Origin of the sequence: Defluviitoga tunisiensis (assembly GCF_000953715.1) — a bacterium.
Taxonomy (GTDB): Bacteria; Thermotogota; Thermotogae; order Petrotogales; family Petrotogaceae; genus Defluviitoga; species Defluviitoga tunisiensis.
In genome coordinates, this window is sequence record NZ_LN824141.1 from 1095449 (window position 1) to 1153119 (window position 57671).

40 protein-coding genes, 2 pseudogenes and 1 CRISPR repeat array (2 of these 43 running past the window's edge) are annotated in these 57671 nt (G+C 32.6%); of the genes and pseudogenes, 12 read left to right on the forward strand and 30 right to left on the reverse strand.

The genetic code is table 11. From position 1 onward, the window contains the following. Positions 1-205: the beginning of a response regulator transcription factor gene (locus tag DTL3_RS05120; RefSeq protein ID WP_045087810.1), read on the reverse strand. It extends 479 nt beyond the left edge of the window; the window shows 205 of its 684 coding nt (coding positions 1-205); it begins with the start codon at positions 203-205; its stop codon lies beyond the left edge, outside the window. A 1023-nt stretch (positions 206-1228) separates the two neighbouring features. On the opposite strand from DTL3_RS05120, the gene DTL3_RS05125 reads away from it, so the two are divergent. Beyond that, the gene (locus DTL3_RS05125; protein WP_045087811.1) at positions 1229-1468 is read left to right on the forward strand and encodes a metallophosphoesterase family protein; all 240 of its coding nucleotides are present in this window, start codon (positions 1229-1231) and stop codon (positions 1466-1468) included. A 43-nt stretch (positions 1469-1511) separates the two neighbouring features. Here the strand turns inward: DTL3_RS05125 and DTL3_RS05130 are convergent, their stop codons facing one another. Together DTL3_RS05130 and DTL3_RS09870 are read right to left on the reverse strand one after the other, a co-directional pair. Then, positions 1512-4136, reverse strand: coding sequence for a glycosyltransferase (locus DTL3_RS05130; RefSeq protein WP_045087812.1), 2625 nt, complete (start codon positions 4134-4136; stop codon positions 1512-1514). 127 nt (positions 4137-4263) lie between these two features. Continuing rightward, positions 4264-5811 carry a flagellin N-terminal helical domain-containing protein gene (locus tag DTL3_RS09870; protein WP_045087813.1) on the reverse strand — a complete coding sequence of 516 codons (1548 nt, stop codon included), beginning with the start codon at positions 5809-5811 and terminating at the stop codon, positions 4264-4266. 1236 nt (positions 5812-7047) lie between these two features. Here DTL3_RS09870 and DTL3_RS05140 point away from each other — a divergent pair. Together DTL3_RS05140 and DTL3_RS05145 are read left to right on the forward strand one after the other, a co-directional pair. Continuing rightward, positions 7048-8184, forward strand: a complete 1137-nt coding sequence (locus DTL3_RS05140; protein WP_045087814.1) for an ROK family transcriptional regulator — start codon at positions 7048-7050, stop codon at positions 8182-8184. Between the two features lie 121 nt (positions 8185-8305). Beyond that, complete coding sequence (locus DTL3_RS05145; RefSeq protein WP_144403484.1) at positions 8306-10558, forward strand: glycoside hydrolase family 3 C-terminal domain-containing protein; 2253 nt, start codon at positions 8306-8308, stop codon at positions 10556-10558. A 115-nt stretch (positions 10559-10673) separates the two neighbouring features. Here DTL3_RS05145 and DTL3_RS05150 read toward each other — a convergent pair whose 3' ends face one another. Next, on the reverse strand, positions 10674-11384 hold the full coding sequence (locus tag DTL3_RS05150) for a hypothetical protein (protein WP_045087815.1): 711 nt from the start codon (positions 11382-11384) through the stop codon (positions 10674-10676). A 68-nt stretch (positions 11385-11452) separates the two neighbouring features. Beyond that, on the reverse strand, positions 11453-12091 hold the full coding sequence (locus DTL3_RS05155; protein ID WP_045087816.1) for an MBL fold metallo-hydrolase: 639 nt from the start codon (positions 12089-12091) through the stop codon (positions 11453-11455). A 452-nt stretch (positions 12092-12543) separates the two neighbouring features. Here DTL3_RS05155 and DTL3_RS09460 point away from each other — a divergent pair. Continuing rightward, positions 12544-12672: pseudogene (locus DTL3_RS09460) on the forward strand (RsiV family protein); the annotation flags it as partial. 144 nt (positions 12673-12816) lie between these two features. Here the strand turns inward: DTL3_RS09460 and DTL3_RS09720 are convergent. Then, a complete protein-coding gene (locus DTL3_RS09720) occupies positions 12817-13260 on the reverse strand; it encodes an RpnC/YadD family protein (protein WP_197539501.1) in 444 nt (147 codons plus the stop codon). A gap of 618 nt (positions 13261-13878) precedes the next feature. On the opposite strand from DTL3_RS09720, the gene mntA reads away from it, so the two are divergent. Together mntA and hepT are read left to right on the forward strand one after the other, a co-directional pair. After that, positions 13879-14286: a type VII toxin-antitoxin system MntA family adenylyltransferase antitoxin gene (mntA, locus tag DTL3_RS05165; RefSeq protein ID WP_045087817.1), complete on the forward strand. Its 408-nt coding sequence runs from the start codon at positions 13879-13881 to the stop codon at positions 14284-14286. After that, positions 14276-14686 (forward strand): type VII toxin-antitoxin system HepT family RNase toxin, encoded by a 411-nt coding sequence (hepT, locus tag DTL3_RS05170; protein ID WP_045087818.1) that lies wholly within the window; start codon positions 14276-14278, stop codon positions 14684-14686. The genes mntA and hepT overlap by 11 nt, the downstream gene beginning before the upstream one ends. 225 nt (positions 14687-14911) lie before the next feature. Here the strand turns inward: hepT and DTL3_RS05175 are convergent, their stop codons facing one another. Further along, positions 14912-15895, reverse strand: coding sequence for an Rpn family recombination-promoting nuclease/putative transposase (locus tag DTL3_RS05175; protein ID WP_045087819.1), 984 nt, complete (start codon positions 15893-15895; stop codon positions 14912-14914). A 495-nt stretch (positions 15896-16390) separates the two neighbouring features. Between DTL3_RS05175 and DTL3_RS05180 the strand changes: the two genes are divergently transcribed. Both DTL3_RS05180 and DTL3_RS05185 read left to right on the forward strand, forming a co-directional pair. Then, positions 16391-17746 carry a transglutaminase-like domain-containing protein gene (locus DTL3_RS05180; protein ID WP_052670390.1) on the forward strand — a complete coding sequence of 452 codons (1356 nt, stop codon included), beginning with the start codon at positions 16391-16393 and terminating at the stop codon, positions 17744-17746. Between the two features lie 410 nt (positions 17747-18156). After that, the gene (locus DTL3_RS05185) at positions 18157-20205 is read left to right on the forward strand and encodes a sensor domain-containing protein (protein ID WP_045087821.1); all 2049 of its coding nucleotides are present in this window, start codon (positions 18157-18159) and stop codon (positions 20203-20205) included. A 13-nt stretch (positions 20206-20218) separates the two neighbouring features. Here the strand turns inward: DTL3_RS05185 and DTL3_RS05190 are convergent, their stop codons facing one another. Beyond that, complete coding sequence (locus DTL3_RS05190) at positions 20219-22303, reverse strand: substrate-binding domain-containing protein (RefSeq protein ID WP_045087822.1); 2085 nt, start codon at positions 22301-22303, stop codon at positions 20219-20221. A gap of 189 nt (positions 22304-22492) precedes the next feature. Here DTL3_RS05190 and DTL3_RS05195 point away from each other — a divergent pair, with 189 nt between their 5' ends. After that, complete coding sequence (locus DTL3_RS05195) at positions 22493-24397, forward strand: 5'-nucleotidase C-terminal domain-containing protein (RefSeq protein ID WP_052670391.1); 1905 nt, start codon at positions 22493-22495, stop codon at positions 24395-24397. Positions 24398-24449: 52 nt separating this feature from the next. On the opposite strand, the gene DTL3_RS05200 is transcribed toward DTL3_RS05195, so the two are convergent. From DTL3_RS05200 to DTL3_RS05290, 19 genes and pseudogenes are all read right to left on the reverse strand, one after another. Further along, positions 24450-25901, reverse strand: coding sequence for a rhamnulokinase (locus DTL3_RS05200; protein ID WP_045087823.1), 1452 nt, complete (start codon positions 25899-25901; stop codon positions 24450-24452). 182 nt (positions 25902-26083) lie between these two features. Continuing rightward, on the reverse strand, positions 26084-26722 hold the full coding sequence (locus DTL3_RS05205; protein ID WP_045087824.1) for a class II aldolase/adducin family protein: 639 nt from the start codon (positions 26720-26722) through the stop codon (positions 26084-26086). A 681-nt stretch (positions 26723-27403) separates the two neighbouring features. Further along, positions 27404-28924, reverse strand: a complete 1521-nt coding sequence (locus DTL3_RS05210; RefSeq protein WP_045087825.1) for an FGGY-family carbohydrate kinase — start codon at positions 28922-28924, stop codon at positions 27404-27406. Between the two features lie 18 nt (positions 28925-28942). Further along, positions 28943-29938 carry an exo-alpha-sialidase gene (locus DTL3_RS05215; protein ID WP_045087826.1) on the reverse strand — a complete coding sequence of 332 codons (996 nt, stop codon included), beginning with the start codon at positions 29936-29938 and terminating at the stop codon, positions 28943-28945. Positions 29939-29991: 53 nt separating this feature from the next. Next, positions 29992-31407 (reverse strand): L-fucose/L-arabinose isomerase family protein, encoded by a 1416-nt coding sequence (locus tag DTL3_RS05220; protein ID WP_045087827.1) that lies wholly within the window; start codon positions 31405-31407, stop codon positions 29992-29994. 97 nt (positions 31408-31504) lie between these two features. Then, a complete protein-coding gene (gene dapA, locus DTL3_RS05225; RefSeq protein WP_045087828.1) occupies positions 31505-32413 on the reverse strand; it encodes a 4-hydroxy-tetrahydrodipicolinate synthase in 909 nt (302 codons plus the stop codon). A 73-nt stretch (positions 32414-32486) separates the two neighbouring features. Next, positions 32487-33308, reverse strand: a complete 822-nt coding sequence (locus tag DTL3_RS05230) for a carbohydrate ABC transporter permease (RefSeq protein ID WP_052670392.1) — start codon at positions 33306-33308, stop codon at positions 32487-32489. Between the two features lie 16 nt (positions 33309-33324). Beyond that, complete coding sequence (locus tag DTL3_RS05235; RefSeq protein WP_052670393.1) at positions 33325-34203, reverse strand: carbohydrate ABC transporter permease; 879 nt, start codon at positions 34201-34203, stop codon at positions 33325-33327. Between the two features lie 70 nt (positions 34204-34273). Then, the gene (locus DTL3_RS05240) at positions 34274-35530 is read right to left on the reverse strand and encodes an ABC transporter substrate-binding protein (RefSeq protein ID WP_045087829.1); all 1257 of its coding nucleotides are present in this window, start codon (positions 35528-35530) and stop codon (positions 34274-34276) included. A gap of 129 nt (positions 35531-35659) precedes the next feature. Next, on the reverse strand, positions 35660-36685 hold the full coding sequence (locus DTL3_RS05245; RefSeq protein WP_045087830.1) for a LacI family DNA-binding transcriptional regulator: 1026 nt from the start codon (positions 36683-36685) through the stop codon (positions 35660-35662). Positions 36686-37060: 375 nt separating this feature from the next. Next, on the reverse strand, positions 37061-37921 hold the full coding sequence (locus DTL3_RS05250) for a carbohydrate ABC transporter permease (protein ID WP_045087831.1): 861 nt from the start codon (positions 37919-37921) through the stop codon (positions 37061-37063). After that, a pseudogene (locus DTL3_RS05255) lies at positions 37921-38615 on the reverse strand (carbohydrate ABC transporter permease); the annotation flags it as partial. The pseudogene DTL3_RS05255 and the gene DTL3_RS05250, both read right to left, overlap by 1 nt. A gap of 762 nt (positions 38616-39377) precedes the next feature. After that, a CRISPR array of direct repeats spans positions 39378-42837; the repeat unit is 30 nt; unit sequence GTTTCCATTCCTCATAGGTAGGATAAGAAC. A gap of 357 nt (positions 42838-43194) precedes the next feature. Further along, a complete protein-coding gene (gene trpA, locus DTL3_RS05260) occupies positions 43195-43971 on the reverse strand; it encodes a tryptophan synthase subunit alpha (protein WP_045087832.1) in 777 nt (258 codons plus the stop codon). A 119-nt stretch (positions 43972-44090) separates the two neighbouring features. Continuing rightward, a complete protein-coding gene (gene trpB, locus DTL3_RS05265; protein WP_045087833.1) occupies positions 44091-45266 on the reverse strand; it encodes a tryptophan synthase subunit beta in 1176 nt (391 codons plus the stop codon). Between the two features lie 504 nt (positions 45267-45770). Beyond that, complete coding sequence (locus tag DTL3_RS05270) at positions 45771-46391, reverse strand: phosphoribosylanthranilate isomerase (protein ID WP_045087834.1); 621 nt, start codon at positions 46389-46391, stop codon at positions 45771-45773. Beyond that, entirely contained in the window at positions 46384-47148 is a 765-nt protein-coding gene (trpC, locus tag DTL3_RS05275) for an indole-3-glycerol phosphate synthase TrpC (RefSeq protein ID WP_045087835.1), read from the reverse strand. The genes DTL3_RS05270 and trpC overlap by 8 nt, the downstream gene beginning before the upstream one ends. Before the next feature lie 161 nt (positions 47149-47309). Beyond that, positions 47310-48335, reverse strand: a complete 1026-nt coding sequence (trpD, locus tag DTL3_RS05280) for an anthranilate phosphoribosyltransferase (RefSeq protein WP_045087836.1) — start codon at positions 48333-48335, stop codon at positions 47310-47312. Then, positions 48328-48912, reverse strand: coding sequence for an anthranilate synthase component II (locus DTL3_RS05285; protein ID WP_045087837.1), 585 nt, complete (start codon positions 48910-48912; stop codon positions 48328-48330). Before DTL3_RS05285 ends, trpD begins: the two co-directional genes overlap by 8 nt. A gap of 16 nt (positions 48913-48928) precedes the next feature. Then, positions 48929-50458, reverse strand: coding sequence for an anthranilate synthase component I family protein (locus tag DTL3_RS05290; protein ID WP_045087838.1), 1530 nt, complete (start codon positions 50456-50458; stop codon positions 48929-48931). Between the two features lie 488 nt (positions 50459-50946). On the opposite strand from DTL3_RS05290, the gene mscL reads away from it, so the two are divergent. From mscL to pepT, 3 genes are all read left to right on the forward strand, one after another. Next, entirely contained in the window at positions 50947-51372 is a 426-nt protein-coding gene (gene mscL / locus DTL3_RS05295) for a large conductance mechanosensitive channel protein MscL (RefSeq protein ID WP_045087839.1), read from the forward strand. Continuing rightward, on the forward strand, positions 51369-52121 hold the full coding sequence (locus tag DTL3_RS05300; protein WP_045087840.1) for a gamma-glutamyl-gamma-aminobutyrate hydrolase family protein: 753 nt from the start codon (positions 51369-51371) through the stop codon (positions 52119-52121). Before mscL ends, DTL3_RS05300 begins: the two co-directional genes overlap by 4 nt. Before the next feature lie 65 nt (positions 52122-52186). Further along, positions 52187-53407, forward strand: coding sequence for a peptidase T (gene pepT / locus DTL3_RS05305; RefSeq protein WP_045087841.1), 1221 nt, complete (start codon positions 52187-52189; stop codon positions 53405-53407). Positions 53408-53474: 67 nt separating this feature from the next. On the opposite strand, the gene DTL3_RS05310 is transcribed toward pepT, so the two are convergent. From DTL3_RS05310 to DTL3_RS05320, 3 genes are all read right to left on the reverse strand, one after another. Continuing rightward, entirely contained in the window at positions 53475-55550 is a 2076-nt protein-coding gene (locus tag DTL3_RS05310) for a beta-galactosidase (protein WP_045087842.1), read from the reverse strand. A 178-nt stretch (positions 55551-55728) separates the two neighbouring features. Further along, on the reverse strand, positions 55729-56934 hold the full coding sequence (locus DTL3_RS05315) for a sugar ABC transporter substrate-binding protein (RefSeq protein WP_045087843.1): 1206 nt from the start codon (positions 56932-56934) through the stop codon (positions 55729-55731). 111 nt (positions 56935-57045) lie between these two features. Continuing rightward, positions 57046-57671 carry the 3' portion of a glycoside hydrolase family 53 protein gene (locus DTL3_RS05320; protein ID WP_084217192.1) on the reverse strand. 532 nt of this gene lie beyond the right edge of the window, so only the last 626 of its 1158 coding nucleotides appear in the window; its start codon lies off the right edge, out of view — the gene reads right to left on this strand; the stop codon is at positions 57046-57048.

A 57671-nucleotide genomic window follows, 5' to 3' on the forward strand; every position in this document is an offset into this window, starting at 1 on the left:
CTTCTTGCATTTCTTTCAATATTTCAAAACCATCGCAATCAGGAAGCATTAAATCAAGAATAACTAGATCAGGCTCCTCCTTTTTGAACATTTGAAGCCCTTTATATCCCTCATCAGAAACTATAGTTTCGAAGCCTTCTAGTATTAGGTTCATTCTTATTAGATCTGAAATACTTTTTTCATCTTCGATAATTAATATTTTCATGAATACCCTTGCCAGTATTTTCTGACAAGTGTTACCTCCCTTTCTTTACTTGATTTTAGCCATTTTTAAACTTTTTTGAAGATAACAACCGATTTCTTATATTTCTTCCAGAGCAAGAATTATTATACAAATCCTTTTGAAGTATAGAAGTTAATCAAGAAGATTGTTGGTTCATAACGTCAGAGATATTATACCAGAAGGAAAAATAAGAAGTCAAGAAAATGAAAAGAGCAATAAAACAACGGTATAATGTAATAGTTTATAGCAAACATTGATCTTTAGTTGTAGAGACGTGCTATATGCGCGTCAGTTTATTATAACCAACATTGGATCTTAGTTGTAGAGACGTGCTATATGCGCGTCTCGCTTTGTGTTTTTAAACCACAATTAAATTCAGGAGACGCCCGTGTAGGGCGTCTCTACATTTTATTTAATCAAAGGTTGAATGATCTATTATTGGTAGACGCCCATATCGGGCGTCTCTACATTTTATTTAATCAAAGGTTGAATGATCTATTATTGGTAGACGCCCATATCGGGCGTCTCTACATCCGCATCTTGCTTTTGATTTAAATATCCAACATTATTATAGATAAATAAAAGGCGGTCATTCGACCGCCTTTTTCGATTACTTATTAACTACATACAAAACCCCAAGACATTCTATGAAACTACTTCTTCTTTGAATCTTTCGGCTTATCTTTTTTGCCTTGGTCTTTCTTTTTTTCAGGTTTCTTATCCATTAGCCAAGCCTCCCTTAGGGCTTTAGTCCCCCATATAGTGATTTTTAGTAACTTATACACTTACTCGATCCATTTTTATTATACCATATTATTACATAAAATCAATAGGATAGCAAGATTATTTTGAGAAAAAAATCAATAGAAAATATTTTTACTAATAGTTTGTTTTTTTGATTGACAGCGTTTTTGAGCATATGAAATATTTTATATACTCAAAATATTAATTTCACTATATATTTTTTGATGTTTTTACTGATAAAAAATAAGATAAATTGATGTTTTGGTCATTTCAGGAGATTTATATGATAGAGTCGTTCCACCTGCCGAGGCTATTAATCTTTTAAATGAAACTCTTTCAAAGATAGTGCTTGAATTTAGAATTCCCACAATTATAATTTCGGGTAACCATGATAGCGCTGAGCGTCTTGAATTTTTGAATGGAATTCTTTCTGGGATGGTTCTTCAGATTGAAGGAGTTTTGAAAGGCGAAGTAAAAGAGGGTAGTTTTATTAAATATTAATGATGTAATCAACAAAACAGGGACGTATAAATATTACACGTCCCTATTGTTTTTGAGCTAATATACATCTTAAATTATCGTTTAACGCCTCTAGTCGAAGTATTTTGAATCCTTCTTTTTCAAGTAGTTCTTTAAGCTGTTTTGTTGTTCTTAACACCCTAAAATTTGGACCGTACCATATTATGTTATCTCTATCGTTTAGATCAGGTACATATACAAAAGCTAGTACTTTTTCTGCATTGTTTAAGTGTTTTGACATATCAAAATTTTTTTCAAATTCTCCTAGAATTAAAAGATTTTTTGAATCTTCATTCACTGTTATTTCTAAATCATCAAAGACGCTTTTGTATTTTTCTTCATCAAATCCTACTATTTGTAAGTCGTTGATTCCAGAGTCAATTAAGCCTTTTAAAATGTATTCTTTTTTAATCTCAAATGGTTTGGTTTTGTATATTTCTTTTTCTCGTTCTTCATATATTTTTAATGCCTCATCAGAAGGGTAAGGAACTGCATACATAAAATTGTTTGCTTTTTTCCAGCTTCTTATTGGGTGTATAATACCAAGCGTAGAAAGTTTCTCTGAGATATTTCCTACCCAAATTATTTCATCATTGTTTTTCATGAAATTAAATCGAGTGTTTGGATAAAGCCCAGAGTATGTATATCGTCCAAGCGCAAAATCTGCTAGTTTGTTGTTTTCTTCAAGAGATTTGATGTGTAATTCAAAGGCTTTTTTCATATCCTCTTTTTCATAGATTTTCGCTAGTCTGTAGTAATAAAACGGGAATTCTTCTGTATTTTCTATTTTGTTTAACAGTTTTTTTGCCTTTTCTGAATCTTTTTGGATATATGAAATACCTGATGTGTACAATGCAAAGGGAGAATCTGAAATGAGATAAAGCCTTTGGCATTGCTCTTGACCAATATATTCTATAATGTTGAATATAAACTCTTTTCCAGATGAAAAGTACGAATACATTTCTTCGTACACACCGTCCATTAATGGATCTAGCTTAGTACTTAAATCTTCAACCACTGGCTTTATAAACCTTGACAATTCGGGCAGAATCTCCATTGCTTTTCTATATTGATCAATTGCTTCTTTAAAGCGTTTTACTCTTAAATAGCAATCTCCCAGTAATGCATACAATACTCCCTGAACCTTTTCGTTTTCTATTTTTCTAAAAGAGGAAAGGGTTTTTAATATGCCTATTGTATCTTGTGTGTTTTTTAATATTGAATAAAACAGGAGAAGTCCTGGTATCTCTGTTTTTTCAACAAATTCAAGGTGATCGTCTTTTGTTAAAAAGTCTAAAAGTTGGTCTTCACCAGTTTGTAGCTTTTTTAATATATATCTAGATATTTCGTTTTTGTGGGTTAGTTTGTCTAATAAGTCATTGTCAACTTCAAGGTTTAAATCTGCGATTTTTTCAATCAGTGAATCATAGTAAATTACCATTCCTTCTTTTTCTAAGTTGTCAACAAGGATTTTAATTCCTGGTATTATACTTTCTAGTTCGCTTTTTGTTTTTACTGTTTCGTTTATATCTTGAAGAAGAACATATACATTGTTTCTTTCTAAGGTTACATTTTCTTCTGAGAATGTGTCTTTGAGGTATTGATTGAAACCTTCAAAATCACCTGTTTTTAAGGAGGATCTTGCCATCAATATATTTGCAAGAGGGATCTGTTTGAAAGACATTATTGTCCATTCGAATTTTTCTACGTTTTTCATAGCATCGTCAAGCACTTCAAAAAACTTTCTGCCCCATTTTAGTAGTTCGTTCCAATCTTTTTCTCGTTCATATGCTACCATCATAGCAAAATAAGGGTCTGGATAATTCGGTGCAACTTTTATACATTTTTCTAAAAGTTGTTTAGATAAGTCTTTTAAACCACCCATAATGCAATCCAGTCCAAATAAATACATAAATTCAAGACCAATAGCAGGAATTTGCCCTACTTTTTGTATTGCTTCTAAGGTTTGCCAAGCCACCTGATTCTTTTTATATGTATATCCTCCAATAGATTCTGTTTTGTACAATTGAACCAAATAATATATTCGCTCTAGAGGTTCTTTAGCTGTTTGTAAATGTTCTCTAATAAGATTTCCAGTTCTTTCATATTTTTTCTTTTTTAAAGCTCGTGTCCAGATATATCCATAATGTAATATGGGAAAGTTGGCATGCACTACTTTTGGTTGGTAGATAGCTTGGTTGTGAACAACATTTTTGTATGAAATGGTTCCTCTTCTAAAAATTCGAGGGGTAGAGGCAATCTCTGTTTTAGTTAAATCTATATCTAGATAACTAATTGTGGGAAGGTAGACTGTGTTTACTGATTTATCAAGACCTTTTAGAAAGTCTCGAATATTCTTTCTAAAAGATTCAGATGCTTCTTCATCAGCATCGTATATTAATACCCATTTACAAGTTGGAAATTGCAAAGAGTAATTTCTTGCTTCAGAGAAATCGTTTTGCCATTCATGAAAGTATAGTTTGTCTGTGTATTCTTTTACTATTTCGGGAGTTCTATCAGTTGAACCCGTATCAACTACAATTATTTCATCTGCAACATCTTTTATAGACTCCAAAGCATGTCTTATATTAGCTTCTTCGTCTTTTACTATCATTGCTACAGAAAGTAAGCCTTCATTGTTTGAAACCATTTTTTAATTGCCTCCTCTAAAAGCTAGCTATGGTATAATTTTTATTTCTCTAATTAATTATACTAGAAGTATGTGTGAAAGTCCTAAAAAAAAGAGGGCCATTCGGCCCTCTTTGCTATTTGATTTATTATCTCAACAATTGTAAAACGTTTTGAGGAATCATATTTGATTGAGCTAACATTGCATTTGCTGATTGCATTAATATCTGTTGTTTTGTGAACGCCATCATTTCTTTTGCCATGTCTACATCTCTGATTCTTGATTCTGCTGCTGTTAGGTTTTCAGAAGCTACACCTAAGTTGGAAATGGTGTGTTCTAATCTGTTTTGAACAGCTCCAAGGGACGCTCTTGCTGTACTTACTTTATGTATTGCTGCATCTACAACCATAATGCTTCTTTCTGCACTATCTTGATCTGTAGCTTTGAGTGAACTTGTTGTAAGTCCTAAAGCTTTGGCACTCATGTCATCTATTCCAAGAACAATATTATGTCCCTCATTTGCTCCTATTTGTAAGACAAGCGAGGTATCGTCATACCACCTCTCCTCGGCCCTTACAACTCCACTATCGATAACTGCTTCCATTGGTAAGGCACCGTTGAAATCATTAATGTCATAAACATCGGTGTTCCAAGTGAATGATAGGGCTTTGACTGAAACACTAAACCCGTCTTCTTTTGAAGCTGTCATCGACACATTGTCAATAGATGCTTTCCCCTCAGAGAAATCTACTATTGGTGAAGTTACCAAACCTTCATCGTTAAAGTAATTTACTCTTACATCTAACGGGCTCGTTCCTTCACCTTTAAATTGCCCTACTTCTACAACATACGAGCCTTCTGGAGCATCCACAGCCTTTGAAGTTGCAAGAGAAACTTTTATAGAATCGATTTTACTATCAGATAATACAAAGTCAAATTTTAAATCTCCAACCGTTGTAGATACTGTTTGGTTTGTATTAAGATCGAGCCCTTCAATGTTAAAATTCACGTTATTATATGTTATTTGAATAGTTCCTATGCCGTCAGCATTAGATTCACCCGTATCTATAAGTTTTACTGTAACTGCTCCTAATTCTAAATCATTAAGTTCAAGGCTAACTACGGCAGTATTATCTCCACTCTCAACTTCAACTTCCCCCAAGGATGTTCCAGAAGCCACCGTCATAGCACCTAATGCAGTTCCTTTTAATGATGCTTGTAAATCAAAGTTTCCACCAGTAACTACTTTAACATCTGCTTCTGGCCTGAAGCTTTCTATCTTACCGTCAAGTAGTTTCATAGTGTTGAATTCTGTGGTTCTTGCTATTCTATCGATTTCTTCTCTTAATTGATCTATTTCTGCCTGTATCTGGTTTCTATCTACGTTTGTGTTTGTGTCTGATGCTGCTTGTACGGAAAGTTCTCTCATTCTTTGAAGTATAGAGTGTGTTTCTGTTAAGGCTCCTTCTGCAGTTTGTATTAAGGATATTGCGTCTTGAGCGTTTTTAACAGCCATGTCTAAACCTTTGATTTGTCCTCTCATTTTTTCAGAGATGGCAAGCCCTGCTGCGTCGTCTCCCGCTCTGTTGATTCTTAATCCTGAAGACAGTTTTTCAAGTGTTTTACCCATAGATGAGTTAACTTGGTCTAAAGACCTCCATGCGTTTAAAGCACTTATGTTGTGATTAATCCTCATAAATTCATACACCTCCGTGTGATTTTTATTTTTTGCCCTTCCTTGGGCTGGTTTTTCTCTAGCGCTAGAGAATTTCATTATTATTATCGGAGTTATTTTGAGAAACTTTAATGGGATTGTTTGTGAAGTAAAGTTGGTTATGTTGCAGGGCTATCGCCCTGCTTTGATTAAAGAGATGTAGAGACGCCCTATATGGGCGTCTCCAAATAATAAATAATTCAACCTTTGGTTAAATCAGATGTAGAGACGCCCTACACGGGCGTCTCATGGTTTTAATTATGGTTTAAAAACATAAATACGAGACGCGCGTGTAGCACGTCTCTACAATTAAGGATTAACATGGATTATAATAGATTTAGGTAATAGCAGAATGTTATTAAATTTAAATGTTTGCCAAACAATATATTGTTTAAACGTTGGTTGATCAGTTGTAGAGACGCCCTATATGGGCGTCTCATGGTTTTAATTATGATTTAAAAACAAAAATACGAGACGCGCATATAGCACGTCTCTACAATTAAGGATTAACAAGGATTATAATAGATTTAGGTAATAATAGAATGTTATTAAATTTAAATGTTTGTCAAACAATATATTGTTTAAACGTTGGTTGATCAGGTGTAGAGACGCCCTATACGGGCGTCTCATGAATTTGATTATGGTTTAAAAACAAAAATCAGAGACGCGCATGTAGCACGTCTCTACAACTAAAAATTAACGCTGGTTATAACAAATACGAGACGCGCATGTAGCACGTCTCTACAATTAAAAATTAACAAGGATTATAATAGATTTAGGTAATAGTAGAATGTTATTAAATTTAAATGTTTGCCAAACAATATATTGTTTAAACGTTGGTTGAACAGATGTAGAGACGCCCTATATGGGCGTCTCATGGTTTTAATTATGGTTTAAAACAAAAATCAGAGACGTGCGTGTAGCACGTCTCTACAGAAAATCAATAAACAAGACGCGCGTATAGCACGTCTCTACAAGTCGTTGAAATCAGGATTTGTGAACTTTTATGACTTTCTTTCTGCCTGATAGAAAGTAAGTGGTATGAAAAGTAAAAGAAAAAGTTGTTATTTTATATAAATCGGGCTTATTTGTTTCTCCTTGACTTTTTTCGAGGTTGAAAAAAAGTTTGTTATTTTATACAATGTTTATAGAAATATATAAAACTTTGTTATATCTTTACTAAAGCAAATTATTGTTAACAATTATAGGAGGATTGTTGTGGAGCCAGATAATGTTTTAGAGGTTTTTAAAACCGTTCAAAAGAAATCTCTTATTTCAAGAACTGAGATAGCTAAGATTACAAAGCTGAGTCCATCTACCGTTGGAAGGTGTACTCAACGTCTTCTTGAGAAGAACTTTTTTGTAGAAAAAAGGGTTGGGAAGAGCTCTGGTGGAAGGCCTCCGATATTGTTAGATATTAACAGAGAAAACGGTTTTTCTGTTGGAATAGAGGTGGGAGAGTCACATATTGATGCGGTTCTTTTGAATTTAGTTAATGAGATGAAAGATAGTAATAGTAAAAGACTGTCTAATCATTTAAGCCCGAATGCTTTAGCAGATGATATTAAAAATATGATTGATGAACTTGTTAACAAAGCTCATATATCTCAAGAAGATATTATCAGTGTGGGAGTGGGTTTACCTGGGATTGTTAGCGCTGATCAGAAAAGGTTACTGTTGTCTCCTAATTTAAAGTGGAAAGACGTTGATATGGCTAGGTTACTTGAAGGAAAATTGAATAAGCCTGTTTTTTTGGATAATGGAGCTAATTTAATGACCTTTGCTGAATATCATTATAATAAATTGTCTTCAAATGCTATGGTATTAGGAATTATTGTAGGAAGGGGTATAGGTACTGGGTTAGTTGTTAAAGAAAGTATTTTTAGGGGAGTAAATGGGGCTGCCTTAGAGGCAGGACATTCTGTAATAAAGACAGATGGACCGTTGTGTAGTTGTGGGAGACGAGGTTGCGCCGAAGCGCTTGCTTCATTACCTCGACTAATTGAGTCATATAACAAGCAAAGTAAAAGCAAAAAAATAGATAATGTCAGAGAATTAAATGAGTTATTTTTGAAAAAAGATAAATTGGCAGTTGAGTTAATAAACGAAGAAGCGTTTTATCTTTCAGTTTTGTCTGCAAACCTAGCAAACATTTTCAATCCTTCACACATTATTATTGGTGGAGAGATTTCTCCAATCTTACCTCTTATGATTAAAACAATAAAAACTTCATTTTTAGATCAAGTGTTAACTACTAACAGATGTGAACTGTTGACTTCGCAATTAAATGAAAAGAGTATAGCCTATGGAGCAGCGATAATGGCTATAGAAAAGGAGATTGAGGGTTATATTTAGCAAAAATGCATGAATTTTAGCTTTGAAGTGGTTTTCAATTAACAGGACAATGGTAATTTGTTATAGAAGGATTAAAGAGCATTAAAACACAAATACTATTACAAACAAGGATGTGAAAAAAGTGGAAAGAGACATAAAAAGTCTAATTGCGCAGATGACACTTGAAGAAAAAGCTAGCTTATGTTCAGGGTTAGACAATTGGCACACAAAACCCATAGAAAGGTTAGGAATACCTTCAATAAAGATGAGTGATGGGCCACACGGATTAAGGAAAGAAGTACCAAACCAAAGAAACAGTGTACCCTCAACATGTTTTCCAACAGCAGTAACAACTGCAAGTTCCTGGGATAGAGAACTAATCAAACAAATGGGACAAGCCATAGCTCAAGAATGTCAAGCAGAAGAAGTAGACATCATATTAGGGCCAGCAATAAACATAAAAAGGTCACCGCTTTGTGGAAGAAACTTCGAATACTTCTCAGAAGATCCATACCTATCAAGCCAATTAGCAACAGCCTACATACAAGCAGTACAAAGTATGGGAGTAGGAACCTCCTTAAAACATTACGCAGCGAACAACCAAGAATACAGAAGATTCACCATAGACGAAACAATAGACGAACGAACATTAAGAGAAATATATTTATCAAACTTTGAAGGAGCAGTAAAAGAAGGCAAACCCTGGACAGTCATGTGCTCATACAACAGGGTAAATGGGATACTAGCCTCTGAAAACAAATACCTACTAACAGAGATACTAAAAGAAGAGTGGGGGTTTGAAGGATTTGTAGTATCAGACTGGGGAGCGGTAGATGAAAGGGTAGATGCATTAGAAGCGGGGTTAGACCTAGAAATGCCATCAAGTTATGGGATAGGAGACCAAAAGATAATAGAAGCAGTGAAGATAGGGAAACTTGACGAAAAAGAACTAGATCAAACAGTAGAAAGACTACTAAAAATAATATTCAAGGCAGTAGATAACAGAAACCGAGGAACAACATACGACAAACAAGCCCACCACAAACTAGCAAGAAAGATAGCAGGAGAAAGCATGGTACTCCTAAAGAACCAAGACAACATCCTACCGCTAAAAAAAGAAGGAACCATAGCGATAATAGGGGCATTTGCGAAAAAGCCAAGATACCAAGGAGGAGGAAGCTCACACGTCAACCCAACAAAACTAGATAACGCCCTAGAAGAGATAGAAAAGCTAGTCCAAGGAAAAGCAAAAATCATCTACGAAGAAGGATACAACCTAGACAACGATGAAATGAACCAAGAACTAATAGACAAAGCAAAAGAAACAGCGAAAAAATCAAATGTAGCGATAATCTTTGCAGGATTACCAGACAGATACGAATCAGAAGGATACGATAGAAAACACATGAAAATGCCAGAAAACCACAACAAACTAATAGAAGAAGTGTCAAAAGTACAACCAAACACAATAGTAGTATTAAGTAACGGAGCTCCCGTAGAAATACCGTGGATAGATAAAGTCAAAGGACTACTAGAAAGTTACCTAGGAGGTCAAGCAGGAGGAGGAGCTGTAGCAGACATACTCTTTGGAGAAGTAAACCCAAGTGGAAAACTAGCAGAAACCTTCCCCAAAAAACTAAGTCATAACCCATCGTACCTAAACTTTCCAGGAGAAGGAAACAAAGTAGAATACAGAGAAGGAGTATTTGTAGGCTACAGATACTACGACAAAAAAGAGATAGAACCACTATTCCCATTTGGATATGGATTAAGTTACACAACATTTGAATACACAGACATAAGTGTAGACAAAAAAGAAATAACAGACAAAGAAACGATAGAAGTAAAAGTGAAGGTAAAAAACACAGGAAAGGTAAAAGGAAAAGAGATAGTACAACTGTATGTAAGGGATGTAGAAAGTAAAGTAAACAGGCCAGAAAAAGAATTAAAAGGCTTTGAAAAGATAGAACTAGAGCCAGGAGAAGAAAAGACAGTAACGTTTAAACTAGATAAAAGGTCATTTGCATATTACAACACAGAGATAAGAGACTGGTATGTAGAAAGTGGAGAGTTTGAGATACTGGTAGGTAAATCATCAAAAGAGATAGAATTAAAAGAAACAGTAAAAGTGAATTCAACAGTTACTATAAAGAAAAAATACGATAGGAATTCGCTTGTAAGAGATTTGTTAGAAGACGCAAAAACAGAAAAAATAATTTTAGATGTAGTAGACAGTATATTAGAAAAGATAAAAGAACCTGGTAAGGAAAAAGAAGATGTGAACGATGTAATAAAATGGATTATGGATATGCCACTAAGAGGGTTAGTCAGTTTTAGCAAAGGAAATTTCACTGATGAAATGTTGCAAAAGTTACTAGAAGTGTTGAATAAATAACAATCTCCAATAAAGAGGGGCTCTGTTTGAGCCCCATTTGGAACAGTAGAGACGCCCTACACGGGCGTCTCCTTGTTTTAGATTGGATTATTATTTAGTAACCTATTGTTGGTCTTTAGCGATTTAATTTTTGAAGCCAATTGTGAAGATTGTCATAACTTATAAATTGTATTCTTTCTTCTATGGGTTTAAACGCAAATTTACTTAATTTATCTTTGAATTCTTCTTTCCTTTGCTTAGGTGCAACTATATTCATCTTAACAGAAAAGTCTTGTAGTTGTGAAAATTTTGTTAAAGAATTGATAAAATCTGTTGTATGTTCAACTTCAAAAACATATTCAGGAAATTTTCTTGAATTAAACCAAATAACATCTATCGTCTTGATGGTTCGGATTATGCTATCATAAGTAAAATTATATACTTCTTTGAGAGTTACATATTCTATTAATGGTTTTTCTAAATATTTTTTGTTTTTATCTTGTGGTGGTACATAAGTTTCAAATCCTAGAATATTACCCCATTCAACAAGCACCCCTTGATAATAAGTATGATTTATATTTTCTTCTTTTTTGGGATTTTTACTTATTTCCATCAACGAAAGAACTTCTTTAGGTAATTTATCTTTATAACTTTTCAAAGCCCATAAACCAGGTTTGATTTTGAAAAAATACTGTTCGTTTTGAACAATCCTACGTATTGAGGCATAGGGAGTTTTAGTTTCCCATTTAACTCCAGGTACTTTTAAGACATGTGTGTATAAATAATTAAGGGTAGCATATCCACCGTTTTCTTCCATAACTTTTCTTACAGCTTCGATTTGGGTCATTAATTATCCTCCTCGTAACCTAAGATTAAAACTAATTTTTGAGGACTATTTATCTATTCAATTATTAACTATATCTCAATTGTTCTTCCTGCTCCACCTTCAAGATAGGAATTTGGATATATTTGCTTTATTTTATCTTTCTGTTCTGTACAATGAGTAGCACAGATTAGTTTTAACCCCTCTAAAGATTCAGCAGGGGTACCATGCAGACCCCCAATAATCCCATAGACTTCACCAAATTGAGAAGCAGCCTTTAAAATGTCTTCCATCTTAGGATGAGAACACCCTGTAATAATAACAATTCCTTTGCTGGTTTCTACACAAAGAGATTGCTCGATTCCGTATATACCTCCAGTAGAATAGACTCCTTCGTGAATCTTAGTTGCACTATATATTGTGACAACTTCTCTTGCATTCTTAACCCCTTTAAAAACAGGTGGCACCCATACTTTTACTTGATCATTCTCTGACAGAAAGCCAGATAATCCACCAACATGATCATAATGAGCATGAGAAATAAAAATTTCATCTATAGAGTTTGGTGATATACCAAGCTTTCTCATATTATTAAGCAAAATTTTTCCACTACTACCTGTATCAAACAGTATTTTTGGAGCACCTTCTTTTTCTATCAAGGCTGAAAATCCCCAATTAGGTTCCAAGTCTTTGTTATATGCGACGTTATCGTAAAGGATTGTGACCTTCATTGGTTCCTCCCCTTTCTATAATCTACCTCAATTTTCTTTAAACACATACATTTTATTATATCAAATTTCAACTATATTATGCATATTTAAAATAATTATGCATGTTTAAAATAATTAGGTAAAATGAAAAGTGTATTGTAAAATAAACATGGGGATAAAAAAAGTTAGAGACTTCTGTGTAGATCGTTTCTAAATTTGAAAAAATGTAGATTAAAAGGAGATTATATAGTGAAAGTTTTACTTTTCGTTCTTCTTAATTCTAAAACAATATAAATAGATACTTTACAAATGGAGATTTTTTTAAAAATATGTTGTTGGATTTATAATGGGTTAAGGGCAGAGTCCTCTCGCCTCTCCTTTGCTAAACGTAGCGAAGAAGTTAAAGGAATTCATAGTTAGTAAGAATTAGAGTTATGGAGGTATTTTTATAAAAATTTAAAGAAACTACAGTAGAAATGATTGATAATTATTATATTTCAAATGATGAGTTAGTAATAGTTTTTCAATTATATGAAATTGCGCCATATGTATCTGGGATAAGAGAGTTTAAATTTTCACTAGAAGAATTAGGGATAGAATGATTTAATTGGGGAATAATGCTTTAAAACTAAAAAACGAGACGCGCGTGTAGCGCGTCTCTACAATTGTAAATTAATGCTTGTATAATATATTTACCTAATAAATATTGTTTTATTTTTCCTTGCAAAAACTAATAATTACTATTTCTAATTCAAAATTTCTTTCAATTCTTCTATCGTTATTTCTAATAGATTATCTCCGATGTAATTAATTGTTTCATCATCAGCATGTCGAATTTTCTCTTTCAATTCTTCTGTTAATTCATTTCCAAATCTTCGACTCAATACATTAATAGCAACTTCCTTTTTTCCTTCTATTTTCCCTTTTTCAATACCCTTTTCAATACCTTTTTCAATACCTTCTTCTCTTAACTTTTCAGCTATCGACATTATCAATTCACCCCTTTCAACTGATTCTTCTTTTGCAGTTCTTTCTAATTCTTCTATTTCTATATCATCTCTTACATTTAATAGGTATTTTATACACATCTCAAATACTTCATCTGCTTTTTCTTTATCTTGCATTTTATTTATTAGCTCTACTATTAGCCTAAATGCTTTGTAAAATCGTCTTACATTATATTTACGCATTTAGACGCCATTAAATCCGAAAGATATGGGCTCTGCTTACAGTTCCCAAATTAGATCCCATAAAGTCAACAGTTGATAAATTATGTGATTACAGATATTTCGAAAATTCGTCGATATCTAAACTTGCTCGTTGAAGAATACCTTTTAAAGTTCCTTGCATCTAGCTACATACCAATTATCTTCTTTTTGTACAACAACATTAACTTTTAAGCTCGATGTATCTTTTTCACTTTAAGAAGTTTTGTTTGTGATAGTGTTTTTGCATGAAGATTAAATAAATACACGTTACAAGATAGTTTATATACATGATAATTATTAAAATTATATCATATTGCTCTATAGTTTCTCTTTTTAAAGAAGTATAGTTGATTTTTATAATTTCAATAATATCTATTGCTTGAGTGTTAATGATATAATAAAATTAATAAAAATAACATTCAAAAATCATCTAAACCCTAACAACAAATCTTTTTTGTGCATTATTATTTTCCTTAATTAATAAACCAAAGATCTCCTCTCTTTAAATTTAAAACTGTATGATATAATTAAATTAGGAGAAATAACATTTAATGACTCTATCGCAAAGTATTTGAAAATCGAATAAGAGGGGATGTCAAAATGATAACCCAGCAGCAAATTGATATTATAAAAAACTTTTTAATCAAAAATTTAGATGTAGATGTAATATATCTTTTTGGATCTTCAGTAAAAAACACAATGAGAGAAGATAGCGATATTGATATCGCCTTTTTGAGTGAAAAATCCGTAGATCCATTTGATCTTTTTCTTTTATCTCAGAAGTTAGCTGATTTAGTAGGCAGAGAAGTAGATTTAATAGATATTAAAAAAGCGACTACTGTTTTTCAAACTCAAATAATAAGCACCGGAATTGTAATTTACTCTCGTGATGAGAAAAAAAGAGCCATCTTTGAAATGATTACCTATAAAAGTTATGCAAGGTTAAATGAAGAACGAGAAGAAATTCTAGATAAAATAAAAGAAAGTGGGAGCATATATGCAAAATGATATTATAATAAATAAAACAGCGACTATTGAGAGATGTATTTATAGAATAAATGAAGAATATAACGATGATCCAGAAAATTTAAAAAACTACACAAAGCAAGACTCAATAATATTAAATATTCAAAGAGCGTGTGAAGCTTGTATAGATATAGCTATGCATATTGTATCTACTAATAAATTAGGAGTTCCACAGACAACTCGTCAAGTTTTTGATATTCTTAATGAAGCGAACATTATTGATGAAAGGTTAGCTGACAGATTGAAAGCGATGGTAGGATTTCGAAATATAGCTGTTCATGATTATCAAGCTCTTAATTTGAGCATAGTTCAAAAAATTATTGAAGAACATCTAAACGATTTTCTTGAATTTACAAAAATAACTTTAAAATTATTAGATTAAAAAGTAAGAAAATCAAATACAATATAATAAGTAAATAGTTTTAAACACTGATTTAAGCTTGTGTAGAGACGTGCTATACGCGCGTCTCCTGATTTCAAAATCAATATCCTTAAAAAAAGACGCTCGTATAGAGCGTCTCTACAATTATGGATTAATATTTATTATAATACATTTACCTGATTAATAATGTCTTATTTTTCATACAAAAACTAATAATTACTATTTCTAATTCAAAATTTCTTTCAATTCTTCTATCGTTATTTCTAATAGATTATCTCCGATGTAATTAATTGTTTCATCATCAGCATTTCGAATTTTCTCTTTCAATTCTTCTGTTAATTCATTTTCAAATCTTCGACTCAATACATTAATAGCAATTTCCTTTTTTCCTTCTATTTTTCCTTTTTCAATACCTTTTTCAATACCTTCTTCTCTTAACTTCTCAGCTATCGACATTATCAATTCACCCCTTTCAACCGATTCTTCTTTTGCTGTTCTTTCTAATTCTTCTATTTCTATATCATCTCTTACATTTAATAGGTATTTTATACACATCTCAAATACTTCATCTGCTTTTTCTTTATCTTGCATTTTATTTATTAGTTCTACTATTAGCCTAAATGCTTTGTAAAATCTTTCTATATCTTTTTCAAATGCACTCCTCATTACTTCTATCACCAATCTTGTGTACGCTTCCCCTACTATACTTGCTTTCGACTTTGGTGAGAAATCTTGCAGCTCATACTCATAACTTGGTATGTATTTTCTTATTTCTTCGGGCATGGCTTTTATTCCTTCAATAAGGTTTATTAGGTTAGTTTCTATATTCCATGCAGTTTCTCCATGGTATATTACTATGGGTATTATTATCGGAATAGTATTTTTTGATTTTTCGTATGTATCTTCCCATATTTTAAGCATGTATTTTAATAACTGAAATATGATTTTTTTATCTTTATAACTCTTATGCTCAAATAGAAAGTATATATATCCCGCATGATTGTTTATCTTAGTTTTCCATAATAAATCTGATTGCACATTTTGAAATTCCTCATCTACATAACTTCCATTTTCTTTCACTAAATAATTTAAATCTATCGCTTTAACAACATTTTTTGGTAGATAGTTTTGTAAGAAATCTTTTGCTATTTCTATATCTCCAAAACTCATTTTGAAAAAAGCATCATGTGGATTGTTTATTTCGTTCATTAGGTGTCCTCACTTTTGGTGTTATTTGAGCATCAATAAGTTCAGTAATTTAACTTCCACCTTAATTATACCATACAAAACAACTGTTCTTATTCAAGGACGGGTAATTTTACATTTAATAATCTTCCAAAAATTGATTTAACCTCGTGTAGAGACGACCTATATGGGCGTCTCTGGGTTTAATGGTTATTTTGAAAACAAAAAAGACGCTCGTATAGAGCGTCTCTACAACTAAAAATTGATGTAGTTTCCTAGAATAATTCAAAACACAAATTATATGTTTACCAATCAATAATTGATTTAAACATTTATTAAATCAAGTGTAGAGACGACCTATATGGGCGTCTCCAAGGTTTTATCATTATTTAAAACAAAAAACGAGACGCTCGTATAGAGCGGCTCTACAAGGTTTGAATTTATGTGGATTATAACAAAATATAGTATAATAAAAGTTAAGAATAGTTTGTATCTTCAAATTATAGGAGGCGAAATATTTTGAACAATTTAGATTTTTTGATAGCCGATTTACCTGAAGATGTAAATAATTTAATTTGTTTTGGAGAATTTCAAAAAGCAGTTAGATTGATTGATATTTATTTAGATAGAAATATTTCAAATACGTTGAAGCAACGCCTAAACTTTGAAAAGTACAGAATAGATGTTCTTAAAAATGAATACATATATACTTTCGAAGAAGCTTTGGAGCTAGCTCAAGAAAAAATTGAAGGTTTTACAAGGCAAGATTTAGAAGATTTGAAAGATCAACGCTATGCAGATTGGATATTCATTGAAGGAAGAGAGATGTTCAGCAAGCGATTTTTAGATAATATCATAAAAGTGCATCCAACAATTAAAGAACGTCTGAGAATTAAAGAAATAGAAGATGAAGAGGAAAGGGACTTCTTAGACAACGCTATAAAAGAAATTATTGAAAAAGGCGAAAAAAGCTATTTCATCCATCTCAAAACTGGTATTAAGATGAAAAGTGAGCATGCCAGAATTAATGAAACTGTGAGGGTTCACTTGCCTATTCCACAAAAAGCTCAACAGATAGCTAATATTAACATACTTAACACCTCTCATACTGCAAAATTTATCTCTCCAGAAACATACCCCCAAAGAACTATATTCTTTGAAGAACAATTGAAAGAAAACGAAAATTTTACAGTCGAATATTCATACGAAAATCATGTAAAATATGTAAATCCTGATTTTAATAAAGTGCTTAAAAGGCAGCCCAAATTTCACACAAATGAATGGTTACCTCAAATCAAGTTTTCTCCATTTTTAGTAGATTTGGCAAGAGAGATAGTTAAAGAAGAAGTAAATCCTTTGCTTAAGGCTAGAAAGATTTATGATTATATAACTCAAAATGTTCAGTACTCTTATGTCAGACCTTATGTGTCAATTGTTAATATTCCAGAATATGCTGCATACAATTTGAAAGGAGATTGCGGTGTTCAAGCCCTTCTGTTTATAACCTTATGTAGAATTGTAGGAATTCCAGCAAAATGGCAATCGGGTTTGTATGTAACTCCATATGGTGTTGGCCCTCATGATTGGGCACAGTTTTATATAGAACCATATGGATGGTTATTTGCAGATCTTTCATTTGGTGGCAGTGCTTACAGGGCTAAAAATGAAAGAAGATGGAATTTCTATTTTGGTAACCTAGACCCCTTTAGAATGGTTGCTAATTCGGAATTTCACTATGACCTTTTGCCACAAAAGAAATTCTTAAGATCTGATCCATACGATAATCAAGTAGGTGAGGTAGAATATCTTGACAAAGGTTTTTCAAGAAATGAATTCGATGTTATAATGGATATAATAGATGTGCATGAAATTTAGCCTTAATATCTAATTATAATTAATCTTTCCCCTCTTTCTAGAGGGGATTTTTTGTTGAAATAGTTTCAAAAGATAAATACATTTCTTATTAGATAATGTGATGGTTAATTATTAAAAAAATATTGAGGGAAAATAACATTTTTTTCATCAAATGAAGATGTTTAGAAAATATTAGTCTTTAAAGATGTTTTTTTAATACAATGTTATCTTTTAATTTACTTTTATTAACAATCAGGAACAATAAGTATGTTGTTTTTCCTGTTATAAGTCTTATAGTAAGCTTCACTAAATAAGAATTTTACAAACAAAAAAATTAATAAGATTTTATCTGTTATTTATTTTAATGTAAAAAAATGTTATACTATATTATGAGAACTAGCAAAGATTATTCTAAAAAAGGTGGCCGAGATATGAGAGATCAGAGACTAAGCACAGAAGAAATAGGCGAGATATTAGACATGTATGAATCTTCATCAGAGATGCACACGGGGGCCGTTATAAGAATAGATTTGTCAAATCATAAGATTTTGTACTCATCAAATTTTAAGAGAGTGACCGGCTTTGGAAAAGATGAAATCCCTAGAAATCTAGATGAATTAATAAAATTATTGCGAGAAGAAGATTTTCACAGGTTTCAGCACAATTTAAATAATTATGATTATGGTAGTGAATGGATTTTAAGAGTATCGTTAAAGGAAAAACGTGAAGGCTTTGATAATTTTGAATTAGTTGGAAAGAAAAAACGAATGGATGATAGGGATATCATATATATATTGATTAGAAATACTAAACAGAAGTACGGAAGGATAACTCCTGAAACTTTCTTTCCAAAAGATGTGTTTGATAATTCCCAGCAGGCTATTGTAATAACTGATAAAAACAATAAAGTAGTAACGATTAATAAGGCTTTTAGTGATATGATGGGTTATTCTCTTGAAGAAGTAGTTGGAAAAGATCCCCATTTTTGGTCTTCTAATATGCATGATAAAACTTTTTATCAGAGAATGTGGTATGACCTTAAGACGAAGGGATTTTGGAATGGTAGGATAATCAATAAGAAAAAGAATGGAGAAATCATTTTTACATATTCGAATATCTTTGAAATTAAGGGGTACAACAACGAGCTAATAGGCTATATTGCAATCAATTCTGATATAACTACTAATATTAAAAGAGAAGAAGAGCTTACCAGGGTACATAAGTATGACTTTCAAACATGGTTGCCAAATAAAGAATTTCTATTAGAGAAAATGAGAGATGTTATTTCAAAAACTACAGTGAATAGTGATGCAGAATATGTCCTAATAGTGATAAAGATTAATAAAATGCACGAGTTACCTATAGTTTATGATTTTGAGAAAACAAACATTATTATAAAAGAAATAACAGAAAGAGTTACGAAAATTGCAGCGAACGATTTTTTTGTTTCAAGAATTGCTGATGACGAATTTGCTTTATTTGGAAGTCTTAACTCTTTAGAGAATATAGAAGAAATTTCAAATACATTAATTAAAACATTAGCAGAGCCTTTGCAAATATTTGGAGAAAAAGCATTTATTAAAGCAAGAATTGGTATCAGTACTTATCCTCATAATTCAAATGATCCTGAGCAGTTGATAAATCAAGCTAGAACGGCGTTAAACGTTTCTTCAAAAAACGATATCAACTTTTATTCACCAGATTTATCTAATTTGATAAAATATGAAAATCTTATTGAAGAAGAGATATATCAGGCCCTACAGAACAATAAGCTTGTATTATTTTTTCAGCCACAGATAGAAACACGTAATTTTGAGTTAATAGGTGCAGAGGCTTTAGTTAGGTTACAAAAGAGCGACGGCACTATTTTATCTCCTATGGACTTTTTAGAGGTTGCAAAGAAAAAAGGGTTGATGACTGAGATAGATAGATTTGTTTTAGAAAGTACTACTAAAATAGCTAAAGAACTGAATTCTTCAAAGAATAGATTAAAGGTATTTTTTAATGTTTCTAAATCTTTTTTTGAAGATGAAGATTTTTTGAATTTTATTGAGATTGTTTTGGATAAGTATGGTATAGATCCTTCGTGTTTAGGGGTTGAACTGACTGAGGAGATTTTCATTGATGACTTTTATTCTGCACAGAAAAAGATTAATGCCTTAAAAAAAATGGGGCTGCAAATAGCTTTAGATGATTTTGGTACAGGTTTTTCTTCATTGTCATATCTTAACAAGTTAAGGATTGACAAAATAAAGATCGATAAATCTTTTGTTGATGACCTTTTAAAAAGTGAGTCTTCAAAAAGGCTCGTCTCTAGTATAATTTCTATGTCTCATATTTTAGGGCTTGAAGTTATTGCAGAAGGGGTAGAAACAGAAGAACAGTTGTCCTTTCTTCAATCAAAAGGATGTTATGAAATACAGGGTTATTATTTTAGTAAACCTCTTCCTTTACCTGAATTTGTAGAATCATTTTGTTAAAGACTAATATTTATTATTCTTTCTTTAATGCTAGTAGTGCACCAACATTAATTTTATTGATTTCATAGGTGTCTAACAGCTCAACGCCAGTTTCAGGGTTGCCCGCTTCATAACTATATATTTTTCTTATGGCGATATTTGTGAATAATTCTTGACGTTGGGCTACTATTGCATCAACAACACCTTTTTCAAGAAGTTCAATGTTTTTGGGGATATTATCAAAACCTATAAAAATTTTATCTGTTAAATTGCATTTCTTTTTGAGTATTTCAACCATTTCGCAAAAATGTGCATCAAGCCCCGCCATTAGATCAAAATGTGGATATTTTCTTACTAGCTCTTCTAAATTTTTTATTCTGTCAGTTGTGTTTATCTTTCCATAGTCCATTGCAATTATTTTTAGATTTTTGTGTTTTTTTAGCTCGTCTTCTACACCTGTTAAACGTTCTACCATATTTGTTCGATTTCTGTCTGTCATACTGATTATTACGTCGCCTTTTTCTTTGTTTTTAAGGTGCTTGGCTATTACTTCACCCATTTTTATTCCAGCAGCATAATTATCTGTACCGATAAAGCTTAGTCTTTTGCTGTTTAGACAATCAGAGTCAATACATATTGTTTTAATGCCTTTTGCATCTAGATTGTTGATTATATTGACAAAACGTTCACTGTCTGCCGGGGTTAATATTAAATAATCTATACCCTTTTCTTCAAGTTCCCTTATCTTTTCTATTTGTCTTTCGAACCTTTGAGCACCAGCTTCTGGACAGTTTACCAAAAATTCATAACCATACCTCTCGGCAGTTTTTTGTCCGTTTCTTATCATTTCGGTAATAAATGGGTGATCCTCAGGTAGAAGATGTACAAAACCGATCTTTTTTACCTTCTTTTCTTGTACATCTATATTGTAATTAGCTATCCCAGTACTTACTTCTTGAACTGTTTTCATTAATTTTTGGGCAAGGTCAAATAGCATGAGGTTGGATTCTTTTTGCATTTCGCTAATTGACTGAGCTTCCTCTGTAGATGCTGCAAATTCTTGTGAGAGAGAAGCAATATTTGTAATGGAGTTAATCACAGAGTCTTTAATATCCGCCAATTCTGAAACACTATCTTTTAGTGCTGAAAGTTTGGTTATAGAATCAGCGATGCTAAAGTATATATCCTTAAAAGTATCGTATACTTCAGAGTTTGCTTCAAGTTGAGAATTAGCCCTTTCGTCTAGATGATTAATTAATTCAATAGTAGAATCAACTTTTTCATTAATTAATTTTAGTGTTTCCCCTATTTCTTGGACAAGGTTATTACTTTGCTCAGCTAAATCTCTAATTTCTTGCGCTACAACTGAAAAACCTCTTCCAGCCTCTCCTGCTCTTGCCGCTTCTATTGCTGCATTAAGTGAAACTAAATTAATTCTTTCTGCTAGTGAATCTATGGAAGATATAATTTTATACGCATTATCTACACTGTTTTTTAACGCCTGCTCTGTTTGAATAGCCTTAGAAAAGGCGGTTTGCATTTCCTCACTTTCTTTCATGGATACTGATATATTTGATATTCCTTTATTGCTTTTTTCTTTAAGCTTGTTGATTTCATCTTCTATTTCATTGATGTTGTTGAACATCCTATCAAAACTATTTGATAATTCAATCAAATCTTTTGTAACATTTTCAGCATCCATAGCTTGTTTCTGAGCACCTTCAACTATAAAATTATTAATATCAATAAGGTTTTGAGAAAGCAGGGATGATTCATTAGCGGTTTGTTTTACTACCTTGGAAAGATTTGTCATCTCTTCTATAGAAGTTCGAAAGTCTCTTATAACTTTAGTAAATTCATCGAAAAGATAATAGAGTTTCTCATTTTCTTTTTCTAGTTTTTTTACTATATTGTCTACCAAAAGGTCCTTGTTTTTTATCTTAGTGTATACAATATCGACATCTTTTTCTTTTCCTTTATCTAAGAAAAAGATTGAAAATATGTTTCCTAATATTCCTACTATAAACAGAATGCTTCCAAGCAACGTCATATGACGTATTGTGACAAATGCGATGATTAATAAGACAGTTGAAATAAATATAGTTACCTTTTTGTACATTTCCCATCCCCCTATCCTATTAAATATAAAATTGAGTTACAATTAGAAATTAAATATGTTAACAGTAGAATTATATCAAAAAAAAGCGGATTTTTGTCAATTTATATAATAAATCAAAATAGACAAAAAGAATTTATTCACTTTTGTTATAATAAAATAAGGATAAACTATATAGAAAGGAGTGGGAATATGTCAACAAAGAAATTTCTTAGCATGTTTTTGGTATTATTATGTGTCTTTTCAATATTTTTTGCAGAATCTATAGAACTCCAGATTTTGGCTACGTCTGATCTACATGGGCGTTTTTTACCTTATGATTATGCTTTAAACCAACCAGATTATAGTGGAAGTCTAGCTCAAGTTGCAACCATAATTAGAGAGCTAAAGAGTGAAAACCCAAGTAATACAATTCTTATTGACAACGGTGATACTATCCAAGAAAATCTTTCTCACATTTTTTTAGACGATGCGATTCATCCAATGATCTTTGCATTGAATGAGATGAATTACGATGTTTTTGTTTTGGGTAACCATGAGTTTAACTATGGGATCCCCACTCTTAAAAAGGTTATGCGACAATTTGTTCCCAAAGATGAGGATCCTAACAGTGTGTTATGTGGTAATGTATATAATCCAGACGGTACAAGATTAGCTGCTCCGTATAAGATTGTTACAACAGAAGATGGAATAAAAGTTGGAATAATAGGGATGGTAACTCCTAATATTACAAGATGGGATGCTGCAAACTTGAAGGATTATATAGTAGTTGATCCTGTTGATGAGGTAAGAATAGCTGTTGCTCAGTTAAAAGGTAAAGTTGATGTAATTGTAGGTGCATTTCATATGGGCCTTGAACAAGAATATGACACCTATGGTTCCGGTGTTTTGGATATTTTAAAGATTACTCCTGATTTAGATGTAGTAATACTGGGCCATGCTCATCAGAAAATAGCTGAGATGTACTATTACAACGGAAAAATATACAGGGCTATTAATGGCAAGATTTTTGATGAGCGGGAAAACGATATAACTCAAGAGGTTAAATTGAACGGTACATTACTTGTTGAACCAGCAAGTCGTGGTGGAGTTGTATCACAAGTTGTGTTAGAACTCGAAAAGAAGGACGATAAATTTGAAATCGTAGACAAGAGATCAGCAAATCATGATGTAAAAACTTCTAGTGGATATGTACAGCCTGATAAAGAGTTAACAAGAAAATTAAAGCCTTTTCACTATAAGGCGTTAGATTACGCAAACGAAGAAATTGGATTTTTAGTGGGTGGACCATTAGTTCCTGAAGATGAAATAAAAGGGATACCACAGGTGTGGATCCAACCAACCGCGCTTTTAGATCTTATAAACTCGGTTCAAATGTATTTTGGCGAACAAGTCATAGATAGAAAAATAGATGTTTCTGCAGCAGCCGCATTTAGAGAAGATGCGAATATCAAAGAAGGTCCAATAAAAAGATCAGATATTTCTTTAATATATAAATATGACAATACTTTGTATGTACTTGAGGTTACTGGAAGTCAATTGAAAAAATATATGGAATGGTCAGTTTCTTTCTACAACCAATATCAACCAAATGACTTAACGATCTCTTTTAATAGTAGGATTCCTGGATACAATTATGACATTTTCAAAGGTGTTTATTATGAAATAGATATATCCAAACCTGTAGGAGAGAGAATCGTTAATCTTAGAAGATCTGATGGAACATCTATCAAAGACCAAGATGTTCTTACTTTGACTGTAAACAATTATCGAGCTAACACTCAATTATTAACTTACGGCCCTGTATTTAAGGAAGGAGAGCCACTTCCAAAACTACTGGGAAGAACAGAAGATCATCCAAATTTCTCCGCTATAAGTGGAGGAGATTTAAGAAAATTGATAGAAAAGTATATAATCGAGGTTAAAAATGGTGTTCTCAAACCTGAATATGAAGAAAATTGGAAAATAATCGGTAATGATTGGGATGAAGAATTACATAATCTAGTTAAAGAATTAGCCAATGAAGGAATTATTGAGGTTAATAAATATAAACCTGTTAGAGTAGAAGACATTCAAAGTTTCATAAAAGCTTACTAATGAACTAAAAAATCAGAGGGTGCTTTATTAAGCATCCTCTGATTGAATTTCATTACATTTTTAATTTTCTAAACGCTTCTTTCCATAATTTGGGATTTTCTGGCTCGTATGTTTGAAATTGAAATGATCTTTTAATTAAGTCTCTTATTTCTTCAAAGTTCTTCAATGTTCCCAATGCATACAACTGAGACACTAAATTTCCCACCGCTGTTCCTTCGACAGGTCCTGTAATTACTTCTAGGCCAGTTGCATCAGATATAAATTGACATAGTAATTTATTCCTTGTTCCTCCACCAACTGCATGTACCCTTTTAAAATTAATTTTTAATATTTTTTCCAGTTTTTCTTTAGTTTCATTTACTCTAAATGCAATCCCTTCTAAAGCTGTCCTGATAACCTCTGAAGTGTCTTTTAGTTCTAGTTTACTATCTTTAATCGATTGTTCTTTTATTGCTTTGATCATATCATCAGGATTTTGTAAGGATGCGTCATCAACATTAATGTATGAAGTGAATGGTTTCGCTTCTTTTGCCATTTTTGTGATCTTATCATAAGTTTCATTGTTATCGGGAAGATTCAGACTTTGTATTATGCCCTGAATTAACCACATTCCAGTTATGTTTGCCAATATTCTATAAGAGCCGTCTAAGCACCCTTCAGCTGCTAGATTATTTTCCATAAGTTCTTTGCTAATAGGAACTTCATCTACTATTGCACCTGTCAGACACCATGTTCCTAAACTTATAAACAGGGTGTCTTTCGGATCAGATGAAATTGCAGCGAATGCCGATCCTGTATCGTGACTTGCCGGTAAGACGACTTCTATTTCTGAATTTTTGTTTATAATCCCTTTTTTTATCTTTCCAATCTTTGTTCCTGCAGGAAGTATTTTTGGTAGTATATCTGGTATTTCAAATCTTTTTATTATCTCTTCATCCCAACTTCTCTTTCTATGGTTATATATCTGGGTTGTGGTGGCCATAGTAAAGTCTATAGCTTTCTCTTCTGTTAAAAAATAATTGAACAAAGAAGGGATGGTCAGTAAATCTTTAGAAATCTCTAAGAAATCTGGCGCATATTTTTTGTAAGCTAATATCTGATAAAGTGTATTGAAGGGTTGGAATTGGGTTGGAGAATGTTCATATATCCATTGTTTACCTACTTTTTCAATAGCTTCTTGCATAATGTTGGTTTTAAACATATTTCTGTAGTGAATAGGATTGTTTATCAAAAATCTATTTTTGTTCAGTAACCCAAAATCGACACCCCAACTATCTATTCCTAAAGAAAGAACTTCAAGTCCTCTTTCTTGAGCAATATTTACACTGTTAAGAATGTTGTTGTAAAGGTACAGAATGTCCCAAAAAGAGACACCATTTATTTCGACCACATTGTTAGGAAAACGATTAACCTCTTGCAAAACAAGTTTGTCGTTTTGTAGAGTTCCTGCAAAAACCTTGCCTCCTGAGGCACCTAGATCAACAGCTAAATTAAAATATTTCAACTAATTTACACCCCTTATAATTTGATAATGAAAGAGTTAAACTCAAAGACTTTAATTTCTTTCTTTTATAATTATCAATATTATCAATTTGTGATTGCCTTAATTATTCATAGTATACAAATAATGATGTATTGTATGTTATTTGAAGATTATTTATTCTTTTATTTTTGACAAGTCCATGATCAATCTCCTCTTTTATTAAAAAATTCTATAAATGCTTTTATTTTTTCTGTAGGAATTTCATTTATTCCACTATATAGTTTTGAAATGACGGATACTTCTGCAAGAAATTCTAATGTTTCTAATTTCATGTAAGCTTCTTCTATATCTTTTCCTGCAACTGTAACACCATGATTTTGAAGTACAAAAACTCTAGATCCTTCTTCTAAACCTTTTGCAAAAGCATCTGCAAATTCTTGAGTACCTGGCATTTGATATTCTATGTAAGTTATTGGGTCTAAAACTAATGCGGATTCCGGTAGGGCATAAACTGGGAGTTTTTGGAAAGTTACTGCAAAAGAGGTTGCATATCTGGGATGTGCATGAATGATCGCATTTACATCTGAAGCTTTCTCATAAATTTTTATGTGCATTCTTCTTTCCGAAGAAGGTTCTTTTTCACCTTCAATTTTGTTACCGTTTTTATCAACAGTAATTATGTCGTTTTCAGTTAGAAAATGTTTGATAGTTGAAGTAGGAGTAATATATATCTTATCTTTGTTTCTTATACTCATATTTCCCCCTGTTCCATCTGTTAACTTTCTATCCCAGACTAACTTTGCAAAAAGCGCTACTTGTTTTTTTAATTGACTCTCTGACATTAATATTCCTCCTAAGTGTTATTTTAGACTGCCTTTAGAATTTAAAAAACCTAACTTTTTTCGGAATTTGTCCCATGGGAAAGGAAAGGGCTTCGCCCTAGGTACCTTTATAAGTTCAAAACAATATATTTTGCAAATCTTTATTTTTAAAGGATCTATTGATTTTATATTATTACTGACTTAGCAACTTTTTTCTTCATTAAAACTTTGCAGCGGTTATTTTTAATAGTTTGATAGATGTTTATATCATGAAGTTATTATAATGTTTTGTAAAATATGATCAGTATATGATAATATTCTGATATTACTTCATCACAGTATAACAAAGTAAATCAAAAAATCAAAATAAAGATTATCAGAGCTTTTTTAAGTTATTTTCGGATAATTGACTATAATTGAACGTAATTTGTTTTTTTGCATATTTTTTAAGTTTTTTAATTTAATTTATTTATAAAGAATATTATGAAAAAATATAAATCATAAAAACTTTATTATCAGATATTTTGTTAATTTAGAAGGCAAACTAAATGAACCAAAAGTTAAAAATTTTCTAAGTGTTTATAAAATTAAAATAATTAACTTGATGAGAAGATTTATAAATTAATAATTTTTGTAAATCAAAAAGGGGCTGAATTCAGCCCCTTTGATTTTGATTATTAGTATCTGATTTTTATCTATATTTCATAATTGCTCCATGATTTCCTTTGTATTTTTATATAACTGTTTATACAGATTGAAATATTTATCGTAAATTTGTTTATTTGAATTGTTGGGTAAAGTATCTTCTTTAAATAGAGTCCATTTTTTAATGTCTTCTGGTTGTTTGAATATACCAGTTCCTAACCCAGCCAGAAATGCATCTCCTAAAGGTGCTTCAACATCTTGTTTTGTTCTTTTCATAACATACCCTGTAACGTCAGAAAAAATTTGAGTCCAAATGTCGCTCTTTGCTGTACCACCAACTAAATAACATTCTGGATCGAGTACTATTCCTGCATTTTGTGCTTCTTCGATATTATGTCTTAATGAATATGCAACGGCTTCCATGAAGGCTTTGTATAAATGATTTCTATTGTGATATAAACTTAATCCAATAATAGTTCCTTTTGCTTTGGAATCCCATATAGGTGATCTTTCTCCCATAAAATAAGGTAAAACAATTATTCCATCACTTCCAGCAGGAATGTCTTTTGAACCTAATTCTAGAAGTGTATAAGCAGAAACGCCTCTTTTATTTTCATATTCCTTTTCGTATTCGCCAAACTCTTCCCTAAACCATCTAATTATAGCTCCTGAAGTTGCTCCTCCGCCAAAGGTGTATATCTTTGTTAAATCGTCAACAACATAAGGATAACTAACTAATTCGGGTGTGAGATATTTCCCATCGTGAATATTTCCCCAGCATGTAGAAGTTCCAACCATTGCAACATGTTCGCCTTCATAAACAGCGCCGGCACTTAATTGGGCAACTGGAGCATCAATTCCCCCAGCTATTATAGGTGTTCCCTCTAAAAGCCCTGTTTCTTGGGCATATTTTCCAGACATTGTTCCTACAATATCAGAAGATTTTACTATTTTTTCAGGAAGTTTATCTAGGTCTATACCCAAAATTTCACACATCTCTTGGGACCAGTACTTTTTATGAATATCAAAAACACCTCCGATATTACCGGCAGAGGAGTAATCAATGATATTCTCACCTGTAAGTTTATATATGACAAAATCTTTTGGAGTCATAAATTTATATGTTTTATTCCACACTTCTGGTTCGTTATTCTTTATCCACATCATTTTAGTAAAACCGAAATAACTGTCTACATAGTTTCCGGTTATACGAAATATTTTATCTTTAGGAATATTTTGCTTTACAAACTTAGTTTCTTTAGTGGCTCGTCTATCCATCCAAATTAAACATGGTCTCAACGGGTTGAAATCTTTATCAACAGGTATGCCAGATCCACCATATAGCCCGCTTATCGCGACTCCTGTTATATTTTTGGGTTGAATCTGAGATTTTTCTATGACCCTTTTAAGTGTATCTATTACAGCATTAAACCATACATCAGGCCATTGTTCTGCCCAATTAGGTTGTGGAGTCAATACTGCATACTCTTTGGATGATTCTGAAATAACTTTTCCTTCTTCATCAGTAATCACTGATTTAGTGCTTTGAGTTCCTATATCTATCCCAATTAAGTACATATTTACCTCTCCTATGTATTAGATTTCGATTATTGCATAGGCAATTTTTTGCCTTTCATACGTATATGCAATCATTATTTTTGTTTCATCAATTATCTGAATCCATGGATAAGAGTATTCTTTATCTTGACTTTCTTCTAAAATTATTTCTTCGTTCCAGGTGTTTCCTCCGTCGCTTGACACAAAAATAGAAAGCTTTTCTCTTTTTCCCCAAAAACCTTCTTCAATATCAGATAATTTTCTAGGATCATGAGTGAGGTTTTCTTTATTGAGTCCTAATGGATTACAACAGCAAATTAGTAAATCTCTTGTTTTTTCTAAAGCAAGTCTTGAATTGGGATTTGGTATGTTAATAGAAATAGTTGTACTCCATTTTTTATTTTCAAAATTGTATAGGGTTTTATAGATAAAACCATCGCGAGTTCTTAGTAAAGAGAAGATCTGGCCATTCATTTCAACCATGTCTTGTTGAATATTACCTTTTTCAGTTTTTATTTCTCCAATTTTTTCCCATTTGTTTGAAGAGATATTATTGGTGATGTATGGAGTACTTATCCATAGTTTTTCATTATACATTGGAAAGATAAACCTGTTATCACTCAATTTAAGAATTTTAGTTCCAAACAAAAGATTTTCTCCTTGAAGAGAAAAAGGCTTTGGTTTTTTCCAAGAATACCCTTGATCATATGAGTCAGTATACCATAAAGATGATTCTGTCCAATCTTTACCCTCCATTGCACAATAATATACCCTAAACGTTTTTTCAAATAAAACTGGTGCTGTATTGCCTAGAGATCGTGAAGGATCATGAATGAACAACTTAGGGGTATCCCATTTGTCCGCATTAATATCATATCTTGATGATAAAATATCTACATCTTTTTCTCCTTCCCAAGAACCAGCAAACCAGAAAGCAATTATTTCGTTGTCATTAATTTTACACAAACTCACAGAATGTGAACTAGGTTTAGATGGAATTTTATCAAAAACAAAGGATTTATTAATAATTTTCATTTTTCACCTCAAATTTTCCATTTTCCTTGAACAAAAACATTTTTACGGACTTTTTAATCTAAAATTTGAAATGCTATACCTTTAACTTTACAAAAATGTACTAATTCTTCAATATAATTTCCATAAACTCCGTGTATATGGTTACATGGATAATACTCAAGATAAGTATCTATTGTTGTGTCTAATTTGGCATATGCATGAGGCCATTCAATTTGTACTTGTTCACTAAGCCTTTTCTTTTCTTTGTCACTTAATTCTACAAATTCAGCAGGAACTATAGTCATGACATACTCTCCGTCTTGTCTAGCAAGTCTCGCAAGTGTAACCCTTCCTGGAGCTGCAAAATGTTTAACTGCTCCTCCTCCAGCTGGAAAATAAAAATCTTCAGGATGTATAATTACATTTTTCAAGTTTTCTTCCGGATTGTTTGATTTCCCTGCAAAATAAGTTGCATGCTGTCCAGAATTTGCAAGGTCAAGCAATTTCTCTTCTTTGAAATAATGTCTGACATCAGCAAAAAGAACTGGGGTTTGTGCTATATGTTTGAATATTTCCATAGTCAATGCACCGTCCATATCGGTTTCGGTTGCAGCTACTATAGGTTCTTTTGGGCCATCAAAATCATAAGGATCGTTTAAAAATGCTTCGGCAATGTCCATTGTTGCGTAATTGTTTGTCATTTCTGGTTGGCCTTTGAATCCAACAAAGTCAAGTTCTTCTTCTTTAATTATTTCTAATGCAGCATAATACAATCCTATCTGTTTTTCTAAAATCGCAGGAGTTAGCCTTTTTCCATCATATTGAACGGTAGCATATCTTTCAAGCCACTCTCTTGCTTTCCTTTTCTTTTCAGTTGGAACTTTTTCTGCTTTTAAAACTAAAGCATATTGATCAATTTGCTCAACATCTATTCCAAATTCTTTCATCCATTGATCTCCATTTGCTGATGCTGTGTACATTCCCATAGGTCTTCCTCCAAACATGCCATATCTTTCACCTTTTAATCTATGGGCAGCACTAGCTCCTCTAACGAACTTAAGTAATCTTTTCATAACTTCGGGATCTTCAGGCTCTCCCCATACCCTTTCAGGAAAAATTCCAATTTGTTCTAAAGCTCCAGCAGCTGCGAGCATACCTACCATTCCAGGATATTTTGGATTGATTTGTCCGTATATCAAATATGGACCAGGCGCATAAAGAGAAGCAATTACACTTAAATGTGGCCAACACCATATAGAATAATTGAAGATTGTCATTTCAACTTCAGCCTTCATCATTTCTTTTCCAGCTTTTTTAGCTTTAGAGGGTTTATTTACTATATCCGAAGCCCTAACAACTTCAATTTCATTAGTTCTTTCTAAAGCTTTTACCAATCTGTCTTCGAACTTCTTGTTCATTTCTAAAGTCTCTTCATGAACAAAATCTCTTCCATCTGAAAATGTGATTATACCAACTTTTCTTTTTTTCATAGTACGACCTCCTAAATGATTATATTATCTAGATTTATTAAATTACAAAGAGAAAAATAAGACTTACTTTTTGTATATTTGAGATTTCAAAAACCGATTATTCTAAAGGTTTTAAATTAAGAATTTGATCAAAAATTAATGAAAACTCTTTTTGTAATTTGTTTTTTTCCTCTTCACACAAATTTCTAAAAGGTCTTCTTACATATCCACCATCAATCTCTCTCAATTTCATCCCAGCTTTTATAGCAGGTATATTACCATATTTAAATAGTTTAGCAATTTCGTTTCCATATTGGTGAAAAAGTTTTGCAGTTTTATGGTCATTTTTTTTGAAAGATTTAAATACAGTAACAAATAATTCTGGAAAAATGTTTGCATTGCCCGAGACTAGGCCATCACATCCTAAGCATAACATAGGGTAGAAAAGTTGATCAGCACCAGTAAATACTTTAAAATTTGGATTTTGCAGTTTCAAATATTCTTGAATTCTCATCATATTATCAGAACTATATTTAATCCCTAATATATTATTTGTTTCTTCAATTAATTTTTTAATTACTTCAGGAGTAATATCATTTCCAGTGGCTGTTGGAAAGTTGTATAAGTATACAGGATAATCATTTGGTACGTTTTTTGATAGTTCTAGGTAAAAATCAAAAATCTCTTTATCGCTCATTTTAAAGAAATAAGGGGTTATAGAAGTAATTGAATCAGCTCCAATATCAACAGCATGTTTTGCTAGAGAAAATACTTCATTTATATTGCTACTTCCTACATGGACCATTATAGGTAACTTACCTTTTAATTCATCAACTACAATTTCAGCCACTAATTTTCTTTCTTCTAAATTAAGCGATATTCCTTCTCCAGTCGTTCCTAAGATTAACAAACCATTCACTTGCTTGTTTAATTGAAACTTACACAATTTTCTTAAACTAGATTCAACAATCTTTCCTTTTTCGTCAAAAGGCGTTACTAGAGCGGTAATTATACCTTCTAAATTCATTTATAACACCTACCAATATAATTTTTATAAAAACTGTTAATATATATAATTATCAAATATTTTTCCCTAATACTTATTTGGTAACTCCTGACCAACTCATTCCTTTTATAATTTGTTTTCTTAATAATGCAAAAACTATCATTACAGGGATAGAAGCTAAAAAAGCAGCTGCCATAAGCAATCCATATTCTATATCATATGCACCTTGCAACATATTTAATCCAATAGGAAGAGTAAATTTACCAATTCTTTGAAGTGCTATCAAACTCCAAAAATATTCGTTCCAGCTAAAAATGAACATGTATATTGCTAAAGCTGCAAGAGCAGGTCCGGAAATCGGAACTATAATGCGAAAAAGTATATCCATCCTATTGCATCCGTCAATTCTTGCTGCGTCCTCTAATTCACTAGGTAATCCTATAAAAAATTGACGTAGTAAAAAAACGCTTATTGGCATGGCGGTAATTGGTAAAATAACTGCAATTAATTTGTTTAAAAGGTTTAAATTATTCATTAGAAAGTACAAAGGGACAGCATTAATTTGCCAAGGGATTAACATACTCGCCAGTAAGATAATAAAAATCACATCTCGACCTTTCCACTCAATTCTTGAAAAAGAATAAGCAGCAAGAATTGATAAAAAAAGTGAAAATAAAGTAGATAATCCTGAGACTATTATACTGTTCAATAACCATGTACCAAATGGCCAATTGTTGATCACATCTTTAATATGTTGTAAAGTAAATTTTTCAGGGAGCCATTTTGGAGGGGTTGTAAAAATTTCAGGTGTCGGTTTTATCGCTGTATCAATCATCCATAATACAGGAATCAACCATAATATGGAAAATATTATCATTATTATATCCAAGATTTTGGATTCTTCGTTTTTCTTCAATTAGATCACCTCCTAATTATTGTTGAACGTCCTTTCCCATAAATCTTAAAGCTATAAGTGTAAAAATAAATATTATTACAAAAAGTATAAAACCAATAGCCGCTGCTCTTCCCATTCTAAAATAGGAGAAAGCTTCTTTATATAACAATAAAGCAAGTACTTCTGAAGACCTTCCAGGACCTCCTTCAGTCATTATCATAACTTGTCCTAGTACATCAAAACCTGATATTACTGTTAATACAGTGGTGAAAAGAAATTGTGGTCTAATAAGTGGAAATAGTATTTTAAACATGATTTGACGCTTGTTAGCTCCATCTATAGTTGCAGCTTCTACAATTTCGACGGGTTGGCTTTCTAAGGCTGCTCTAAAAATAGTCATTCTATACCCCATTAACCACCATGAACTAGCTAGAGCAATTGCTGGGATTACCCAAATTGGGTTATTTAAAAACTGAGGGGGGTTTGTTATTCCGATCATTTTTAAAGATTCAGTGATAAGTCCAAAATCAGGATCAAAGAGCCATTTCCAAATAAGACTTATTATAGAGACATTCAAAAGATATGGGAAGAAAAGGGCGCTTTCAACAAAAGCCTTTGCTTTTCCTTTAGAAAAATACAAGTAAAATGCAAATAACAAAGCTAATATTAGGGTCATTGGAATCATGATAAGTGCAAACTCAAAAGTATTTACAAAAGCATTCCAAAATCTTTGACTACTAAATAAATATTTATAATTACCGAAGCCAATAAATTCGGATCCTCGCAGCGGATCCCAGTTATGTAAACTAATAATGAAACCAGAAATGACTGGCCATAATGTAAAAACACCCCATATTATCATAAATGGAAGAGCAAAAAGCATTCCACTCCATTGATCTCTAACAGCTTTTTTCAACTAAACCACCTCACGAAATTCATATTAAATTGAAGAGGTAAGAATTCTTACCTCTTCAATTTGAAAAAGACTAATTTTCAGACAGAATTCTATTACATTCGGCTTCCGCTCTTTTTAGGGCTTCTGAAGGAGTGATAGTTCCATTATACGCTTGTTGAACATATACTTGTATGGCATCTTCTAACTCCGCTGCTTTAACATGATTTGGTGGATAGTGTAGGTAACCCTCTTCAGCCATCTGACTAAATACATTTAGACTTTTTTCCCAAACAGGGGCATTTAATAGTTCTGAAGATGTTCTTGAGTTATTGTAAGCGGGTATATGACCACCAAACATTCCCCACATGTAACTTAAGTCAGTAATTCTTCTTATTAATTCGATAGCTTGTTCATACATTTGTGGGTTGTTTGCAGCTTGTTTTGGAATTACAAGATTATGACTATTACCCCAAGTTGCTGGTTTGTCAAAAATTGTTGGTACTTTTGCAACTCCATAATTGATTTTTGCTTCCTCAGCAGAGTAGTAATACCAATTTCCAGCAAACAATATACCCAACTGACCTGAAGCAAATTGTTTAAAACCATCTGTACCTTTAGTATTCCAACCCCATTTTTGAACGCTGTCTACTAAATATTGAAGAGCTTTTATGCCTTTTTCATTATTGAAAGTAGCTTTTGAGTAATTTTCATCAAATAATTCTCCACCTTGCTGCCAGTATAAAATGTACCAAGCTCTCATTAACTTTCTCGCTACACCATCTTCTGCGAAATGTACAGCATAGTATCCGGCATCTTTTATTTTTTCAGCAGCATATTTAAGTTCTTCTGCATTAGTTGGTGGTTTATCTGGATCAAGTCCTGCTTTTACAAAAATATCCTTGTTATACCACATTGCCCACATATGTGTGTCTAAAGGAATTCCGTAATGTAAATCATCAAAAGTTGAAGAATCCCATACGTCTGTCAAAAAGTCTTCTCTTTTGAATCCGGACTTTTCAAGTAAGTTTCCAGCAGAAGATGCATTCAAAGGTGTTAAAGCATCTCTCATAGAAGGAAACATGTTTGAGTGAACAACTCCAACTTGAGGAGCATTTCCAGCAACAACTTGATTTATCAGTTGGGCATAATAATTTTCCCATGCACCTTGAACCAAAACTACAAAAATGTCATCAGACTCTTGATTGATTCTTTGGACGATCTTTTCCATAGCTTGTGCATCTCCACTATGAAATAGAGTAGTGTAATATAGAGTAGTTTTTTCAGCTGCAAATGAAAAAGACAGCATTAACATTAACAAACTAACCAACAACAACTTTTTGAATCTCATAGTTTCACCTCCAAATAATATAGACTTACCAAAGATCTTACACATAAGTTAAAACCCAAAACTTAGTAACATCCAACGCTATTAGTTATACAAAATATTGTTATGAACATTAATAATTTTCTACTAGATTCATTTTAAATTCTTAACTGATCCTCTTTTTATTAATTCTGCTTTTAAAACAACTTTCATAGGTTTAGCAAATCTGTCTTCTATGCGAGACAACAAAGCAGTAGCAGCTATCTTACCTATTTCTAAAATGGGTTGTTTGATAGTTGTTAAGGGAGGGTCTATTAACTCATTTTCAGGGGTGTCATCAAATCCAATTAAAGAAAGTTTATCAGGAATTTTTACATTAAGTTTTCGAGATGAAGATACTATATTCTTTGTAATATTATTATTTGTAGCTATTATTGCAGAAGGTAAATTATTTTTATCTTTGAGCATTTTTAAAATATCAAATGCCTTTTCATGCGGATATATATCTTCGCAGATCCATTCTTTCCTTGTTTGAATATTAAGTAATTCACAACCCTTTAAAAATCCTTTTAGCCTTTCTTCTATTGTGAATACACCTTTTTTAGAAAGAAAAATAGAGACATTTTCATGACCATTTTCTTTTAGATGCATTAAAGCTTGGATAATTGCATCTTGGTTATCAACGATAACATAATCAAATTGTTCTTGATTGTAAAACATTCTGTCATAGAAAACAATTGGCACACCCATTTTGTAGAAATTATTATAGAGTTTTAAATTACTTTTACCGTTTTTTTCTGTTATTGGAGAAGATAAAATACCGTCTACTCCTTGACTAACCATCCAATTTAAATATGTTTTCTCTTTATCCGCGCTTTCATCAACAGAGCTGAGTAGAATTTTATACTCCCTAGGAAATAATACATCTTCAACACCTTTTAGAAAATCTAAAAAGAAAGGGTTTCTTATATCAAAAGCTATTATTCCAATAATTTTTGATTTCGAATTTTTCAAACTTTGGGCAGATAAATTCTTCATATACCCCATTTCCTCCGCAGTTTCTAGAACTTTTTTCCGCAACTCTTCACTTGCACCCGGTTTTCCCGATAAGGCTCTAGATACGGTTGAAGGAGATATATTTAATACTTTAGCTATATCTTTAATGGTCGGCCTATCCATTAAGTTTCCTCCTTAGCATTTTTTAAGCAATCGTTTGCGTTTCATTATCAACATTATACATTACTAAAAAATAAAAACAAAATTAACTCTAGAGCAGGAAAATGAATTTATTTTAATTTAATTTAACTTAATTGCCAATAACTATGTTTTTTGGATTAAATTGAATTATTTATTTGAAATAAAATAAAAACTTCTTGTAAGATAAATTTTCAGTGAAGAAAATAGTCAAATGAGTATCTAGGAAGAGAATCTCTGCTAAAAGAACACTCATTTTTGAATAAGTAAGAAAAATAGAAGATGAGACAACTTAAAATAAGCATTTTCTCTGTTCTAAATGCCTAACTAAATAATTACTATATTCACATATAATACAGTTTAACCTTTAACGGATCCTGCCAATATTCCTTTAACGAAGTATTTCTGCAAAGACAGGAAAACAATTAGTGGAACTACCATTGAGATAAACGCTGCAGCAGTCAAAAGATGCCAATTTTGACCATAAGAACCAACCATATTAGCCAAAACAACAGTAAGTGGAGCAACGTCTTTTGTTCCCCCTAAATATATTAAAGCAACAAGAAGATCATTCCATACCCATAGAAATTGAAATATCACTAGTGAGGCAATTGCTGGTACAGATAATGGTAATGCCAATTTATAAAAAGATGTCCACAGAGAAGCCCCATCTATACGCGCTGAATCAAAAAGATCATTTGGTAAAGATACGAAAAAATTGTGCAACATAAAAATAGCAAATGGCAAACCATATGCTGTATGTGCGAACCACAATCCCACAAAAGTCCCGGACAACTTTAATTTGTTATACAATCTCAAAATAGGTATAAAAGTTAATTGTAAAGGAACCACTAAAAGTCCAACTATGAGTGAATAGATCAAACTTTTACCTTTAAACTCTATTTTAGCTAATCCAAAAGCTGCAAAAGCTCCTATTATTACTGGTAATAATGTTCCAAATATTGTAATCATAAAACTGTTTTTGAAAGCTGTTCCCAACCCAGCTTTTGTTATCACTTCTTTATAATTATTCAAAGTGAATTGTGTAAACTTTAAGGGACTGTTGAAAACAGTCCACCAACCAGTTTTTGATACTTCCTGAGCGGGCCTAAAGGAGGTTATTAATAATCCAAGTGTCGGCAAAATCCATATTAACATCATAAAAATGATAAAAATATGCAGTAAAATTCTTGCCACCTTTATCTTTTTTTTAGCCTTCATCAGCTTTTTTCTCCCTTCATTCTTCTTAAATTAATTATTATAACTGGTAGTATCAGTAAGAACAAAACTACCGCAATAGCACTTGCTCTTCCATAATTTCTGTACTGAAACATCTCTTTGTACATTCGATTTGCTATAACTTCAGTGCCGTAATTACCATTTGTCATTACATACACAATATCGAAAATCTTCAACACATTTACAATCATAGTGGTTGCAACCACAGCTATTGTGGACTTCATGTAAGGCAATATTATATAAATAAATACTTGCCATTCATTTGCCCCATCTACTCTTCCAGCATCTAACAATTCTTCCGGTATTCCCTTATATGCTGCGGAAAGAATAACCATACAAAAACCTGTCCATATCCATATTCCTACAAATATCAAGGCAAAATTGTTTAGCCATGGTCCTTGAATGAGCCAAGCTTTGGGTTCTCCTCCAAATAGAACTACTATTTGATTTAACAAACCAATTTGATTGACGCCTAAAGGCTTATAATCATAAACAAACTTCCAAATAACTCCTGCACCTACAAAAGAAATTGCCATAGGCATAAAAATAACAGTTTTAGAAAATTTCTCATATTTGACTCTATCTGCTAAAACAGCCAATATTAATCCTATACCAACGGTACCCAAAGTAAAAAAATCACCCATAAAAGATTATTCCTAAATGCGGTCAACATCGTATTTTTTTCAATATTATTTACCTCCTTCGATTTATTTTGCTTGTTACGAATTAACAGTTTTCTTAGAAACCGTAATATTTTTGTTGGAGGTTTTGGTGTTAATAAATTTTTGAAAGTCTAATAATGAAAATACTTTTATTAGGAAAGTTTAATTAAGGAGTGATTAAATAAGGAGAAATTGTTTTTATAATAAATATTTCTAAATTATTTTTAATTTCACCTCAATTTAATCTAGAATGAAAGTTAACTAATAAGAAAAAAACTATAATTAATTTTTAAATAATCTGAGAAAATAAAGGGTAATTAATATATTTGAAAAAACGAAGAATTTAATATTAAAGATACATTATAAATTAAGAAGGCGCCTTAAAATTATTATAGAGACGCACAACGCGTACATCTTCTCTATTATACCTAACAGTAATTATTAGTTGTAGAGACGTGCTACATGCGCGTCTCGTTTTTTTGTTTTAACCACCATTAATTATTAGTTGTAGAGACGTGCAACGCATACATTTGCTCTATTTATACCCACCATTAATTATTAGTTGTAGAGACGTGCTACACGCGCGTCTCATCTGTCTTAAATAATGATCAAATTCAGGAGACGCCCATATAGGGCGTCTCTACATTTGATTTAACCAACGTTTAAATCAATTATTGATTGGTAAATATAAAATTAATGCTATAAATTTGACAACAATTTATTATAACAATTGTTAATTATTAATCGTAGAGACGCGCTACACGCACGTCTCTTGGTTTTCCGTTCCTCATAGGTAGGATAAGAACCAGCGTCGTTGAAGAAAGGACTAGCTGATGCCATGTTTCCATTCCTCATAGGTAGGATAAGAACCGACTAATAAGTTACTCCGAGCTTTTATTTAAAAAAGTTTCCATTCCTCATAGGTAGGATAAGAACAGGAATTGAAACAAATTCGGGCTTTGCAACAACTTCTCGTTTCCATTCCTCATAGGTAGGATAAGAACGAGCAATTAAAGGTAACTTCTTTGAAGTCTAGGTTCGTTTCCATTCCTCATAGGTAGGATAAGAACTGGGAGGAAAGCTATGGAACATACAAGAAAGCTAAGTTTCCATTCCTCATAGGTAGGATAAGAACGCAATCTGGGTTCTTAGATATATTAGTACCCAGGGCATGTTTCCATTCCTCATAGGTAGGATAAGAACGAAAAATTATTGATGAAGAAAGTTTTGAATACGAAAAATTTGTTTCCATTCCTCATAGGTAGGATAAGAACATTTTTACATTGTAAATTTTCCGTTTAATGATCAATTGTTTCCATTCCTCATAGGTAGGATAAGAACGAACAAAAAGAAACAAAAGAAGTAAAAGGAGTAATAACGTAGTTTCCATTCCTCATAGGTAGGATAAGAACTGGAACGAGCAACTTCAAGAAAGTTGGAAAAAATTACCTAAAGTTTCCATTCCTCATAGGTAGGATAAGAACGCGACAAAAGGCAAGAATTAGTAGAAACTGAATTTAAATTGTTTCCATTCCTCATAGGTAGGATAAGAACGGATGCTATTTCAAAATCAGGTGCAGTAGGTTTGATGGTTTCCATTCCTCATAGGTAGGATAAGAACGCGACAAAATGCAAGAATTAGTAGAAACTGAATTTAAATTGTTGCCATTCCTCATAGGTAGGATAAGAACAGATGCTATTTCAAAATCATGTGCATTAGGTTTGATGGTTTCCATTCCTCATAGGTAGGATAAGAACAATTCATTTGTTTAGGCGAAGTTTTTCTAATTGTTTAGTTTCCATTCCTCATAGGTAGGATAAGAACCAGACAAAGATGGTTTCAAAGTTGTAGTAGAATACATGTTTCCATTCCTCATAGGTAGGATAAGAACTTTATAATCATCGGGTTGAAGTTGTGGATCTCAAGTTTGTTTCCATTCCTCATAGGTAGGATAAGAACGGGACAATATAGCATGGCTTGTAGAACTATTGAGAAAGTTTCCATTCCTCATAGGTAGGATAAGAACGAAACCTAGAACTGTCTACATTAGAAACTATAGGAAAATAGTTTCCATTCCTCATAGGTAGGATAAGAACACATAAAACACTTGACAAATATAATATATTATATTAGTTTCCATTCCTCATAGGTAGGATAAGAACGCAAACAAGGTAATCATACAGGCAAGGGTAGTGAAACGTTTCCATTCCTCATAGGTAGGATAAGAACATAATCTTTTGGAATACAATCAAAGTTTGATAGAGGTTTCCATTCCTCATAGGTAGGATAAGAACAAAAGATAGTAGATGATTTAGGAGGAGGTAAACAGAGTTTCCATTCCTCATAGGTAGGATAAGAACAAAGAAAACTGACAAAAGAATTGATAAAAGAAGCGTAGTTTCCATTCCTCATAGGTAGGATAAGAACGGGAAATAGCTCCCCTCTTTTTTGTACGAATATGTTGTTTCCATTCCTCATAGGTAGGATAAGAACTATTATGGATATAGAACATCCTGATATTCTTATAATGTTTCCATTCCTCATAGGTAGGATAAGAACCATTTTCAACTGATACCGAAGAATTATTTATTGGAAAGTTTCCATTCCTCATAGGTAGGATAAGAACATATTTTAGCTTTGTGTATTTGTCTGTTATGCTTTCTGTTTCCATTCCTCATAGGTAGGATAAGAACCTGTCATTTCAGTCACAAACTTTTGCATATCTTCCTTGTTTCCATTCCTCATAGGTAGGATAAGAACTTAGATAAGAATTATATAGTTAGAGCTGGCAATACAAGAGTGTTTCCATTCCTCATAGGTAGGATAAGAACTTATATTGCTATGGGAGGATTTTTGACAGATGGGAGTTTCCATTCCTCATAGGTAGGATAAGAACCAAAGTCATATCCAAATTGATTAGATATATTTGTAGTTTCCATTCCTCATAGGTAGGATAAGAACCCTCATAATCCAACTCTGTTTTTGCACCTTTAACTTGTTTCCATTCCTCATAGGTAGGATAAGAACTTGGTCTCCCTCGCAAATCTATTGCCATTGACCATAAGTTTCCATTCCTCATAGGTAGGATAAGAACAAATATAGTTTAACATTTTTTCACTCCAACCGCTAAAGTTTCCATTCCTCATAGGTAGGATAAGAACCAAAGCATACGCAAACTCGAATTTTGATATCTTTTGTTTCCATTCCTCATAGGTAGGATAAGAACCAATTATAGTCAGAAATTATATATTAGATTAGGAGGTTTCCATTCCTCATAGGTAGGATAAGAACTTGGATTTAGATGAGCCAGAAAGCATATATGAAGAATTGTGTTTCCATTCCTCATAGGTAGGATAAGAACGATTGTTGCAGATAAAAACTCATCAGGATTGCTTACGTTTCCATTCCTCATAGGTAGGATAAGAACGAAAATATAACCCGTCACTTAGAGTTACAACGTGGGTTTCCATTCCTCATAGGTAGGATAAGAACATAGAAGATTTTAAGAAAGTGATTGATAATAGAGTCGAGTTTCCATTCCTCATAGGTAGGATAAGAACGGAGTACCACCTGAAATTATGGGGATTGTCGAAAATTCGTTTCCATTCCTCATAGGTAGGATAAGAACTTATACCAGAAAACATTCGAAAAAAATTTAAAAGAGTTTCCATTCCTCATAGGTAGGATAAGAACTTAAACTGGAAGGGTTAACCCCCTTCCATTATAAAAAAGTTTCCATTCCTCATAGGTAGGATAAGAACGGTATGATATAAGCTATTTTGTGAAGAAAATTACCGTAAAGTTTCCATTCCTCATAGGTAGGATAAGAACCAAGGTGTTTCCGAAGAATTTCGGAAAGATATGGGAGGTTTCCATTCCTCATAGGTAGGATAAGAACTAAACCCTGTGAAAGATTTACACATAAAGATAAAGGGGTTTCCATTCCTCATAGGTAGGATAAGAACTGGTATTTTATAAATCAAATGCGATACGCATATTATTATTATGTTTCCATTCCTCATAGGTAGGATAAGAACTGAGGAAGGAAGCATATATTGGGGAAAGATGAGCCAGTTTCCATTCCTCATAGGTAGGATAAGAACAAAACATATAAAATATGATATAATCTGTAATAGAAAAGTTTCCATTCCTCATAGGTAGGATAAGAACCCACGTATCCATGTATAGACGATTAAATGAAACAAGTTTCCATTCCTCATAGGTAGGATAAGAACCCATAGGACTACTATTAATACTATAGCATAAAAATAAGGTGATGTCAAGCTTTTCTATTAAATTCAGGTAAAAATGAACTCAAAATTATAGTTAATCATTCTTGTGACGAAAAGAACAAGTCTGTCGACCCCCCGGGTTTTTTAGCTTATTGGAGGTCGACAGACATAGAAATAGGAAGAAGTAAGAAAAAGTATAAAAGTTGTCTATATAACTGTGAATAACGATAATTAAAATGTTTCAAATATTTTAGTATTCAAAATACAATTTAATTGTTTAAAATAGTAATTTGAAACGTTGAAATAAAATCAGAGATGTTCGTTTAGGCTCATTTCTTTGTTTGAATAATCTTTCAAGTTCTACCACACTTTTAAATTTTGAATGAATGTCTTAATTTCTTCAAACATTTTATTTTTATTTTCCTTGTTTTTATCAATTATTTTTATTAAGGCACTTCCTACAATTATTCCATCGACGTAATTAATTATTAGCTTAACTTTTTCAGGGGTATCTATTCCAAAACCTATAGCCAAGGGTATATTGACATATTTTCTGATTTTTTGAACATACTCATTTATGTACTCAACAGGTCCTCTACTGTCTCCAGTTACGCCCATTAGAGAAACACAATATAAAAATCCTGTTGCATAATTTGAAATTTCTTTTAATCTTTCTTCAGAAGTATTTGGCGCAACTAATAATATTCCATCAATCCCGTTTTCTTTTAACTTTTCATAGAATTCAATTTCTTCATCAAAAGGCAAATCTGGTATTATTACCCCTGAAATTCCAGTACGCTTACAATCTTCAATAAATTTGTCCTCTCCATAATTAAAGATTGAATTATAATATCCCATTAAAACAAGAGGTGTATGGATTCTACCTTTTATACTTTCTAATGTATTAAAAATTTTTCTTAGGTTGACACCATTTTTTAATGCCCTTTGACTAGCTTCTTGGATTACAGGACCATCTGCCAAGGGATCAGAGAAAGGTATTCCAATTTCTATAATGTCAACTCCATCATTATTAAGTTCAAATATTATATCCTTTGTGGTTTCTAGATCTGGATCTCCAGCTGTTATATAGGTTATCAAAGCCTTGTTATTATTAAAAATTTGCTGAATTTTACTCATATGATTCCTCCTAATGTTGTTGGGAACTATAAAGACGGATGGGTTGCTTGTCTTTCTATCCCAAATACGCCCCAAATAATGAGAGTTATAGGGGCGTATGAATTTTCTTTAAAATTATTTCATTTGTTTCTATTTAAATTTCTATAAGCATCGACATCTTTATCTCCTCTTCCAGAAAGGTTTACAATAATAATTTTATTTTTATCTAATTGAGGAGCTAATTTCATGGTATATGCAAGCGCATGGGAGCTTTCAAAAGCTGGTATTATACCTTCAAGCTTTGTTAGTAGTTCAAAAGCTTCTATTGCTTCTTCATCAGTAACCGATGTATATGTAGCTCTTTTTATGTCGCGCAAGTAACTATGTTCTGGTCCTACTCCCGGATAGTCTAGTCCAGCTGAAATTGAATAGGCAAGTTTAATTTGTCCATTTTCATCTTGAAGTACATAGGACTTACTTCCGTGTAGAACTCCTATTTTTCCAGCAGTTAAAGCCGCTGCATGTAACCCTGTTTCTAACCCTTTGCCAGCAGCTTCAACACCTATTAATTTTACTTCTTGATCTTCAACAAAGGGATAAAATATTCCAATGGCGTTACTTCCTCCACCAACACACGCTATTATATAGTCAGGTAATCGTCCTTCTTTTTCTATTATCTGTTTTTTAGCTTCATCTCCAATTATTCTTTGAAAGTCTCTTACAATTTTTGGATATGGATGAGGTCCAACAACAGACCCTATGACATAATGTGTATCCTCAACATTTGTTACCCAATCTCTAATTGCTTCATTTACTGCTTCGTTTAATGTTTGACTTCCATTGTAAACAGGAACAACTTTTGCGCCTAACATCTCCATTTTATACACGTTTAAAGATTGTCTTTTGATGTCTTCAGCACCCATGTAAATCACACATTCTAAACCAAATTTTGTTGCAGCTGTTGCTGTAGCTACACCATGTTGTCCAGCTCCGGTCTCAGCAATTATGCGTTTTTTCCCCATCCTTTTTGCTAATAACACTTGTCCTAATGCATTATTGATTTTGTGAGCTCCAGTATGATTTAAATCTTCTCTTTTTAAGTATATTTTTGCACCATTTAAATATTCGGTGAATCTATCGGCATAATATAGTGGGGTTGGTCTTCCACTGTAGTCAGCTAGTAACCCGTTATATTCTTTTAGGAAATCAGGGTCCTTTGAGTATTCTTCATAAGCTGCTTCTAGTTCCTTTAAAGCTGGGATTAATGTTTCTGGGACATACTGTCCACCATATTGTCCATAGTAACCTTTTTTCATCTTTGTTTCCTCCTTGTTTTTTTGTTTTAATTTTATAAAAAATCATAAAAGTGATTTTATAGATGTTTTAGGTATGATACCAACTATCCAGTTGTGGGAAGGGCTCCGCCTTGTGACCCGTTTAAATTCAAAACATTTTTTATATTATTTGATACCAACTACCTAGTTGTGGGAAGTGCTCCGCCCTATGACCCGTTTAAATTCAAAACATTTTTTATATTATTTGATACCAACTACCTAGTTGGGAGAAGGGCTCCGCCCTGTGACCCGTTTAAATTCAAAACATTTTTTATATTATTTGATACTACTATCCAGTTGGGTGAAGGGCTCCGCCCTGTGACCCGTTTAAATTCAAAACATTTTTTATATTATTTGATACCAACTACCTAGTTGTGAGAAGGGCTCCGCCCTGTGACCCGTTTAAATTCAAAACATTTTTTGTATTATTTGATACCAACTACCTAGTTGGGAGAAGGGCTTCGCCCTGAAACCCTTGTTATCAAATTATTTTTCTGTATTTTTGATTATTTCTAAAGTCTGTTTGATTAAATTTATATCTTTTTTGCCAGGACTCTTTTCAACCTTGCTATTTAAATCTATTGCAGCTGGTTTTAAAGTAGCTATCGCTTGAGAAACATTTTCTGGACCTATACCTCCAGCCAAAATATAAGGTTTTGTTATATTTGCTTTTTTTAAGATGTTCCATTCAAATGCTTTTCCTGTTCCACCAATCTTGTTTTCGATCTTTGTATCAAAAAGGATATAATCAACGAAATTTTGGTATAACGCTATATCGGATAATGATTTTTCATTCTCAATTTTTATTGCTTTTATTGTTTTTAGATTGCATTTTTTAATTAAGGAGATGTCTTCTGAACCATGAAACTGAATATAATCAAATAATTTGCTGTTTTGGATTTCTTCTAACTCGTTAAGAGTAATATCTACAACAACTGCAACTCTACTGACAAATGGGGGCAATAGTTTGCTGATTTTTGCAACCTCTGATAATTCAACTTTTCTAGGACTTTCAGAAAGGATGAAACCTAAAGCATGTATATTTAAATTAGCAATGTTAACTGCATCAGTAATATTTGTTATCCCACAAACCTTAATCCTAACCATTTCTTACATGCTCCTTTTTAGGGAACAATTCTTTTATCTTTTCTTGGGGTTTATTTGATTTCATTAAGGCCTCTCCAATTAATACGCCGTTTACCCCCAAACTTTCAAGGTAATCAACATCGTTTTTATCCTTTACCCCGCTTTCAGAAACAATATAAAAATTATTTCTTATGTTCATTTTTTCTAATTCATTTATGATCTTTTCAGTATTTGTGATATCTACGGTGAAATTGTCTAAATTTCTATTGTTTATACCCAAAATTTCAGTTTTTGTGTCAATTATTTTTTCTAGATCATCGTGATCATGTACTTCAACAAGAGCTTCTAATCCTAATTGATTTGAGATATCTAAAAAGCTAATAATCTGTTGTTTTGTTAAGATTGCTGCTATTAACAGTACTATATCAGCGCCTAGAAATAGACTTTCGTATATTTGCAAGGGGTGTATTATAAACTCTTTTCTTAGAATAGGCAGAGATGTTTTGCCTCTCAACTGTCTTAAAATTTCTGTGCTTCCATTAAAGTATTTTTCATCAGTTAGTATTGAGATAGCGTCTGCACCACCTTGAGAGTATGCCTGTAGTTGTTTTTCCGGGTCAAAGTTTTTAGAAATAAGGCCTTTACTTGGTGATGCTTTCTTTATTTCAGCGATTAGTGTCAGTTCGCTTTTTTTTAAAGCAGATTTTAGAGACCTCTTTTTTTGAGTTAATTTTGAAAGTTCTTCATTTTTTGTTTTAATTATTTCTTGTAGAAACATAGTTGCCTCCTTGTTTGTTTCTATTTTGCCTACTTTATAAATTCAAAAACAGTAATTAACAATTACAACTTTTGGTACTTGTAAGATTCGAAAATCTCTAGCCACACAGGTTTCATATTCCAATATTAATTTCATATAAAATCTTGTTAAAAAGATAAATATCAATTTTGCACAGTTAGAAAATTTGTAAATTCTATCATATCTTGCAATTTTCGGAGTGCTTTTTTGCTATCTATTATTTCTTGAGCGTATCTAACTCCGTCTTCAAAGTTTTCAACAACATGAGTAACTAAAAGTGCTGCTGCAGAGTTAAACAAAACGACATCTCTTTTAGGCCCTTTTGCACCATTAAAGATGCTAAGAATAATTTCTTTATTTTCCTGAGCTGTTCCCCCTTTAATCTCTTCTAAATCATATCTTTTTAAGCCAACATCTTCTGGCGCTATTTCTAGTTCTTCAATTTTTTCATCGCTTAGAAAGGCTACTTTATTTTTTCCTGCCAATGAGAATTCATCGACTCCTCCTGCACCGTGAACTACCATAGCTCTTTTAACCCCTAAATTTCTTAAAACTTCTGCAATAGGGTACACAAGGGTTGGGTCATATATTCCCATTAATTGATATTTAACCTTTGCTGGATTAGTTAAAGGACCTAAAAGATTGAATATTGTTCTAATGCCAAGTTCTTTTCTTGGAACAGCCGCATACTGTGTTGCTTTATGAAAATCTGGTGCAAACAAGAAGGCGATGTTAATTTCTTTTAGACATTCTTCAACCAAATTAACTGAAAGTGATATGTTTACCCCTAAAGATTCTAAAACATCTGCACTACCGCTTTTGCTCGAGACTGATCTATTGCCGTGTTTTGCCACTGATACCCCTGCTGCAGCTAAAACAAATGCCACAGCTGTTGATATATTAAAAGTTCCTTTCCCGTCTCCTCCTGTTCCACATGTGTCTAATAGATTATCGCTTTGATAATTAAAAGGAAGGGCTTTTTCTCTCATTACTTTTGCACTTGCGGTTATTTCATCTACTGTTTCACCTTTCATATTTAGTCCTACTAGAAATCCAGCTAGTTGGCTATGCGTTGTTTTTCCTTCCATAACCATGTTCATTGCTTTTTCCATTTCTTCCATACTTAAGTCTTGTTTCTTAACTACTTTTGTAAGAAAATAATTAAACATAGTTAACGCTCCTTCCAATATTTATGAAATTCTCTAACAGCTGAAATCCAATCGATGTTAATATAGATTCTGGGTGAAATTGAACCCCATATATACTGTAAAATTGGTGTCTAATTGCCATTATTTCATTTTGATCAGACAGTGCTAGAATTTTTAATTCTGCTGGAAATGAATCTTGTGAGACTACTAAGGAATCATATCTAACTGCATTGAAGGGATTATTAATTCCATCAAATATTACATCTTCGGTTGTAACAAATATCTTAGAGATCCTGCCGTGATGAATCTCACTTGTTCTAATGAGCTCTCCTCCAAAGATTTTGGCAATACATTGATGACCTGAACCTATACCAAGTATCGGTGTTTTTTTTGCAAAATGTTTAATAATATCTATTGATATATCTTTAGCGTTTGGTAAACCAGATCCTGGAGAGATTATTATATGAGATGGGTTCATAGATTCGATTTGATTTATACTTACTTTGTCGTTTTTACAAATTACCACATCATCCAACTCAGAAATAGTTTGATATATGTTGTAAGTAAAAGAATCATAGTTATCGATTAATAAGATCATAAATGCCACCCCCTGATTATTTTGTTAATTGCTGAACTTCTTTTCTTTGATGTTCAGCAATTTCTATTGCTTTAAACATCGCTTTTGCCTTATTTAATGTTTCTTCGTACTCATTTTCTGGTATTGAATATGAAACTATACCCGCGCCTGCTTGAATAAATGCTTCACTGTTTTTATATACAATTGTTCTTATGGCAATTGCAGCATCCAAATCCCCGTTAGGAGCAACATACCCAATTGATCCAGCATAAACCTCTCTAGGTTTGCTTTCTAAGTAGTTAATTATTTCCATAGCTTGGATTTTTGGTGCACCAGAAACAGTTCCTGCAGGAAAAACGGATTTTAAAATTCCTAAAGGTCCAACATCTCCCCTTTTTATTCCTTCAACTTGCGAGTAGATATGCATAACGTGAGAGTATTTTTCAATTCCAAAAAGTTTTGTAACCTTTACAGACCCCCTTTTGCAAACTTTTCCTAGATCATTTCTTGCGAGATCTACCAACATAACATGTTCAGCTTTTTCTTTTTCATCATTTAATAACTCTTGTTCTAAATATGTGTCCTCTTCTGCTTTTTGCCCGCGGGTTCTTGTACCTGCCAGAGGCCTTGAGATGATTTTGTCTCCTTCTACTTTTACAAGCATTTCTGGAGAACAACCTAATATTTTAGCCTCTGGAAAATTAAGGTAGAACATGTAAGGAGAAGGGTTTATTGTTCTTAAAATTTCATATATCTCAAAGGGATGAGATTCAACATGAGTTGAGAACTTTTGAGATAACACTATCTGAAAAGCCCCAGAAGAGTTTATTTGTTCAATAGCTTTTTTAACTTGTTCTAAAAAATCATCTTTCTTAGTGTGATAAGTAATATTTAAAGGAGTATACTGTCTTTTAAGATTTGACTGATTATTACTGGTATTATCTTTAGAATCCCGAATTTTTAAAATTTCAATAATATGTTCTTTTAATTCATCTATTTCAGATTGTGCAATACTAACTGACTCTTCTATCTCATCTGCTGTTTCTTCATTATCGAAATATAGACAGTTAAAAATATGCAGCATCTTATCTTCATGGTCTATGATTAAAGAAACTTTAGGAAGGCATAAAATGGATAAAGGTAGTTCAGCGTTTTGTGAAAACGAATTTGTATTTTTAGACAATAATTCTTCCCATAAGTAGCTCATTTCATAAACAAAATATCCAAAAAAACTGCAGAAAAAAGGCGGAATTCCTTCTATATGTTGAAAGTTTATTTTGCCGAGCTCTTTTTCTAGAAAAGTTAAATAATCTTGTTCTAGAATCTTTTCTGCTTTCTTTTCTCTTTCCTTTAGTGTTATAACCAGGTTGTCTTCAGATGTTTTTATGTACTGTATAATCTTTTCAGGAATTATTCCGATCATTGAAAATGTTTTGCCGTTATATTTCAGGTTTTCAAAAAGAAAAGAATAATCGTTATTAAAGGCAGTCTTTTTGTATATAACGGGACTGTTGATATTTTCAAAAGGTAGAGAGCAGGATAATACTTTCACTTCAATTGTTTTCATGTTGTTCATAGCCTCCTTGGGCATTAATTTAAAAAATCTAATAAAAAAGAGGTCTTTTATCCCTTTTTTAATGGGAAAAAGACCTCCACAATTAAAAAAGGGCATCCTTTATCGGGATGCCCTATTATTAATTAAAACACGCTAAGAGCGGCACCCCGTCAGAGATGCCACCACCAAGTTCTTATATTTGATATTAAATTATTTGTAATAACTGGTTCTTCTTTGCACAATCTTGTTTTTGCCATATTAAGACCTCGTAAATAAAATAATAATTACAAGTTAGAAATATTATATCAAATTATTTTTCTGTTGTCAAATTTTTTGGAAAGATTTAATTAGAAGTCTTCAAAAATTCAATTAGATTGATTTATGAGACATATAGTTTTGAATATAATAATAAAATATATTTAAGTTGATTATCAGATTGAACTATGATAGCATAATATTATGTGATAGACAATAGTTTTGCAGAAAGGAGTGAATGAACTTTGGCTAAAAAGTTTTGGGAAGAGTTCAAAAATTTTGCAATTAAAGGTAACGTTATAGACCTAGCAGTAGGTGTTATCATAGGTGGAGCTTTTGGAAAAATCGTAACTTCGTTGGTAAACGATTTATTAATGCCTCTTATTGGAATACTTATAGGAGGAGTTGATTTTTCTGATCTTCAATTTAAGATAGGGGAAGCAACCATAAGATATGGTGCTTTTATACAAACAGTTGTGGATTTTTTGATAATATCTTTTTCGATCTTTCTATTTGTTAGATTTTTAAACAAACTAAAATTAGAACACGAAAAGCAAGCAGAAGTCGAAGAAGCAAAGACCCCACCCCCACCCCCACCTCCTTCTAAAGAAGAAATATTACTAACAGACATTAAGAATATTTTAGAAGAAATAAAGGATAAAAAGTCATGAAAAAGACAGTTATTGGGATCAGTTCAAGTTATAAGTATCAAAAGTCTACAAATGAACAAAGTGGTAATCCTTTGCAAGAAGTCCATTCACTAGCAGATGAATATGTTACAGCAGTAATTAGAGCTGGAGGTATACCTGTAATTGTACCTATTCTTGATGATTTAGATATAATAAGAGAGATTTTAGAAAATGTTGATGGGCTTATTTTAAGTGGCGGTGAGGATATAGACCCTAAATATTACAAAAAGAGGGCAGTTTCAGAGGTTAGTTTAATTATCCCTAAGCGCGATAAACAAGATCTATTTTGTGCAAAGTACATGGTAGAGAACACTGACAAACCACTATTAGGAATTTGTCGAGGTGCACAGGTAATGAATGTCGCCTTAGGAGGTACTCTTTACCAACATCTTCCTGCAAGCGGATTTGAACAACATTCATTGATTAATTATCCTGCTTGTGAAGTATCTCATTACATTCAGATTGAAGAAGACAGTTTATTATATCGCATCACAAAATCAAATATTATAGGTGTAAATTCATATCATCACCAAGCAGTTGAAACTGTAGCCCCTTCTTTGAGAGTTGTTGCCACTTCAGTTGAAGATAATCTGTGTGAGGCTATAGAACTTAAAGATTCAAGTCCAAACAGATTTGTCTTAGGGGTACAATGGCATCCGGAGAAAATGGCTTGTCAAGCAAAAGTACAACAAGAAATAATCAATGCATTTGTGAATAGCTGTAAGCAATAGGTGGAAAAATTTTTAGCTTCAGGAATTCTTAAGCGGGTATTTTCAACCTTTTTAAGGAGGAAAAAATGAAAGATATTGTAGAAAGGTTTAAGACATACATTGCTATAGATACCAAATCTGATGAATCAAGTACTACTATCCCAAGTACACCTGGACAATTAGAACTAGGTAGATTATTAGTCAATGAATTGAAAGAGTTGGGATTAGAAAATGCAAAACAGGACGAACATGGTTATGTTTATGCAACGCTAAAATCTAACATACAAAAAGAAGTTCCGTCTATAGGATTTATAGGCCATATGGATACCTCACCAGATTTAGACGGTAAATGCACCAATCCAAAAATTTTCTTATACCAAGGTGGAAATATTAGATTAAATGATAAGTATACAACGACAGTTGATGAATTTCCGTTTTTAGAAAAGTTAAAGGGAAAAGAATTAATTACTACTGACGGAACTACACTTTTAGGGGCAGACGATAAGGCAGGAATTGCTGCTATTATGAGCGCTATTGAGTATCTAGTGAATCATCCAGAAATTGAACATGGAAATGTTCAAATAGCTTTTACTCCAGATGAAGAAATTGGAAGAGGAACAGATTTTTTTGATATAGAAGGTTTTGGGGCAGATTTTGCATACACAGTTGATGGAGGGCCTCTTGGAGAATTAGAATACGAAAACTTTAATGCTGCAAGCGTTAAATTAAAAATTTATGGTAAAAATGTACATCCAGGTACAGCAAAAGATGTAATGATAAATGCTTTAAGAATAGCACTTGAAATAGAAAGTATGCTTCCAGTCAATGAAAAACCAGAATATACAGAAAAGTATGAAGGATTCTTCCACTTAACAAAACTAAGCGGTACGGTTGATTATGCAGAAGTAGAATATATCATAAGAGATCATTCAAAAACCAAATTCGAAGCTAAAAAACAATTATTTCAGGAGATTGTCAAATTTCTAAATTACAAATACAATAGAGAGATAATCAAAATTGAAATAACTGATAGCTATTATAACATGAGAGAAAAGATAGAACCGCATATGGAAATTATCGAACTAGCAAAAAAGTCAATGATTGATCTAGGAATCGAACCTATAATAAAACCTATAAGAGGTGGAACGGATGGGGCAAGGCTGTCATATATGGGATTACCCTGCCCAAATATTTTTACAGGCGGGTATAATTTCCACAGCAGATTTGAATTAATTCCAGTGGAAGATATGAAACTAGCTTCAAAAACAATAGTAAAGATTATTGAAAATAACGCCAAACAAGAATAAGTTTTTGTTGTTAGAATATAAAACGAGGGAGAACTCAAAAGAGTTCTCCCCTTGTCTTTTAGAATTTTTAGCTATTCTGTTTAGCTTTTCTCTTTAAAATCTTTAAACCATAAACAGGTAACTTTACTTCTTTAGATGCTTTTTCTCCTGTCAATAAATCTGTATAATCAAAATTGTCTAAAGTTACTGTGCTTTCTTTATTACCAAAATTCATCAAGAACACATAATCGTTTTCTCCGTCTGTTCTCATTTGAGCTGTCACTCCATGGGGAAGTTCTGTGTCAACGGTTTTTCTTAAATTAAGCTCTTGAATAAGTTTACCGTAGAACATATCATTAAACTTTTCTTCATTTCTTGACGCTATGTAATAAGATCTGCCTTTTTCAAAATCATTTACTGTTAAAGCGGGTCTTCCTGCGTAGAAATCTTCTTTGTAAGTTGCCAGACTTCGAGCTCCTTCTAAATGAATTAAGTCGCATAATTCACTCGCTTTATAATCTCCTTTTAGCCCAAGTTCATTATCTTCATTAAAAGAAACGAGTCTTTCTTCTCCATCGTAAAGTGCATCAATTTCTTCTGCCCAGATTCCAAGAACTTTTCTTAAAGGTCCAGGGAATCCCCCTAAGAAACATAAATCTGTTTCGTTTACAATCCCAGACCAATAAGTTGCAACAAAAGTACCACCATTTTTTACAAATTCTTCGATTCTTTCAGCAACTCCAGGTCTAACCATATACAACATAGGAGCGATAAGTAGTTTATATTTTGAAAAATCACAGTCCATATTAATTACATCAACAGGAATACCATTTTTCCAGAAGGGTTTATAATTACTTACAACTGTTTCTTCATAATGAATTCCAATATTTCTTGGTCCTTTTGCATCTTTCATAGCCCAACGGTTTTCCCAATCAAAAATAATGGCGACTTCTGGTTTCACGGTAGTTCCAATTACTTCATCTAATTTCTTAAGAGTTTCTCCAACTTCTTGAACATCTCTAAACACTCGATTATTTTCATGCCCACAATGATCAACAACAGCCCCATGAAGTTTTTCACTGCAACCCCTGCTTTTCCTCCATTGAAAATATTGAACTGTATCTGAACCATGCGCAACAGCTTGAATAGAAGAAAGCAAATGCATTCCTGGTCTTTTCAACTTGCTAACAGCCATCCAATTTGTCATGCTTGGTGTACTCTCCATGAGCATGAATGGCTTTCCGCCTTTTAGCGATCTATTTAGATCGTGTACCATACTATCTTGGCAAGCTAAATCTGAATCATCCTCAGTTTGATGCCACCTTGGGTAATTGTCCCAAGATACGACATCTAAAAAGTCAACAAACTTCCAGTAATCTAATCCTTCATAGACTCCCATAAAGTTAGTTGTAACTGGTAATTCTGGATTGATCTTTTTTAAAGGTTTGATTTCGTGCTTAAAGAAATCAACCGTTTGATGAGTTACAAATCGTTTCCAATCTAAATTTAATCCATGTACTAGATTTTCTCCATGTGGAGCTGGTGATTCAATCTGTGACCAATCTGTGTAAGTATGGCTCCAGAAAGGTGTCCACCAAGCATGATTGAGATTGTCAAGAGTTCCATACTTATCTTTTAACCAACTTCTAAATGCTTCTTGACAAAGGTCACAATGACATTCTCCACCATATTCATTAGATACATGCCACATGATTACTCCAGGATGTTTTGAATATCTTTCAGCAAGATTCGTGTTCATTATTCTAACTTTTTCTCGGTAAATAGGAGAAGTATAACAATGATTATGCCTCTCTCCAAATAAGTTTCTTACTCTATTTGGTCCCACTCTTAATACTTCAGGGTATTTTTGAGCCATCCAAGCAGGCCTGGCGCCGCTAGGCGTTGCGAGAATAGTGTAAATCCCATTCTTATACAATCGATCAATAACTTCGTCCAACCATTCAAAATTAAACTTTCCTTCTTCAGGTTCAAGGGTGCTCCACGCAAAAATTCCAACAGACATAACGTTACAGTTAGCAAGTTTCATAAGTCTTATGTCTTCTTCAAGAATCTCAGGATACTTGAGCCACTGATCAGGATTATAATCTGCTCCGTGCAAAAAATGAGGTACCTTCTTACTAATTGGGTCGTATTTGTTTTTCACTTAACATCCTCCTAAAAATATTTATTTAAATTGTTTCTTACTATAAAATTTTACGCCATCACTTTGCTTCATAACTTAAATTTATTATAAAATGTTGAACAAATCAAATGAGGACGCTTTCGTATATTACACTTGAAATATATTAAAAGAATTTATATAAAAAGTCTTATTTAGATTTTTATTTCAAACCTGCTTTTATTTTGGATACAGCATCATTCAAAGCTTCTTCAGGTGTTTGAACACCATTAATTATGTTACTCAAGGCATCATCCATTGGTGACCATACTACAGCCATTTCAGGAATATTTGGCATAGGTTCTCCACCCGCTGCACTTTCTGTAAATGCTGCAACTATCTCAGCAGGTACGGGCCCACCTTGTTCTTCAATTATTTGGACAACGTCATTTCTTGATGGCAATCTTGGATCTGCTATATAGAATTCATAAATACCTTCAGCTGTAGCTAAGTAATTAATCACAAACTCCATTGCAAATGCTTTGTTAGAAGATCTAGAATTAATCATCAACCCTTGAACTCCTACAAAAGGTTTCATTGTTTTACCAGGTTCTACCTCTATTCTTGTTAACGGAACAACTCCAAAATCTATACCAGCATCAAGATAAGATTTTACTGCCCAAGGACCATTAATTACCATTGCAGCCAAACCATCCAAAAACATAGAGTCTACAATGTTATAGTCAACACCGTAAGGAAGAATGCCTTCATCAAAGAAGCTTTTAATTAAATAAACCGCTTTAATAGCTCCTTCATTGTTCAATCCAATATCTGAAACATCATAACCAGTTCTAGGATCATGCTTAAATACATATCCTCCTAACGCCGAAATGAATGAATAAGAATAATATAGTTCTCCTGCGGAAAATAAAAAGCCTGCTGTATCAGGGGTAGTAAATTGTTTTGCCAACTTTTTTAATTCATCAATATTTGTAGGAACTTCATTATCGTTTATATAATCTCTGTTATAAAAAAGTGCTTGACTCTCTAGTGCATAAGGGATTCCATATAGGACTCCTTCATAAGTAAAAGCTTCTATTCCAGAATCAGCAAATTTATCTAGCTCAATGGCAGATTTTGGAATGGGTTCTAACAAGCCATTAACAACAAGTTCTCCTAACCAATCTTGCGCACCTATTATTATATCTGGCCCTTCACCTGCTTGAGCAGCAGTAAGATATTTTGTTTTAATATCTCCAAAAGTAATCTGTTGAACTTCAACTGTAACACCTGTGTCTCGAGTAAACTCTTGACCAATCTTTCTAATAAAATCTTGTTGCTTTTCTGAACTCCACACTGTTAAGGTTACTGAAAATAACGAGGTTATAGATAAAACCAATAGTAATATAATAATGAACTTCTTTTTCATCTTACATCCTCCTTATACTAAATTATATTAAGGTACTATATTCTAACTAAGTTAGGTATGTCTGCCGCTTTTGTATGCATCTAAATATAAAATAGTGATCAACTAAACTTTTTACTCTTCCCACATACCAAAATATCTTAAAGATTCAAGGGCGTTTCCTTCAAAATCAAACAATGTTTGATTATCCCATGCATTACCTTCTCCCGTTTTCCAGCCCACCCCTTTTACGGGAATCCAGGCAGGTTCCCAATAAAAGACCCCGAGTCCTCTACTGTTTGGAACTTGATTCACTGCTTCCATCACAGCGCCAATTGCTTGTTTCTGTCCTTCAATAGTCGCAGGGAATCCTGCTGTTTTGGCTTGCACCTCTCCAAAAATATTAGGGTGATCGTCACCATTTTCTAGAGTCCAAGCATAAGCAAATTCTGCTATCACAACGTCTTTATTGTATCTTTGAGAGATATCGTTCATATTGTACTTTAGATCGTCTATAGTTCCATGCCAGTATGGATAATACGAAAGGCCAATAATATCGAATTCTACACCTTGTTCAACTATGCCATCAAAGAGCCATCTTGTTGCTCCATTATCTCCACCCTGGTCTGTATGAAGCATAATAAGAACTTCTTCATCTTCAGAAAGGCTGTCTCTAACTCCTTGGATTCCTGCATTCAACAATTCAGCTAGACCCTCAAATCCTCCTACTTCTTCGCCAGCTTCAGCCCAAGTTTTTCCAT

Coding starts and splice junctions, on each gene's coding strand:
- trpB (WP_045087833.1), bottom strand. CDS start 45,266: ATGAAAAAAGGTTACTATGGACAATATGGTGGACAGTATGTCCCAGAA.
- trpC (WP_045087835.1), bottom strand. CDS start 47,148: ATGTTTCTACAAGAAATAATTAAAACAAAAAATGAAGAACTTTCAAAA.
- DTL3_RS05220 (WP_045087827.1), bottom strand. CDS start 31,407: ATGAAAAAAAGAAAAGTTGGTATAATCACATTTTCAGATGGAAGAGAT.
- DTL3_RS05190 (WP_045087822.1), bottom strand. CDS start 22,303: ATGTACAAAAAGGTAACTATATTTATTTCAACTGTCTTATTAATCATC.
- DTL3_RS05245 (WP_045087830.1), bottom strand. CDS start 36,685: ATGGATAGGCCGACCATTAAAGATATAGCTAAAGTATTAAATATATCT.
- DTL3_RS05210 (WP_045087825.1), bottom strand. CDS start 28,924: ATGTACTTAATTGGGATAGATATAGGAACTCAAAGCACTAAATCAGTG.
- DTL3_RS05285 (WP_045087837.1), bottom strand. CDS start 48,912: ATGATCTTATTAATCGATAACTATGATTCTTTTACTTACAACATATAT.
- DTL3_RS05315 (WP_045087843.1), bottom strand. CDS start 56,934: ATGAAAAAGAAGTTCATTATTATATTACTATTGGTTTTATCTATAACC.
- trpD (WP_045087836.1), bottom strand. CDS start 48,335: ATGTTTAATTATTTTCTTACAAAAGTAGTTAAGAAACAAGACTTAAGT.
- DTL3_RS05250 (WP_045087831.1), bottom strand. CDS start 37,921: ATGAAGGCTAAAAAAAAGATAAAGGTGGCAAGAATTTTACTGCATATT.
- DTL3_RS05215 (WP_045087826.1), bottom strand. CDS start 29,938: ATGAAAATTATTAATAAATCCTTTGTTTTTGATAAAATTCCATCTAAA.
- DTL3_RS05290 (WP_045087838.1), bottom strand. CDS start 50,458: ATGAAAACAATTGAAGTGAAAGTATTATCCTGCTCTCTACCTTTTGAA.
- DTL3_RS05155 (WP_045087816.1), bottom strand. CDS start 12,091: ATGAAGGTCACAATCCTTTACGATAACGTCGCATATAACAAAGACTTG.
- DTL3_RS05185 (WP_045087821.1), top strand. CDS start 18,157: ATGAGAGATCAGAGACTAAGCACAGAAGAAATAGGCGAGATATTAGAC.
- DTL3_RS05130 (WP_045087812.1), bottom strand. CDS start 4,136: ATGGTTTCAAACAATGAAGGCTTACTTTCTGTAGCAATGATAGTAAAA.
- trpA (WP_045087832.1), bottom strand. CDS start 43,971: ATGAGTAAAATTCAGCAAATTTTTAATAATAACAAGGCTTTGATAACC.
- DTL3_RS05175 (WP_045087819.1), bottom strand. CDS start 15,895: ATGAACGAAATAAACAATCCACATGATGCTTTTTTCAAAATGAGTTTT.
- dapA (WP_045087828.1), bottom strand. CDS start 32,413: ATGAATTTAGAAGGTATAATTACCGCTCTAGTAACGCCTTTTGACGAA.
- DTL3_RS05300 (WP_045087840.1), top strand. CDS start 51,369: ATGAAAAAGACAGTTATTGGGATCAGTTCAAGTTATAAGTATCAAAAG.
- DTL3_RS09720 (WP_197539501.1), bottom strand. CDS start 13,260: ATGCGTAAATATAATGTAAGACGATTTTACAAAGCATTTAGGCTAATA.
- DTL3_RS05270 (WP_045087834.1), bottom strand. CDS start 46,391: ATGGTTAGGATTAAGGTTTGTGGGATAACAAATATTACTGATGCAGTT.
- hepT (WP_045087818.1), top strand. CDS start 14,276: ATGCAAAATGATATTATAATAAATAAAACAGCGACTATTGAGAGATGT.
- pepT (WP_045087841.1), top strand. CDS start 52,187: ATGAAAGATATTGTAGAAAGGTTTAAGACATACATTGCTATAGATACC.
- DTL3_RS09870 (WP_045087813.1), bottom strand. CDS start 5,811: ATGAGGATTAATCACAACATAAGTGCTTTAAACGCATGGAGGTCTTTA.
- DTL3_RS05150 (WP_045087815.1), bottom strand. CDS start 11,384: ATGACCCAAATCGAAGCTGTAAGAAAAGTTATGGAAGAAAACGGTGGA.
- DTL3_RS05205 (WP_045087824.1), bottom strand. CDS start 26,722: ATGTCAGAGAGTCAATTAAAAAAACAAGTAGCGCTTTTTGCAAAGTTA.
- mntA (WP_045087817.1), top strand. CDS start 13,879: ATGATAACCCAGCAGCAAATTGATATTATAAAAAACTTTTTAATCAAA.
- DTL3_RS05240 (WP_045087829.1), bottom strand. CDS start 35,530: ATGAGATTCAAAAAGTTGTTGTTGGTTAGTTTGTTAATGTTAATGCTG.
- DTL3_RS05195 (WP_052670391.1), top strand. CDS start 22,493: ATGTCAACAAAGAAATTTCTTAGCATGTTTTTGGTATTATTATGTGTC.